At 40.4% G+C, this 57,608-nt stretch carries 50 protein-coding genes and 1 tRNA gene; 23 read left to right on the top strand and 28 right to left on the bottom strand.

Annotated elements, in window-relative coordinates:
• The first annotated feature begins 912 nt into the window (after positions 1-912).
• A complete protein-coding gene (locus tag PSF67_RS07710; protein WP_168222872.1) occupies positions 913-1,341 on the top strand; it encodes a hypothetical protein in 429 nt (142 codons plus the stop codon).
• Positions 1,342-1,608: 267 nt separating this feature from the next.
• Here PSF67_RS07710 and actP read toward each other — a convergent pair whose 3' ends face one another.
• From actP to acs, 3 genes are all read right to left on the bottom strand, one after another.
• The gene (gene actP / locus PSF67_RS07705; RefSeq protein ID WP_102140124.1) at positions 1,609-3,258 is read right to left on the bottom strand and encodes a cation/acetate symporter ActP; all 1,650 of its coding nucleotides are present in this window, start codon (positions 3,256-3,258) and stop codon (positions 1,609-1,611) included.
• Positions 3,255-3,566 (bottom strand): DUF485 domain-containing protein, encoded by a 312-nt coding sequence (locus PSF67_RS07700; RefSeq protein WP_004906633.1) that lies wholly within the window; start codon positions 3,564-3,566, stop codon positions 3,255-3,257. Before PSF67_RS07700 ends, actP begins: the two co-directional genes overlap by 4 nt.
• 129 nt (positions 3,567-3,695) lie before the next feature.
• On the bottom strand, positions 3,696-5,651 hold the full coding sequence (gene acs / locus PSF67_RS07695) for an acetate--CoA ligase (protein WP_166268358.1): 1,956 nt from the start codon (positions 5,649-5,651) through the stop codon (positions 3,696-3,698).
• A 417-nt stretch (positions 5,652-6,068) separates the two neighbouring features.
• Between acs and sodA the strand changes: the two genes are divergently transcribed.
• Positions 6,069-6,695, top strand: a complete 627-nt coding sequence (gene sodA, locus PSF67_RS07690) for a superoxide dismutase [Mn] (RefSeq protein WP_102140159.1) — start codon at positions 6,069-6,071, stop codon at positions 6,693-6,695.
• A 137-nt stretch (positions 6,696-6,832) separates the two neighbouring features.
• The gene (gene yiiM / locus PSF67_RS07685) at positions 6,833-7,510 is read left to right on the top strand and encodes a 6-hydroxyaminopurine reductase (RefSeq protein WP_272676721.1); all 678 of its coding nucleotides are present in this window, start codon (positions 6,833-6,835) and stop codon (positions 7,508-7,510) included.
• A gap of 91 nt (positions 7,511-7,601) precedes the next feature.
• On the opposite strand, the gene PSF67_RS07680 is transcribed toward yiiM, so the two are convergent.
• A complete protein-coding gene (locus tag PSF67_RS07680) occupies positions 7,602-9,236 on the bottom strand; it encodes an ATP-binding cassette domain-containing protein (RefSeq protein WP_272676720.1) in 1,635 nt (544 codons plus the stop codon).
• Positions 9,229-10,914, bottom strand: coding sequence for an ABC transporter ATP-binding protein (locus tag PSF67_RS07675; RefSeq protein WP_272676719.1), 1,686 nt, complete (start codon positions 10,912-10,914; stop codon positions 9,229-9,231). Before PSF67_RS07675 ends, PSF67_RS07680 begins: the two co-directional genes overlap by 8 nt.
• A gap of 187 nt (positions 10,915-11,101) precedes the next feature.
• On the opposite strand from PSF67_RS07675, the gene PSF67_RS07670 reads away from it, so the two are divergent.
• Positions 11,102-12,007 carry a LysR substrate-binding domain-containing protein gene (locus PSF67_RS07670; protein WP_210848598.1) on the top strand — a complete coding sequence of 302 codons (906 nt, stop codon included), beginning with the start codon at positions 11,102-11,104 and terminating at the stop codon, positions 12,005-12,007.
• Between the two features lie 44 nt (positions 12,008-12,051).
• On the opposite strand, the gene PSF67_RS07665 is transcribed toward PSF67_RS07670, so the two are convergent.
• Positions 12,052-12,927 carry a pirin family protein gene (locus tag PSF67_RS07665; RefSeq protein WP_210848599.1) on the bottom strand — a complete coding sequence of 292 codons (876 nt, stop codon included), beginning with the start codon at positions 12,925-12,927 and terminating at the stop codon, positions 12,052-12,054.
• A 265-nt stretch (positions 12,928-13,192) separates the two neighbouring features.
• On the opposite strand from PSF67_RS07665, the gene PSF67_RS07660 reads away from it, so the two are divergent.
• The 3 genes from PSF67_RS07660 to PSF67_RS07650 all read left to right on the top strand — a co-directional run bounded on the left by PSF67_RS07660 (position 13,193) and on the right by PSF67_RS07650 (position 15,780).
• Positions 13,193-13,870 (top strand): hydrolase, encoded by a 678-nt coding sequence (locus PSF67_RS07660; RefSeq protein WP_102140131.1) that lies wholly within the window; start codon positions 13,193-13,195, stop codon positions 13,868-13,870.
• A 100-nt stretch (positions 13,871-13,970) separates the two neighbouring features.
• A complete protein-coding gene (locus PSF67_RS07655) occupies positions 13,971-14,537 on the top strand; it encodes a YceI family protein (protein WP_102140132.1) in 567 nt (188 codons plus the stop codon).
• Positions 14,538-14,574: 37 nt separating this feature from the next.
• Complete coding sequence (locus PSF67_RS07650) at positions 14,575-15,780, top strand: lactate oxidase (protein WP_272676718.1); 1,206 nt, start codon at positions 14,575-14,577, stop codon at positions 15,778-15,780.
• A 73-nt stretch (positions 15,781-15,853) separates the two neighbouring features.
• Here PSF67_RS07650 and PSF67_RS07645 read toward each other — a convergent pair whose 3' ends face one another.
• The 12 genes from PSF67_RS07645 to PSF67_RS07590 form a co-directional block, all read right to left on the bottom strand.
• Positions 15,854-16,591 carry a 3-oxoacyl-ACP reductase family protein gene (locus tag PSF67_RS07645; protein ID WP_102140134.1) on the bottom strand — a complete coding sequence of 246 codons (738 nt, stop codon included), beginning with the start codon at positions 16,589-16,591 and terminating at the stop codon, positions 15,854-15,856.
• Positions 16,592-16,757: 166 nt separating this feature from the next.
• Positions 16,758-17,801, bottom strand: a complete 1,044-nt coding sequence (gene trpS / locus PSF67_RS07640; protein WP_102140135.1) for a tryptophan--tRNA ligase — start codon at positions 17,799-17,801, stop codon at positions 16,758-16,760.
• A gap of 16 nt (positions 17,802-17,817) precedes the next feature.
• Complete coding sequence (locus PSF67_RS07635) at positions 17,818-18,510, bottom strand: phosphoglycolate phosphatase (protein ID WP_195697986.1); 693 nt, start codon at positions 18,508-18,510, stop codon at positions 17,818-17,820.
• The gene (gene rpe, locus PSF67_RS07630; protein ID WP_102140137.1) at positions 18,507-19,181 is read right to left on the bottom strand and encodes a ribulose-phosphate 3-epimerase; all 675 of its coding nucleotides are present in this window, start codon (positions 19,179-19,181) and stop codon (positions 18,507-18,509) included. The genes PSF67_RS07635 and rpe overlap by 4 nt, the downstream gene beginning before the upstream one ends.
• A 15-nt stretch (positions 19,182-19,196) precedes the next feature.
• The gene (gene dam, locus PSF67_RS07625; RefSeq protein WP_102140138.1) at positions 19,197-20,099 is read right to left on the bottom strand and encodes an adenine-specific DNA-methyltransferase; all 903 of its coding nucleotides are present in this window, start codon (positions 20,097-20,099) and stop codon (positions 19,197-19,199) included.
• An 82-nt stretch (positions 20,100-20,181) separates the two neighbouring features.
• Positions 20,182-21,090, bottom strand: a complete 909-nt coding sequence (locus PSF67_RS07620) for an SPOR domain-containing protein (RefSeq protein WP_102140139.1) — start codon at positions 21,088-21,090, stop codon at positions 20,182-20,184.
• A gap of 263 nt (positions 21,091-21,353) precedes the next feature.
• A complete protein-coding gene (gene aroB / locus PSF67_RS07615; RefSeq protein ID WP_166268251.1) occupies positions 21,354-22,442 on the bottom strand; it encodes a 3-dehydroquinate synthase in 1,089 nt (362 codons plus the stop codon).
• Positions 22,443-22,490: 48 nt separating this feature from the next.
• Positions 22,491-23,012, bottom strand: coding sequence for a shikimate kinase AroK (gene aroK / locus PSF67_RS07610; protein ID WP_004906592.1), 522 nt, complete (start codon positions 23,010-23,012; stop codon positions 22,491-22,493).
• A 507-nt stretch (positions 23,013-23,519) separates the two neighbouring features.
• Positions 23,520-24,584 (bottom strand): secretin N-terminal domain-containing protein, encoded by a 1,065-nt coding sequence (locus tag PSF67_RS07605; RefSeq protein ID WP_272676717.1) that lies wholly within the window; start codon positions 24,582-24,584, stop codon positions 23,520-23,522.
• Entirely contained in the window at positions 24,577-25,125 is a 549-nt protein-coding gene (locus PSF67_RS07600; protein WP_272676716.1) for a hypothetical protein, read from the bottom strand. Before PSF67_RS07600 ends, PSF67_RS07605 begins: the two co-directional genes overlap by 8 nt.
• Positions 25,118-25,663 carry a PilN domain-containing protein gene (locus PSF67_RS07595; RefSeq protein WP_231068894.1) on the bottom strand — a complete coding sequence of 182 codons (546 nt, stop codon included), beginning with the start codon at positions 25,661-25,663 and terminating at the stop codon, positions 25,118-25,120. The genes PSF67_RS07600 and PSF67_RS07595 overlap by 8 nt, the downstream gene beginning before the upstream one ends.
• A 3-nt stretch (positions 25,664-25,666) precedes the next feature.
• Entirely contained in the window at positions 25,667-26,506 is an 840-nt protein-coding gene (locus tag PSF67_RS07590) for a pilus assembly protein HofM (RefSeq protein WP_272676715.1), read from the bottom strand.
• A 116-nt stretch (positions 26,507-26,622) separates the two neighbouring features.
• On the opposite strand from PSF67_RS07590, the gene mrcA reads away from it, so the two are divergent.
• Positions 26,623-29,136: a peptidoglycan glycosyltransferase/peptidoglycan DD-transpeptidase MrcA gene (gene mrcA / locus PSF67_RS07585; protein WP_166268257.1), complete on the top strand. Its 2,514-nt coding sequence runs from the start codon at positions 26,623-26,625 to the stop codon at positions 29,134-29,136.
• A 156-nt stretch (positions 29,137-29,292) separates the two neighbouring features.
• Here the strand turns inward: mrcA and nudE are convergent, their stop codons facing one another.
• Positions 29,293-29,844 (bottom strand): ADP compounds hydrolase NudE, encoded by a 552-nt coding sequence (gene nudE, locus PSF67_RS07580; RefSeq protein ID WP_102140146.1) that lies wholly within the window; start codon positions 29,842-29,844, stop codon positions 29,293-29,295.
• 325 nt (positions 29,845-30,169) lie between these two features.
• On the opposite strand from nudE, the gene PSF67_RS07575 reads away from it, so the two are divergent.
• The 4 genes from PSF67_RS07575 (at position 30,170) to pckA (ending at position 35,473) form a co-directional block, all read left to right on the top strand.
• A complete protein-coding gene (locus tag PSF67_RS07575; RefSeq protein WP_272676714.1) occupies positions 30,170-32,263 on the top strand; it encodes an IgaA/UmoB family intracellular growth attenuator in 2,094 nt (697 codons plus the stop codon).
• A 64-nt stretch (positions 32,264-32,327) separates the two neighbouring features.
• On the top strand, positions 32,328-32,738 hold the full coding sequence (gene hslR / locus PSF67_RS07570; protein ID WP_102140148.1) for a ribosome-associated heat shock protein Hsp15: 411 nt from the start codon (positions 32,328-32,330) through the stop codon (positions 32,736-32,738).
• Positions 32,739-32,777: 39 nt separating this feature from the next.
• Positions 32,778-33,650: an Hsp33 family molecular chaperone HslO gene (hslO, locus tag PSF67_RS07565; RefSeq protein WP_102140149.1), complete on the top strand. Its 873-nt coding sequence runs from the start codon at positions 32,778-32,780 to the stop codon at positions 33,648-33,650.
• Positions 33,651-33,853: 203 nt separating this feature from the next.
• On the top strand, positions 33,854-35,473 hold the full coding sequence (gene pckA, locus PSF67_RS07560; RefSeq protein ID WP_166268261.1) for a phosphoenolpyruvate carboxykinase (ATP): 1,620 nt from the start codon (positions 33,854-33,856) through the stop codon (positions 35,471-35,473).
• A gap of 233 nt (positions 35,474-35,706) precedes the next feature.
• Here the strand turns inward: pckA and PSF67_RS07555 are convergent, their stop codons facing one another.
• The 4 genes from PSF67_RS07555 to PSF67_RS07540 all read right to left on the bottom strand — a co-directional run bounded on the left by PSF67_RS07555 (position 35,707) and on the right by PSF67_RS07540 (position 40,780).
• The gene (locus tag PSF67_RS07555; RefSeq protein WP_166268263.1) at positions 35,707-36,405 is read right to left on the bottom strand and encodes a pirin family protein; all 699 of its coding nucleotides are present in this window, start codon (positions 36,403-36,405) and stop codon (positions 35,707-35,709) included.
• 775 nt (positions 36,406-37,180) lie between these two features.
• Positions 37,181-37,813 carry a retron system putative HNH endonuclease gene (locus PSF67_RS07550; protein WP_140171905.1) on the bottom strand — a complete coding sequence of 211 codons (633 nt, stop codon included), beginning with the start codon at positions 37,811-37,813 and terminating at the stop codon, positions 37,181-37,183.
• The gene (locus PSF67_RS07545; protein WP_195697991.1) at positions 37,813-39,174 is read right to left on the bottom strand and encodes an AAA family ATPase; all 1,362 of its coding nucleotides are present in this window, start codon (positions 39,172-39,174) and stop codon (positions 37,813-37,815) included. Before PSF67_RS07545 ends, PSF67_RS07550 begins: the two co-directional genes overlap by 1 nt.
• Before the next feature lie 403 nt (positions 39,175-39,577).
• The gene (locus tag PSF67_RS07540; RefSeq protein WP_272676713.1) at positions 39,578-40,780 is read right to left on the bottom strand and encodes an NAD(P)/FAD-dependent oxidoreductase; all 1,203 of its coding nucleotides are present in this window, start codon (positions 40,778-40,780) and stop codon (positions 39,578-39,580) included.
• A 375-nt stretch (positions 40,781-41,155) separates the two neighbouring features.
• Between PSF67_RS07540 and pitA the strand changes: the two genes are divergently transcribed.
• A complete protein-coding gene (gene pitA, locus PSF67_RS07535; protein ID WP_102140160.1) occupies positions 41,156-42,646 on the top strand; it encodes an inorganic phosphate transporter PitA in 1,491 nt (496 codons plus the stop codon).
• 132 nt (positions 42,647-42,778) lie between these two features.
• Here pitA and uspB read toward each other — a convergent pair whose 3' ends face one another.
• Entirely contained in the window at positions 42,779-43,114 is a 336-nt protein-coding gene (gene uspB / locus PSF67_RS07530) for a universal stress protein UspB (RefSeq protein ID WP_102140153.1), read from the bottom strand.
• Between the two features lie 451 nt (positions 43,115-43,565).
• Between uspB and uspA the strand changes: the two genes are divergently transcribed.
• Together uspA and gdhA are read left to right on the top strand one after the other, a co-directional pair.
• A complete protein-coding gene (gene uspA, locus PSF67_RS07525) occupies positions 43,566-44,000 on the top strand; it encodes a universal stress protein UspA (RefSeq protein ID WP_004263149.1) in 435 nt (144 codons plus the stop codon).
• A gap of 267 nt (positions 44,001-44,267) precedes the next feature.
• On the top strand, positions 44,268-45,602 hold the full coding sequence (gene gdhA, locus PSF67_RS07520) for an NADP-specific glutamate dehydrogenase (RefSeq protein ID WP_004263145.1): 1,335 nt from the start codon (positions 44,268-44,270) through the stop codon (positions 45,600-45,602).
• Positions 45,603-45,685: 83 nt separating this feature from the next.
• On the opposite strand, the gene rsmJ is transcribed toward gdhA, so the two are convergent.
• Together rsmJ and prlC are read right to left on the bottom strand one after the other, a co-directional pair.
• Positions 45,686-46,456, bottom strand: coding sequence for a 16S rRNA (guanine(1516)-N(2))-methyltransferase RsmJ (gene rsmJ / locus PSF67_RS07515; RefSeq protein ID WP_272676712.1), 771 nt, complete (start codon positions 46,454-46,456; stop codon positions 45,686-45,688).
• Positions 46,449-48,491 (bottom strand): oligopeptidase A, encoded by a 2,043-nt coding sequence (gene prlC / locus PSF67_RS07510; RefSeq protein WP_102140155.1) that lies wholly within the window; start codon positions 48,489-48,491, stop codon positions 46,449-46,451. Before prlC ends, rsmJ begins: the two co-directional genes overlap by 8 nt.
• A gap of 309 nt (positions 48,492-48,800) precedes the next feature.
• Here prlC and PSF67_RS07505 point away from each other — a divergent pair.
• From PSF67_RS07505 to PSF67_RS07485, 5 genes are all read left to right on the top strand, one after another.
• Positions 48,801-48,895 (top strand) — tRNA-Sec (locus PSF67_RS07505).
• A gap of 513 nt (positions 48,896-49,408) precedes the next feature.
• Positions 49,409-49,828, top strand: a complete 420-nt coding sequence (locus PSF67_RS07500; RefSeq protein ID WP_166266154.1) for a DUF6088 family protein — start codon at positions 49,409-49,411, stop codon at positions 49,826-49,828.
• Positions 49,797-50,600 (top strand): nucleotidyl transferase AbiEii/AbiGii toxin family protein, encoded by an 804-nt coding sequence (locus PSF67_RS07495; RefSeq protein ID WP_272676711.1) that lies wholly within the window; start codon positions 49,797-49,799, stop codon positions 50,598-50,600. Before PSF67_RS07500 ends, PSF67_RS07495 begins: the two co-directional genes overlap by 32 nt.
• Before the next feature lie 159 nt (positions 50,601-50,759).
• Positions 50,760-51,794 carry a virulence RhuM family protein gene (locus PSF67_RS07490; protein WP_195697994.1) on the top strand — a complete coding sequence of 345 codons (1,035 nt, stop codon included), beginning with the start codon at positions 50,760-50,762 and terminating at the stop codon, positions 51,792-51,794.
• 72 nt (positions 51,795-51,866) lie between these two features.
• Complete coding sequence (locus PSF67_RS07485) at positions 51,867-52,028, top strand: hypothetical protein (protein WP_168222873.1); 162 nt, start codon at positions 51,867-51,869, stop codon at positions 52,026-52,028.
• Between the two features lie 143 nt (positions 52,029-52,171).
• Here the strand turns inward: PSF67_RS07485 and PSF67_RS07480 are convergent, their stop codons facing one another.
• Entirely contained in the window at positions 52,172-53,086 is a 915-nt protein-coding gene (locus PSF67_RS07480) for a LysR family transcriptional regulator (protein WP_102140589.1), read from the bottom strand.
• A 111-nt stretch (positions 53,087-53,197) separates the two neighbouring features.
• Between PSF67_RS07480 and PSF67_RS07475 the strand changes: the two genes are divergently transcribed.
• Positions 53,198-54,400, top strand: coding sequence for an MFS transporter (locus PSF67_RS07475; protein ID WP_272676710.1), 1,203 nt, complete (start codon positions 53,198-53,200; stop codon positions 54,398-54,400).
• Between the two features lie 67 nt (positions 54,401-54,467).
• Positions 54,468-55,583 carry an alpha/beta hydrolase gene (locus PSF67_RS07470; protein ID WP_407072739.1) on the top strand — a complete coding sequence of 372 codons (1,116 nt, stop codon included), beginning with the start codon at positions 54,468-54,470 and terminating at the stop codon, positions 55,581-55,583.
• 231 nt (positions 55,584-55,814) lie between these two features.
• Here the strand turns inward: PSF67_RS07470 and PSF67_RS07465 are convergent, their stop codons facing one another.
• Positions 55,815-56,177, bottom strand: coding sequence for a YibL family ribosome-associated protein (locus tag PSF67_RS07465; protein ID WP_102140591.1), 363 nt, complete (start codon positions 56,175-56,177; stop codon positions 55,815-55,817).
• A gap of 329 nt (positions 56,178-56,506) precedes the next feature.
• Here PSF67_RS07465 and PSF67_RS07460 point away from each other — a divergent pair, with 329 nt between their 5' ends.
• A complete protein-coding gene (locus tag PSF67_RS07460) occupies positions 56,507-57,064 on the top strand; it encodes a tyrosine-type DNA invertase (RefSeq protein ID WP_102140592.1) in 558 nt (185 codons plus the stop codon).
• The last annotated feature ends 544 nt before the right edge of the window (positions 57,065-57,608 follow it).

The following is a 57,608-nucleotide window of genomic DNA, read 5'->3' as shown; positions in this document are numbered from 1 at the left end:
TATCTTTACCGTTGATCGTGGTGAATAGAATTGTTGGAACTAAAGTAGTGAGTAACAGCTCACGTATTTTTTAATTAAGTGCAGGTAAGTCAATAAAATTAAATGGATATAGTTTGTTGATAATTATCTATTACTCCAGAGAATGTAACTGCTTGAGCCAAAGTAGTAAGTAACAGCTTACGTATTTTTTAACTAGGTGCATGTAAGTCAATAAAATCAAATGGATATGGTGAGTTGATAATTATCTATTACTCCAGAGAATGTAACTGTTTGAGCCAAAGTAGTAAGTAACAGCTCACTTATTTCTTAATTAAGTGCAGGTAAGTCAATAAAATCAAACTCAGCTTTACAGTAAGGGAAATAGGGGGTGGGTTAGGTGAGTTTATCTCTCCGAGTACAATTGCTGTGTGATTTGACTCTCTGGATGATAGGTAATTTATGATCTATTAAAAAAAATAATGACTTAATGAAACTATCTGACAGAATTGGCCTTAACCTGAACTGTAATGTTTATAATCTTAATGGTTTTTATGGTGTTAATTAAGTGACCCAAAGAAGTCATTTCTTGAACAATAAACTCATTAATATCAATAGATAAAAGTAAATTAATCAATTTTACTCATATGTAAGTTTACTATTTTGTTAGTTTATTTTTAATAAATAAGTGCTCGATTGTTTATTTTTTTATATAAAAATTGTTAAATTGATGTTTCAATTTCTTACATTTATACTGTGTTAAGTAGTTAATGGTATATCCAGCTATCATGTTACCGATGAAGTTTGCTTATAAGTGAAATTTTCAAAGGAAAGAAACTTACATCCCGATATGAAAGATAGGCCGGCTAAGCAAGTTATACCTTTTAATGGATGGTATTTCGTGTAAACAATATTTGTATAGCAAAGGTGGGTCATATGAATAAATCAAAAAGCGCTAATCATCGAATTTTCGACCAAATTATTTCTGTAAACAAACAGAAAGAAAATGAGTTTAATAATGGCCAAGATGGCGCAACGATTCTTTCTTTATTAGTGATGTTTTTTGTTCCTTTTTTACTGTTAAATGCGCTGAGAAATACCCTTGGCATTGACTATAGCTTTGCCACTGTCATTGGAATGCTCGCTATCAGTGGGTTTATTACCGCAGTGCTGTATAAAAAATTAAAACTGGGTTCCCAATTCGCAGATAAAAATATTGTATTAGACCAGCTACTTTCTCGTTACACGCCGAAAAACAAGCAAGAATTTAAAAAATTACAAGAAGAAAGAAAAACAAGTTCAGCAGAGTTTTATTCACTAGTAGAAAATTGGGCTGATGTAGAAAGACAACACTATGCAAGATAGTATCGAATAACGAAAACAAAAATAAGTTTTTTAATATTATTAATATCCTTCTTTTCTCTACATAGAAAGAAGGATTTTTTTTACACAAAACTTATGAGTAATAGGGGCAAATTATACTATCATTTCATTTATGTGAGTTCATTTAGCCTGTTGATTTATTAGATAAAATTAAGAAAGTTAATGGTGAAACTAGTGTAGGCTTAAATAAACTATTAATAAAAAACGGCTCGATACACTGAGCCGTTTGGTGTGGCAATAAAGTTAGGTTTAGTGTGATTTACCCTGTTCAATACCTAGTCCAATTTGTGAACGAACAAATTGCTCTTTAAAGCGCTCTCTTTCCATTTTTCCTTGTTCTGAATTATCCGTCACCGAGAATAACCATGAAGCAATAAATGCAACAGCCATGGAGAAAAGTGCTGGATATTCATATGGATATATAGGTTTTTCATGATGAAGAATGCTAACCCAGATTGTTGGTCCTAAAATCATCAGGACAACTGCGGTAATTAAACCGAACCATCCACCAGCCAATGCACCGCGAGTTGTCAGCTTACGCCAGTACATCGACAGTAAAATGATCGGGAAATTACAGCTGGCTGCAATTGAGAAGGCTAAACCAACCATGAAGGCAATATTTTGTTTTTCAAACAAAATACCTAAACCAATCGCAACAAAACCTAAGATAACAACGGTAATTTTAGAGACACGTAATTCATCTTTTTCATCTGCTTTACCATTTTTCATTGCCATCGCATACAAGTCATGGGAAACCGCAGAGGCACCCGCTAGTGTTAAACCGGCAACAACAGCAAGGATGGTGGCAAAGGCAACCGCAGAAATAAAGCCTAAGAAGAAGTTACCACCGACGGCATCTGCAAGGTGAACAGCTGCCATATTTGTTCCACCGATAAGTGCTCCAGTTGCATCTTTAAATGCAGGATTGGAACTGACTAGAACGATGGCACCAAAACCAATAATAAAGGTTAATATGTAAAAATAACCAATAAAGCCAGTGGCATAGAACACACTTTTACGTGCTTCTTTTGCATCACTGACTGTGAAGAATCGCATAATTATGTGAGGGAGACCTGCAGTACCAAACATCAAAGCAAGACCAAGGGATAAGGCGGATATTGGGTCGGAAACCAGTCCTCCCGGGCTCATAATGGCAATACCATTTTTATGAACTTCAACCGCTTCTTTAAACAGAGTGTTAAAATTAAAGCCAACATGCTTCATAACCATAACGGCCATGAATGTTGCACCTGCTAATAACAAGATGGCTTTAATAATTTGCACCCAAGTTGTGGCTAACATTCCACCAAATAGGACATATAGCACCATCAAGATACCCACGATAACAACCGCGACGTGGTAATTGAGACCAAATAACAATTCAATCAATTTACCCGCGCCAACCATTTGAGCGATAAGGTACAGTGCAACAACAACTAGAGAGCCAACCGCAGATAGAATACGAATGGGTCTTTGTTTTAATCGATAAGAAGCGACATCAGCGAAGGTATAACGACCTAAATTACGTAAGCGCTCGGCAATTAAGAATAGAATGATCGGCCAGCCAATTAAGAAGCCAATTGAATAAATCAGGCCATCATAGCCAGAAGTATAAACCAGAGCAGAGATCCCTAAGAAGGAGGCAGCAGACATAAAGTCGCCAGCGATAGCCATCCCGTTTTGGAAACCGGTAATTTTCCCACCCGCAGTGTAGTAATCAGAGCGAGAACGCGTTCTTTTTGACGCCCAGTAGGTAATATACAAAGTGAAGCCGACAAACAGTAAGAACATCACAATTGCCTGAATATTCACAGGCTGGCGTTCAACATCCCCTGTCAATGCATCAGAAAACGCCATTGATGAGGTAAAAAAGAGAATGAGTGAGAGCAATATTTTCATTTTTCTACCTCTTTTAAAATTTCTGCGGTTAAACGGTCGTATTCACCGTTGGCTCGGATAACGTAAAGCCCAGTGAGTACAAATGAAATGACAATTAGGCCGACACCAACAGGGATCCCTCTTGTGATGTATGAACCTTCGGATATCGGTGTTCCTAGCCAGCTTGGGTCAAAAGCGATAAGAAAAATAAATCCAACATACAGCACGAGCGTTATTATTGATAACAACCATGAAAAGCGACTACGTTTCCTAACCAGTTCTTTAAAGCGAGGGTTATCCTCTACCTTTTCGTAAGCAGTAGCATTCATCAGAGTTCTCCTCTGTTATACTCGTCATACTTCAAGCTGCAGCATTGTTGACTGCACCTCGAATTATTTAGAGTAAACCATCTTGTTGGGATGTATGTAAGGCCGCCTCAATGAGTTGGCCTTTTAGCGTTATGACATACTCATAGACTGTTTTTCTTCGAGTAGTTTTTCGACAACACCTGGATCGGCCAGAGTGGAGGTATCTCCAAAATTACTGGTGTCCCCTGATGCAATTTTACGTAGGATACGACGCATGATTTTACCGGAACGGGTTTTGGGTAGTGAATCCGTCCAGTGAAGAACATCTGGTGTAGCAATTGGGCCAATTTCTTTACGAACCCAATTACGAACTTCGGTGTATAGCTCTGGTGATGGCTCAACCCCAGATATTAATGTGACATAAGCGTAGATTGCTTGGCCTTTAATATTATGAGGAATACCGACCACAGCCGCTTCAGCCACTTTCGGATGTGCTACGAGGGCGGATTCTATTTCTGCCGTACCTAGACGGTGGCCCGAAATATTCAGTACATCGTCAACACGACCGGTAATCCAATAGTAACCATCTTCATCACGACGAGCACCATCACCGCTAAAGTACATGCCTTTAAAGGTTGAGAAATAGGTTTGCTCGAAGCGTTCGTGATCGCCAAATAAGGTTCGGGCTTGACCCGGCCATGAATCAACAATCACTAAGTTACCTTCTGTGGCGCCTTCTATAGGTTCACCAAGGTTATCAACTAACGCAGGGCGAACACCGAAGAATGGCAATGTTGCAGACCCCGGTTTTAACATAGTTGCTCCCGGGAGCGGTGTGATCATGAAACCACCCGTTTCCGTTTGCCACCAGGTATCAACCACTGGACAACGGCTATTACCAATTTTTTTATAGAACCATTCCCAAGCTTCAGGGTTAATGGGTTCCCCCACGGAGCCGAGAATTCGTAATGAGCTGCGGTCAGTACCTTCAATGGCTTTATCGCCTTCAGCCATTAATGCACGGATAGCAGTTGGGGCGGTATAAAGGATATTGACTTGGTGTTTATCAACCACTTGGCTCATTCGGTTAACTGATGGGTAATTAGGTACCCCTTCGAACATTAATGTTTTAGCGCCATTGGATAATGGCCCATATAACAAATAACTATGGCCTGTTACCCAGCCGACATCAGCAGTACACCAATAGACTTCACCCGGATGGTAGTCGAAGGTGTACTTGAATGTCAGTGTGGCATAGACTAAATAACCGCCAGTGGTATGCAGAACGCCTTTTGGCTTACCTGTAGAACCCGAGGTGTACAGGATAAAGAGCGGGTCTTCTGCGTTGATTTCTTCAGGAGGGCAGTCTGCACTGACCCCTTTGATGACGTCGTGCCACCAGAGATCACGGCCTTCTACCCAGCTCGGTGCGTTACCTGTGCGTTGGTAAACAATCACATGAGAAACCGTAGTGACTTGCGGATTAGCGAGTGCGTCATCCACATTTTTCTTTAATGGAATTGCACGGCCAGCACGTAAGCCTTCATCTGCGGTGATGATGAGCTTCGCTTTACAGTCAATAACGCGACCAGAGACAGCTTCAGGGGAGAAACCAGCAAAAATGACCGTATGTATCGCGCCAATACGGGCACAGGCTAGCATCGCGACAGCAGCTTCAACAACCATAGGCATGTAAATGGCGACAACATCGCCTTTACGAATACCTTGTTGTTTCAGGACATTAGCAAACTGACATACATCATGGTGCAGTTCGCGGTAAGTAACATTTTTTGACGATAAAGGGTCATCGCCTTCCCAAATAATCGCTGTTTGGTCACCTTTTTCAGCCAGATGGCGATCTAAACAGTTAGCACTTAAATTTAATGTACCGTCTTCAAACCAGCGGATATCAATATGGCCGGGGTCGAAAGAGGTGTTCTTGACACGAGTGTAAGGTTTAATCCAATCAACGATTTTTCCTTTTTCGCCCCAAAATCCTTCAGGGTCTTGAATCGAGCGTTGGTACTCATCGTTATACTGTTGTTCGTTTATCAGGGCATTTTTTGCAATTTCAGCAGGAACGGGATGTTTAGTTATTTGAGTCATATTATTATCTCCTTGCAGATGTTAATACTATGTCAAAAAATGGTTAACTAAAGCACGAATTTTAAATTTGTTTTTCTTTTGCGCGGAAGATCACGTATTAATTGTAATGAGATTTGCAGGATTATCATTTGATGCTAAATATCAAATTGAAATATAAGACTAAAAATATAACAAAAGGTAGATTTAAAGAAAAATAAAAGGTGGGGTTATTGGTATTAGTTACTGAATAAACGAGCTCTCATAGCGAATATAAATATCCATATGTTTACTGTGGGTTTGATAATGATTTTCATTAACAGTAAAATAACTATAATAGATAGTAATTCACAAGGTGCGAAGTTACGCAAGTGTTTACCCTATGAGCCTTGTGGTAAAAATGAGAAACATAGCGGTATTTACGTCACTGGAGACAATAATATGAGTTATACATTACCTGCTTTACCTTATGCTTATGATGCATTGGAACCACACTTTGACAAGCAAACCATGGAAATCCACCATACTAAGCATCATCAAACCTATGTGACTAACACCAATACAGCGTTAGAAAAACTGCCTGAATTAGCGGGTTTAGATATCGATGTTCTGATCCAAAAATTAGACCAAATCCCTGCTGATCAACGTACGTTTGTCCGTAATAACGCGGGTGGACATTCAAATCACAGCATGTTCTGGAAAGGTTTGAAATTAAATACTGAATTAAAAGGCGAACTGAAAGCTGCGATTGAACGTGATTTCGGTAGCGTTGATGCATTTAAAGAACTGTTTGAAAAAGCCGCTGCAACCCGTTTCGGTTCCGGCTGGGCGTGGCTGGTTCTGAAAGATGACGGTAAATTAGCTGTTGTTTCAACAGCGAACCAAGACAATCCATTAATGGGTGAGGCTATTTCAGGTGCATCTGGTTACCCAATCATCGGTTTAGATGTATGGGAACACGCTTATTATCTGAAATTCCAAAACCGCCGCCCTGATTATATTAAAGCATTCTGGTCAGTTGTGAACTGGGATGAAGCTGCGGCACGTTTTGCAGCAAAAGCTAAATAATTTTATAAGATAATTTATTTACCATAAGCGTAGCGTTAATGCTGCGCTTTTTTATTTATACCCCACCCGATTGTTATCTCTATTGGCATTCTTTATGATGAAGGTTCCGTTACCAATTTATGTGGAGAGCGCCGCCCATGTTATTCCTACCCCAAGTCTTTATCGGTAAAGTCCAAGCAACACAGTCCTGTGGGCACAGTGCTATTCATAAGCAGGCTGCCGATGGGTTCTTGATGTTAGGGCAATTAGGGCTTGAGGGGGATGAACAAGCTGAAAAACGCTTTCATGGCGGGCCTGATAGAGCTCTTTGCCATTATCCACGTGACCATTATGACTTTTGGGCTAGTGCTTATCCAGATTTAGCGGATTTATTTATTGCCTCCGCATTTGGAGAAAATATATCAACGCTGGGTATGACAGAAGAAAACGTATTTATTGGGGATATTTTTGCTTGGGGTGATGCGCGCATTCAGGTCACGCAACCTCGTTCCCCTTGTTATAAGCTCAATGGGTTAACAGGAATTGAAAATTTTGCACAGATGATGCAAGACAATGGGCGCTGTGGTTGGCTGTACCGTGTCATTAAAACGGGCAATGTTAGTGAAAATGCGCCATTAACATTATTGAGCCGCAATAGTGATATCTCGGTACAAGAAGCCATTATGATTGCATTTCACGCCCCTTATGATGAAGAGTTATATCAGCGCCTTTTAAGCGCAGCAGGGTTATCTGCAAGTTGGAGCTTAACCATGCAAAACCGTTTAGATAACCACCGAATTGAAGAGTTTAAGCACCGTCTGTTTGGTAAGCGTTAATTACCAGTGAAAAGCCATTGTGCGCTTATAGCAAAGGGAGTATTTAGCCATAAGCGCTTGCTAGCAATATAACGTGCGATACTAAGAATGCCTATGTCTTAGGCGTTTGTTGTATAAACTGTTGGTACCACGGGATATTCGCTATTAATTCGGGATGTGTCCCCTGAGCGATCACGTTCCCGTTCTCCATATACACAATAGAGTCTGCTTGGCGTGCAAGATTGGGCTGGTGGGTGACGATGACCCGTGTTTGTTGTTTGGCTTGAGTTATAAGGTCAATCACTGAGGCGGTATTGACGTTATCAAGGCTTGCCGTTGGTTCATCCATTAAAATGATGTCAGGGTGCTGTAGCATTAGCCTCGCAATACACAGTCGTTGCCTTTGGCCGCCAGAAAGTTGCATACCACCGGCACCAACCTCTTTCTCTAAGAACTCATGATTGGCTGTAAAATTAAGTTGTGTCAGTAATGTGCTGATAGCCCGGTCATCAATATTATCATCATCAAGTATCAAGTTTTGGCGTACGCTACCGTAAAATAAACGGCTGTCTTGTAATAAGATCCCCCGGCTAGCGCACAACACTGCTTGTGATAGGGTTTTAATATTTTGACTACCATAATTCACACAGCCCTGTGTTGGGTCTTGTAAGCGAGCAAGCAAGCCTAATAATGTACTTTTCCCTGCTCCTGATGGGCCTACAATGACGGTAAGCGTATGTTCCTTAAAAGTAAGGTTTATATTTTGCAGAATGCATTTTTTATTATCACTGTAAAATGATAATTGTTCACAGCTAACGCTATTGATGGTGGGCGCTGATGTACGATAAGGAAACACCAACACTGGAGTCTGCAAGGCTTTCTCGATTTGTTGAACTGCTTTTTTCATCTGCCTAATTGATTGGTCTAAATGAGAAAGCAGCCACATAGGTTCAATTAAGCGAGCTAATAAAACTAACCCTGCTAGCCACATGTTTAGTGGCATCTTTGCATGATCAACTAAATAAATACCGAATCCAAAGAGCGTAATAAACGCAGTTTGCACCATCAATGAAAATAATAAGTGAAATGGCAAACTTCTTCGTTGTAGTTGTCTTTGAGTTTGATATTGGGACGCTAAGGCAAGTTTAGGGTGCAGTTGCTCATGGTGAGCGCTTGAGCGACGAATTAATGGCTGGTGGAGGGCATATTGATTGAGTGCACTCACTGCTTGTTGTTCTGACTCATGAACGGCTTGCTCAAAAAAAGCAACTTTAGTGGCGGAAAAACGTAAGGATATTAATAAGATACTGATTATAAATAGTAAAATGGCACCAAAACTACTTTGATAAATTAAAGCACCAATCACGATAGTGCAGGGTGTTACTAACCCACTGATAATTGGGTGTAATAAATGTGCGGGCACAGACATAACTTGTGAAACAGGCCCTGAAATTAGCTGATTACTGTTTGATATGGGTTGTAATGAAAGCGGCAGATGGCGAATAAGTGCCGTGGCAAGATAACGCATCACTAATCCCCCAGCAAAATAGCCTTTTTGAGTGGCGATAAATGTTACGGCTAATGCAGATAAACTAGAAAGAGCGAAAAGCGTTAATGGTACTGTGGTATGAAGGTGCCAATCTAAAATAACAACAAATAAAAATAACCCGCTAACGCCTTCTAAAACAGCGCTTAGCGCCATCCAAAATATGGCATTACGTACTGTGTACAGTAAACGCTTAAGCACAGTCATCCTCCAGAGCGCGTAAAAGTTGCTGATAGGGTTCTGACTGCATTGAAAGTTGTTGATGCGAGCCTTGTGCGATTAATTTCCCACTGTCTAACAGCAATACGCGATCTACTAGGCCCAAGCCGCTTAAGTCATGGGTAATTAATACACAGGTTCGTGGCTCGGTATGCAATAAATTCAGAACCCGTTGTGCATTTTGTGGGTCAAGCGCGGATGTTGGCTCATCAAGCAGTAATAAAGGCGCTGGTGATAGCAGCGCACGTGCAATGGCAAGGCGTTGAGCTTCCCCACCGGATAGCTGCATATCTTGCCCTATTATGGCATCCAGTCCTTTAGGTTGTTGTTTCACAAGTGGTAATAAGTTGAGAGCATCAAGATAACGGTACATTTCATCTTCAGTGGCATTTGGGGCAAACAACTGTAGATTTTCACGAACAGAACAAGGTAAGGGCGGGGTGTTTTGCATGACGATGGAAACCGTACGGTTCAAACTGGTTAATGATAGCTGTGGTAATGGAACCGAGTTAAAGAGCACATTTCCTACTGTTGGGTCTAAAAAGCGAGCCATAAGCTGTAATAAAGTACTTTTTCCCGCACCTGATGCCCCGACTATAGCCATAAATTCGTTGGGAGCAACGGTGATGTTAATATTCGATAATATTGGGTTATTACCTATTTTAACGTCAACTTGAACAAGTTTGAGCTCACCTTGGGACGTGCTAACGTCTTTTTCTCCGTAATGCATATCTGGTTCAGCGAGAAGTTGGTGAATACGCTCTGATGCATTGACAGCAAGGTTTAAGGCGTCTGCGCCATGCCCCATTGCTGCAACAGGTGCAGCGATACTGCTAATTAATAAAATGAATAAAATCACTTGAGCAAGAGGTACGGGATCAGGTAGTAATGAAACCCCTACAATTACCCATAATGAAAGCAATGTGCTGCTGATACCGACTTGGGTCAGTGAGCTCAAGGCGCCTATTTTGCTTATCCATCGATGAAAGGCGATTTCAAATTGAGATAAAGCTTGTGATGCTTTTTTTTGAATTGATTGGTTGGGGTATTGCCTAGCTTGTAGCGGGTTATCTGCGAGTTCCGCGTATTGTTCATATAGGAAGCCCATTGCCTGGTTACGTGAGGTGTAGAGTGCCTGATAGCGTACAGAACGCATTTGTCTAAATAAAAAAATAGAGGCAATTAATGGCATTAAGCAAAAAAGGGTGAGCAGTACATTTTGCCATAATAGAATAAGAGTGGCTGCTGTGGGGACGATAATTAGTTTTGTGATATCTGCGGGGGCGTGAGCGGTTAATTGATGCAACCCACGCACATCACGCTCCGCAATTTGCAAAAAACCGTCTCTACCGTGTTGGGCAAAGTGATTTAGTGGGAGTTTTTCTATTTTATCAATAAGTTGTAGTCTAACGTGGTAGCAGAGGTGGTTATCCGTTTGATGTGTTAAATACAAAGCAAGAGTTTGGCAAATTAGCCAACTTACACCACCAATAGACGCAATAACGACCCACTCATAATATTGATGAACGGGTGCGGCAGCAACTTGGCTAATTGCTATTAATGGAATGAGTGAACAGAGGCCTGCAATAGCTTGTAAAATAAGTGCAAATAATAATGTGAAGCGATAGGGACAAAGTTGTTCCCAAAGTGCGCGGTACATGCGAAACCTCCATTGCGAATCCATCACTTTAATTTATTTCGCTTTGTTATCGTGAATTAGTTGTTTTGCTTGCCAGACTATTTGTTTTGTTTGCAGGCTTTAATTGGCCGTATTCATTTTTAAAGCGCTTTTTTGGGGTTTTTAGTAAGATGGTGATATTGCGATTGGGAATGTTAAGGGGCGTGAGATGCAATATGATTTAAACGATCTCTACTATTTTGTGAAAGTTGTCGAATATGGTGGTTTTTCACAAGCGGGTCTGGCGCTAGGGATCCCTAAGTCTAAATTAAGTCGTCGCATCGCAGAATTAGAACAAAAGTTAAATGTTTCATTGATTTATCGTTCTACTCGCCAGTTTCATGTCACAGAAGTAGGGCAAGTATTTTATCAGCAGTGTAAAAATGTGGTTGATGAAGCTGAAATTGCTCATGAATTGATATGTTCTGTTCAGTCTCACCCTAAAGGGATAATTAAATTATCGTGCCCCGTCGCGCTATTGCAAGTTTATCTCAATGAATTACTTGTTAATTTTATGGTGCAATATCCTGATATCGACATTCAAATTTTAGCAGTTAACCGACCTGTTGATGTGATCAGTGAAGGGTTGGATTTAGCTATTCGCGTGCGCTCATTGCCACTGGATGATTCAGGCTTAATGATGAAGGTACTTGGGTATTCACGACGTATATTAGTGGCTAGCCCACAATTATTCACAGAGCGGGGTGAACTTACTGAACCAGAAAAGCTGGTGGATTACCCAATGTTAGCGAATACGGAGCACTCACAAAATTACACGTTAACCCTTAAAAATAGTGATGATATTAGTTTTACGCAGCATTTTACCCCCAAGTTAGCGACAACCGATATCTTAACGTTATACCATGCGGCACTGAAAGGTGTCGGGATAGCAAGGCTGCCTTATGGTGTGGTAGAAAAAGACATTGGGTCAGGGAGTCTGGTAGAGGTATTACCGAAATGGCAGTTTCCTGAAGATATCATTCATGCTGTATATCCATCACGCAAAGGGTTGTTGCCATCAATTCAATTACTCTTGAATTATTTGGCCGATAATATTTCACCGTCGGTGAAATAAATTTCCCCGATAGCGCATTAGGCTATCAGGGAAATATTCGTCATTTATTGTGTTTCAGGAATGCGCCCAAATTTCCCACTGTTGAAATCATTTATGGCTTCATTGATTTCTTGAACAGTATTCATCACAAAAGGGCCGTAGCCAACAACTGGCTCGTCAATAGGATCGCCACTGAGCAGCAGTACTAATGCGTCTTCCGTAGCTTCCAACAGAATATTACTGTCTGTATCGTCGAGGATCATCAACTCGCCTTCGTTTAAAGCGGAACGACCATCAACAAACATTGAGCCGCGTAACATGACTAAACCAACATGGCGCCCCGCTTTGGTTGGGATACCCACAGTTTTACCTTTGTTCAGCTGTAAATCCCATACATCTAATGGGCTAAAGGTTTTTGCTGCACCTATATTGCCCAAATAGTCACCAGCGATCACTCGCAATGTACCTGCATCATTGGGTAATGCAACTTTTGGTATGCTTTGGCTTTCTAACAACTGGTAGCCGGGGGCCGCTGATTTGTCTTTTGCTGGCAAATTGACCCACAGTTGCACCATATCAAGTGTGCCACCTTTTTTCATGAAGGTATCAGACTGATACTCTTGATGCAAAATACCGGATGCCGCAGTCATCCACTGAACATCACCAGGGCCTATCACACCGCCTTCACCCGTAGAGTCATGGTGAGCCACTTCGCCATCATACACAATCGTGACTGTTTCAAACCCACGGTGTGGGTGCTCACCAACGCCTCTGTTTGCTGAATTTGAGCTTGGGAAATCAAAAGGCCCCGCTCTGTCGAGTAAAATAAACGGATTAAGGTATTTCCCATGATCGTTATAGCTAAACATTGAACGGACAGGGAAGCCGTCTCCTACCCAATGGCTGCGAGGAGATTGATAGATACCAATAATTTTTTTCATGGTTTTGCTCCTAAATTGTTTTGATGACTGAATAATAAAGGAGCTAATAATGAGGGGGTAGTGGCAAAAATAGGTTTCATTGTTGCAGTAATAGAACAATAGAATAAGCACTGATAATTCTATTTATAGAACAGTGTTTATCAAAAACTGGACTACTCAGCCTTAAATCGATGAATTAATCTAAATAACACAAAAACGGAGCGGCTATCGTTCTATTTTTAAATCAAATATAGGTTTCATATTTTATCGATTGAGAGGTTTCATCATGAGTAGTCCAGCTAATTTTAATGGTCAACGTCCTGCTATTAACCCAGAAGATGCGGTGATGTTATTAATCGATCATCAGAGTGGTTTATTTCAAACTGTAGGTGATATGCCAATGACGGAATTGCGTGCTCGCGCCGCTGTTCTGGCTAAAATGGCATCTCTTGCAAAAATTCCCGTAATAACAACGGCTTCTGTACCTCAAGGCCCAAACGGTCCGTTGATCCCAGAAATTCATCAAAATGCACCACATGCACAATATATTGCACGCCGCGGTGAAATTAATGCATGGGATAACCCAGAGTTTGTGGCGGCCGTGAAAGCAACAGGTAAAAAACAACTGATTATTGCTGGAACGATTACCAGTGTTTGTATGGCGTTCCCTGCGATTAGTGCGGTGATGGATGGCTACCAAGTATTTGTGGTGATTGATGCATCAGGGACTTACAGCAAAATGGCGCAAGAAATTACCTTGGCTCGAGTTGTTCAAGCGGGGGTGGTGCCGATGGATACTGCTGCGGTTGCTTCAGAATTACAAGGGACTTGGAACCGTGAAGATGCAGCTGAATGGGCAATGGCTTACACGCAAATCTTCCCTGCCTATCAATTATTAATTGAAAGCTACAGCAAAGCACAAGAAGTTCTGAAAAATAATGAACAATTAGATTCAGAGCGTTAATTAAAGAAATACTCACGATATTTAACTCACGAAATGAAATAAGGCTGCCTTTATCACGAATAAGGGCAGTTTATTTGCACTTAAAGTTTAAGGAACGTACATGAAAAAGCTAGCTTTACCTTTATTGGCATCTTTATTTGTTTTTGGAACCGCTCAGGCGGCTGACTATAAATTAGACCCAACGCATACGAAAGCGGTGTTCTATATTGACCATTTTAATACTTCAACCAATAGCGGTGGATTTCATAATATTACGGGCGATATGACTTATTCTCTGGAAAAACAAACAGGTAGCGTGAATGTTATCATCCCTGCGGAAACATTAAATACAGGTTTACCTGCATTCGACAATCATATCAAAAGTGCAGATATGTTAGATGTTGCCAAGTACCCAACGATTGAATTTAAGTCGTCTAAATGGAATTTCGTTGATAACAAGCCTGTTTCTATTGACGGTGTACTGACAATGAAAGGCGAATCACACCCTATTCAATTAAAAACAACAAAGTTTGGTTGTTACTTCAGCCCAATTTTTAAAGCGGATGTTTGTGGTGGTGATTTTGAAGCAACTATTGATCGTACACAGTGGGGTATCGATTTCTTAGTGAAAGATGGTATGACTCAGAATGTCACTATCAAGATCCAGGCAGAAGCCATTAAACAATAATTTGTGGTAATAAGTACAAGAAAGTAAAGGATTAATCATGTTGAATTTCAAAAAAAATACCGTTGTGACATCAACACTATTAGCTGTTGCTTTAACATTAGGGACGGCTCAAGCTGCTGAATATAAAGCGAGCGATAAAGAAGGCCCAATTAAAATTGTCAATTTGGATGAGCTAGAAAGCCAAGTGGCAAAAAATATGGAAAAAGGCGCTTTTGGCTACATCCGTGGTGGTGCTGAAGATGAGCTGAATTTAAATAAAAATACGCAGCATTTTGATAAAAAATACATTATGCCACGTGTGATGCAAGGTATTGAAATTTCAGATATTGATTTATCAACTGATTTTTTAGGTATTAAACTTAAAACACCGATTATTCAGGCGCCGATGGCGGCTCAAGGTCTCGCTCATAAAGAGGGTGAAATAGCGACTGCAAAAGGTATGGCTAAAGCAGGTTCTATTTTTACTCTCAGTACTTATGGCAATAAAACTATTGAAGAAGTTGCGGAAGTTTCGGGAAATAACCCATTCTTTTTTCAGCTGTATATGAGTAAAAACGAGGCTTTCAATGAATTTACGTTGAAACGGGCTAAAGAAAGTGGTGCTAAAGCGATCATTTTGACGGTGGACTCACCTGTTGGTGGATATCGTGAAGATGATATTCGTAATAATTTTCAGTTTCCGTTAGGTTTTGCCAATTTAGAACTATTTGCTCAGCAAAATAGCGATGGCTCGAAAACAGGTAAAGGTGCTGGGATCAGTGAAATTTATGCGCAAGCGAAGCAAGCATTTACGCCAGCAGATATTCAATATGTGAAAAAATTGTCAGGTTTACCGGTTATTGTCAAAGGTATTCAATCACCTGAAGATGCTGATGTTGTGATAAAAGCTGGCGCGGATGCTATTTGGGTGTCTAATCATGGTGGTCGTCAATTAGACAGTGGTCCTGCATCTTTTGATGTGTTGCCGTCAATTGCAAAAGTAGTGAATAAACGTGTTCCTATTGTTTTTGACAGTGGTGTACGCCGTGGTTCACATGTATTTAAAGCTTTAGCGAGTGGTGCTGATGTTGTGGCTGTAGGCCGTCCTATTCTTTATGGATTAAATTTAGGTGGTGCAGAAGGGGTTAATTCTGTCATTCAGCAATTAAATAAAGAATTATCTATCAATATGATGTTAGGTGGTGCGAAAAATATTGAAGGTGTAAAAGCAACTCAGTTATATACCGACAAAGATTTTCAATAATTAAAGTTAAACTCATTGGTTAATGAAAAACGGGAAAAATATCCCGTTTTTTTGTTATAAGCAAAAGCGAAGACTAAGCTGTGAATCCACCATCAATATTTAAATTTGCTCCCGTGATATAAGCAGCAGCAGGGCTAGCTAAGTACAATACAAAATCAGCAATTTCATCAGCACTAGCGTAGCGTTTTAAGGCCATTATTTGTTTCAGACTCTCTGCAAACTCGCCTTGTTCTGGGTTCATATCTGTATTTACGGGGCCTGGCTGAACGTTATTGACCGTTATCCCTCTTGAAGCCACATCTCTAGCCATGCCTTTTGTTAAGCCAATGATGGCTGATTTACTCATCGCGTAGGCAGACCCGCCTTCAAATGGCACTCGCTCTGAGTTGACACTGCCAATGTGAATTATTCGTCCATTATCATTCATAACCGCTAATGCGGATTGGCTGGCAATAAATAAGCTGCGTACATTTAGGGAATAGGAACGATCAAATGACTCTAGAGAGAGGGTTTCTACTGAACCAAATTCAAGAATACCAATACTGTTAATTAAAATATCAATAGATCCAAACTTATCAAATGACTGTTTGATTGCTGCTGTAATTTCATACTCATTAGCACTATTGGCTTTGATAGCCATGACTTTACCGGGAAATTGCGCTGTTTCAGTGATCAATAATTTTGCATTTTCATCTGATGAGGCATAGGTGAAAGTAACATTGGCCCCGTCTCTGGCGAGTTTTTTCACAATAGCCGCACCAATACCACGTGAGCCGCCTTGAACAATAGCATGTTTGTTTTTGAATAACATAGGGTGCCCTTATTATTAATTAAATAATTTAAAATCAATAGATAAGGTATTTAATAGATAAAGATGGGGGGACTCCAGATAGAAAAATAGAAGGAGTTTGTGAAAAAAATTGATTATGTATTAATGGAAGCGCTCACCCATTGATGAGTAAGCGCTTTTTATTTGGCTAGCGTTGTGGGCGTTTAACAAAACCAATTGCTTCGTAAACTTTATCTAGGGTTTCTTGTGCACGTGCAGCTGCTTTCGTTGCGCCTTCATCCATAATTTGGTTGAGCAACGCTTCATCATTACGGAATTCATGATAACGAGTTTGCAGTGTGGTCAACATACCGGAAACGGCTTCAGCCACAGCGCCTTTAAGATGACCGTACATTTGCCCTTCAAATTCGGTTTCAAGTTCTGCAATTTTTTTGCCAGTCACGCCTGACATAATGTCTAATAAATTAGAAACACCTGGCTTATTTTCTAAATCATAACGAATACGCGGTGGCTCTTCGGAGTCAGTCATTGCGCGTTTGATTTTTTTCACGACAGATTTCGGGTCTTCTAATAAGGCGATAACGTTGTTACGGTTATCATCGGACTTAGACATTTTCTTGGTTGGATCTTGTAATGCCATAACACGAGCACCACCACCAGTTGGAATGAATGGATCGGGTACTGTGAAAATATCACCATAAATGGCATTGAAGCGTTGAGCAATATCTCGGCTCAATTCAAGATGCTGTTTCTGGTCAATACCAACAGGCACTTGATTTGTTTGATAAATTAAAATATCCGCAGCCATTAATACTGGGTAGTCAAATAGGCCGGCATTGATATTTTCTGCATGGCGCGCTGATTTATCTTTAAATTGAGTCATACGGCTCAATTCACCGAAATAGGTGTAGCAGTTAAGCGCCCAGCTCAATTGGGCATGTTGCGGCACATGTGACTGTACAAAAATGGTACTTTTTTTCGGGTCAATGCCACAGGCTAAATAAAGCGCGAGTGTATCGAGAGTTCTTTTACGCAGTTCGATAGGGTCTTGGCGAACGGTAATTGCGTGCTGGTCAACGATACAGTAAATGCAATCGTAGTCATCTTGCATTTGTACCCACTGACGTAATGCACCCATATAGTTACCGATGGTTAATTCACCGGAAGGCTGTGCGCCGCTGAATACGATTGGTTTTTGGGGGTGCTTTAAATTTTCAGTGGGAGTGCTCATTTAGTTATGTCCTTGCTTATTTTATTTCAGATAACCCAATTGCAGGTAATAAATCAGAAAAATGTGTTAATACACAGTTCGGTTCACTCAGTGCAATAGATTCACCATAGTTATAACCGTAGGTCAGACCGACACACGGGCATTCAGCGTTTTTCGCTGCAATAATATCATTACGAGAATCGCCGACAAAAAGCAATTCTTCTTTACGTAAACCGAATGTTCCCATCGTTAAGTAGAGGGGAGCGGGATGTGGTTTCAAAGCTTTGACGTCATCGCTACCCAAGACAAGAGAAAAGTAGTGTTCAATACCTAATTTCTTCAAGAGCGGTGCAATAAATGGTGTGGCCTTATTGGTCACAATGCCCATTGGGAGGCCATATTTTGCTAGTTGCTCTAAGGTTTCTTTCACTTCAGGGAATAGTTCGCTGCCAGTTGTGACAGAAATGGCATAGAATTTATCGAAGCTAGCTCGCGCAGCTTTTTGTAACTCGGGTGTTATTTGGGCACCAGCCCAAGAAAGCGCGCGTTCAACTAAAACATCCACGCCATTACCAACCCAAATAGAGACACGCTCTTTACCTGCGGGTGAAAAGCCAAGTTCTTTTAGCATGTTGTCGATGGCTTCAGCTAAGCCATCTGCGCTGTCTACAAGAGTGCCGTCTAAATCGAAAGCTATTGCTTTGATATTCTCTAATACCATGTCAGTCATTGAGATACCTTTTGTAATTCGCTACGCATTGCATCAATGACGGTTTTATAGTCTGGTTGATCGAAGATTGCGGAACCTGCAACAAAAGTATCGGCACCTGCTGCTGCAATTTCGGCAATATTATTAACTTTAACCCCGCCATCGACTTCCAAACGGATATCATAGCCACTTTCATCAATGAGTTTACGGACTTGGCGCAATTTATTGAGAGTTTGTGGGATAAAGGATTGGCCACCAAAGCCTGGATTGACGGACATTAGCAGGATCATGTCAACTTTATCCATGACATAATCAAGGTAGCTTAGTGGAGTTGCTGGATTAAATACTAGCCCTGCAGTACAGCCATTTTCGCGAATTAATTGTAATGAGCGATCAACATGTTCACTGGCCTCTGGGTGGAAACTGATATGAGTTGCCCCTGCTTTAGCGAAGTCTGGGATGATTCTATCGACCGGTTTGACCATTAAATGAACATCGATGGGGGCGGTAATTCCATAGTCTCGCAGCGCTTTACAGATAGGCGCCCCAAACGTCAAGTTGGGCACGTAATGGTTATCCATAACGTCAAAATGCACGATATCGGCACCAGCGGCCAGAACTTTGGCAGTATCTTCGCCTAAACGGGCAAAGTCAGCAGATAAAATAGATGGGGCAATGAGAAAGTTTTTCATAATTGTCTCCGATTATTAATCGTTATCTGAGAGCCATTCAGCACTAGGTACAGGGCGCTGCATTTTTTTCTTATCCGTTTGTCTAGGAGAAAGGCTATTAGGTATACCCGGATATAATGCCAGTAACTCATTAACTTTTGTCCGGTTTAATATATTTCTACTAATGGTGCGACGTACTTTTACAATATGTAACTGAGCTTGATAATACCACTCTCTTGTCATCGGGGTATCATGATTTGAGATCAAGACAGGGATTTTGCTTTCTGTTGATAATTTTTGTGCCAAAATAGCTAAGTTTTGTTGTTCAAGCGAATTAAAGGAATTCGTGTGGTACGCCGTAAAATTAGCTGTATCTGATAAAGGTGCGTAAGGAGGGTCACAGTAGACAACAGCCCCCTCTTTTGCATTGAGCAACGTTTCACCATAATGCTGAGTTATAAATGTCGCATTTTGTGATTTTTCAGCAAACCACAGTAATTCTTCTTTCGGGAAATAGGGTTTTTTATAGCGGCCGAAGGGAACGTTAAATTCACCACGAGAATTATAGCGGCATAACCCATTATAGCAGTGGCGGTTTAAGTATAAAAAAAGGACACTGCGTTTCTCAGTATCGGTCGATTGGTTAAAGGCTTCACGCATTAAATAATATTGTTCGGAAGTATTATATTCAGGTGTGAAGATTTGCTGGGCTTCTTCAATGAAAGCATCAGTATTATCTTTAACTGTATTATAGAGGTTGATGAGGTCACTGTTAATATCTGCCAGTATGTAGGAATCGTAACTGGTGTTTAAAAACACTGACCCCGCACCAACAAAAGGTTCAATTAAGCAATCACCTTGTGGAAGGTGTTTTTTGATTTCTTCCACAAGGGGGTATTTACCCCCAGCCCATTTTAAAAAAGCGCGTTTTTTTTTCATGCCGTCTTATTATTACAATCGTTTAGAGTAACTGCATTTATACTCTGTCAGGACAACATAATGCGCCCGGGGAAAAACGTTGTTATTTTTGATCCTGTTTGACTTGTTTCATATTTCTAACCCACGGTTTTTTCGCTTGCACTGCAGCAGGTAAGGTTCCTATTGCATTTTTGGCATCGGTCACTGAACTATAATTCCCGTGAATAAGAACATACCAGGTTTGCCCATTACGTATCGTTTTATAGACTTTGTAATTGGCCAGCTTGTTTTCTTTTGCAAAAGCTTCCAGTGTATCAGAACGGCTTGCGCTGCTAAGCTGTAATGTGTAGCTACCTGCTGGCGCAGACATGATATTGCTACCCTGGCTACTCGCCGTTGATGTAGATTTCGCTGGCTGTTTAGTCTGCACAGGATGTTTTTGCTCAACGGGTTTTACAGGTGTTTTTTCTGGCGCCACTGGTTTGACGGCAGGTTGTTGTTCGACAGGTTTAACCGGTGGTGGCGTTAACGGTGCCGTATTTTGTGGCTGGTTAGTACCTGGTACCGAAACTTGGCCTTGATTTAAGGCATCAACCACATCGCCAGGTATTTCGATTCGCTCTCCCAGACCATTTGGTTGAGTTTGAGGCTCTCCTTGGGTTGGCGTTGGCGTAATTTGTGAACCTGTAATTTCTTGTGGTTGCCCTGATAGCGTTTGACCTTGTGAGTTTGTCAACGATGAGGAGCCCGATAAGTCGATATTTTGTGAATTATTTGCACCCGTTGTTTGTTGCTTTTCATGCTCTGTAGGGGCTTTTAACGCTGAGCTGATAGCAATAATGAGCAGCAATAAAACTAAGACACCCACGCCGATCATGATATGTTGGCGTGAGAGTGCAATTTTAGGTTTTGCAGCAGATGATTGGCGTGAACGCCCTGTCGGTCTATCTGATGTATCTGGCCTAAGGTCATTTTGACCTTGAGGCTGGTTATCTGGTTTAAATTCGTCCATTTTCCTCTCCCGAATAAAATTTGCCTATAGTAGAGATAAAATGTCTCTTATCAGTACAACCTCTTAACGACCAAGCAGGACATTGCTGCTTATTTTTAAAGCATATATCCTTTCGTAATACCACGCTAGCCAAAGTGGTATTGATAATATGCTTTTCAGAGTTTCGTCTATAGGTGTAGGCATACCGTATAATTTAACGACTTTAGCGAACATCTACCAGTAACATTTTAAAACGTCAGTAAATATTCGGTTTTTTCTTCGTTTTATGGCATACAGGATGATATTGCCGCAATGACAGTTTGCGTATCAACATCTGAACGCATTTCCGAATGGCCGATTGTGGTAGGTAAAATTAAATGCAGTTTTCCACCCATCACTTTTTTATCCCGCATCATATGTGGAAGATAATCATCGGGCTTCATTTGTGAAGGGCCTTTGACGGGAAGTGATGCACGCTTTAAAAGTGTGACTACCCGCTGAGTTTGTTCAGGAGTAAATTGACCAAGCAATTCAGCTGTTTTTGCTGCCATGACCATACCAGCGGCTACAGCTTCACCATGTAACCAGACGCCATAACCCATATGCGCCTCGATAGCGTGCCCAAAAGTATGACCTAAGTTTAATAGTGCACGTAACCCACTAGTTTCTTTTTCATCCGCAGCAACGACTTGTGCTTTTAGTTCACAACAACGGCGAATACAGTAGGCCATCGCTTGGTCATCAAGAGAGAGGAGAGCATCAATATTCTCTTCTAGCCAGCTAAAAAACTCACTATCGAGGATAATGCCGTATTTAATGACTTCGGCTAAGCCGGAGGCGAGTTCTCTTGGTGGAAGTGTTTTCAAGCAGTTGAGATCAACCACAACAGAAGCCGGTTGATAAAATGCACCGATCATATTTTTCCCTAATGGATGATTGACGGCGGTTTTACCACCGACAGAAGAATCCACTTGAGATAATAAGGTTGTAGGGACTTGAATAAAACGCACGCCACGCTGATAGCTTGCTGCAGCAAAGCCTGTAAGGTCGCCAATGACGCCCCCACCAAGAGCGATGAGGGTGGTGTCACGGTTATGGTGTTTTTCAAGTAATGCGGTAAATACATCATTCATAATGAATAATGATTTGTATTGTTCACCATCGGGTAAAATGATGGTATCAACTTTTACGCCTGAAGATTCAAGGGCATTCTTTATCTTATCGAGATAAATAGGTGCAAGAGTTTCATTTGTCACAACCATTGCTCGTTGACCCGCAGTTAATGGCCAAAACGCCCCCGTTTGTTGATATAAGCCGGGTGCAATATTGATTGGATAACTACGTTCGCCTAGAGTGACGGTGACTTTTTCCATCTTGCTTTACCACCTTGAGTTCATTTTTGAAAATAACGCCATGAATAATTAGTTTTTTTCTAATAGTTCAATGATTTGGCTGGCAACAACTTTTGCGCTTTGCTCATCAGTATGAATAGTAATATCAGCAATTTCTTCATACATAGGATTACGTTCGTCAGCCAGTTTCTCAAGTACCTCACGTGCGGGTTCGTCAACTTGTAGCAGTGGACGTTTTTTGTCACGTTGTGTACGAGATAGTTGCTTCTCAATAGTGGTCTCAAGATAAACAACGACACCGCGAGCGGATAAGCGGTTACGGGTCTCTTTGGACTTAACAGAGCCACCGCCCGTTGCTAATACAATGCCTTGTTTCTCTGTAAGCTCATTGATGATTTTTTCTTCGCGATCGCGAAAGCCTTCTTCGCCTTCAAGGTCGAATACCCAGCCTACATCCGCGCCAGTGCGTTTTTCTATCTCGTGATCAGAGTCGAAAAACTCCATATTAAGCTGTTGAGCCAACTGACGGCCAATAGTACTTTTGCCAGCACCCATTGGTCCAACCAGAAAGATATTGCGTTTCTCTGCCATGTTTTTTGGTATTACTACGATTATTCGTTAATGATTACCCGCCCCGCCAATCAGATTAGCGGCGGGACCTAAACTGAAACCTCATAAGTGATGATGTGAGATCAGATAAGAAAATTATCTCAATACATCAACCTGAATTGCAACTATATAAATATGGCACTAAGCATGCAAAGTGCCATATTTCAAATTACAGGTTTCGATATTTGAGCCGTCTATGTTGTCTAGTGCCTTGTTTATCATGGTTTTTAACAGTTTTTAGCTATTAGTATTAGCTAGCTATTTCTGTTAAGTGTAGAGCAACATTAATTGTGGCTGTTTTATAAGCGACTGACAGCTTGTTCTTTAATCTACGGATAGTTAGAACACTCAATGGATAACCTTGTATGCTAAAACGACGCCAGCGTCAAATTTATCCGGTAGGTTTATGGCATAAAAAATATTTTTTTTTGTCATCTTTGACTTATTGCGTATTCAACTAGTTGAAGTATATGTGTTATTTTCCCCATATTAAATATTGATAAGTTTTGGTGTTATAAAAACAATAAGGACACGCTTATCTGTATGCTCTGCCGTATTTGTAAATAATGCCCCTAAGAAAGGGATATGGGATAAAAAAGGTAACCCCATCTCTGTTTTTTCTTGTTTTTGCTGAAAAATCCCCCCAAGAATAAGGGTTTCGTTATTTTTGATGGTGACGGTTGTGGCGATTTCTTGCTTATTGATGGCCAAGTGATGATGTTGACTGCTTGTGAGTGCCGTATCAGGCGAGTTATGGCTAATTTTAAGGATTAACTCAATTTTTTCATCACGTGCAATGGAAGGTGTGACATCCATCCCCAGTACAGCGTCTTTAAATTGTACGTGAGTTTTCTTTTCACTACTGGTGACGTAGGGGATCTCTGTACCTTGCTGAATACTTGCGGCTTGTTGATGTGAAGCAACTAAGCGAGGACTTGCAATAATAGAAAGCAGATTTTCTTTTTCTAATGCTTTTAGTTTCATTTCAAGTAAACCATCACTAAGGCTAAGAACGTTGAAGGAAAATTGCCCTGATGTTGAAGAGTAACGGTTGTAGCGATTTAAATGATTAGTGGTCAGATTTCCCCCTGTCATCATTCCCCACTCTAAACCCAATTCTTGTAATGCAGTTCGGCTGCTACTAATGATATGTGCGGTGATTTGCACTTGTTTATTCGGCTTATCTTTATGTTTTATCCACTCATCAATCAGTGCTAACCGCTCTGGACTATCTTTAATAATGAGACTGTTTGTCGTGATATCGTGATGGATAGATGCATTTTTTGATAATAACGAAGTACCTGAATGCTCTAATAGATGATGAACTTCTTCGACATTGATTGAGACTAATTTAAATATTTTTTCGGTTAGTGATGTTTTATTTGGCGTTATCGGTGCGACTACTGTCTCTGAGTTGAGGTGATTTTCTGTTGTAAAAGGTGGCGTTAGTGGTGCAAAGGGATCTCGAATCTCTTCGGCAGAGACTAAAAATGAAAATAGAAAGAAGAGCCCCACAACAATCACTTTGGGAATGTTAATTAGTGAACTATTCATTATGGTTATCATCCTTGATAGCGAGAGAGTTGTTGAATAATGAAAATGAGATGGTGGTAACGATAATCCCTTGTTTTAAATATATTTTTATATCATGGAAATGCCATTTTTGTGTTTGAGGAAGGGTAAGAAGCTGTTCTATAACGTGATAAATAGGAATGAAAGTGCCCTGAAGTTCCATGAAATAGGTATTGATATCAGTTGGTTGTAACTGGTTAAGTGTGACAGATGAATGTGAGAGTAAGGTATTTAACTGCGTAAGGGATTCAAGAGGCGCTTCTTGAATATTAACGTATTGTTTTAACAATTGAGCTTGTTTTTCAAGCTGTTGTAATGAAGGTGAGCGGTGGATGATTTTTGTTTCTTTTGCGATGGCTTCAATTAAATTCAGGTTTTCAGTATCTAATTCCATGATTTTATTTTGATTTTCCTTCCAGTGTAAAAAATACCCCATTGAGATACAAAGCGCAATTAAGAACCAAACAGGTAGAGTTTGTTGCCAAAATGGGCGATACCAAAAAGAATGTGTTGATTCACTCATCGAGGCCCCCTTGATATTTGGCTGTTAGATGTAAACGGTTTAACTGATTCACTCGGCTGATTTTTTTCAATTGAATGTCACTCAAACCAGGATGATTTTTAAGTTGTAGGCCGAGCGAGTTGATATCTTGAAAGTCATAGCTGTTAGCTTTGATTTCTATTTTGTTATTCATTAACTGTAGATTTGTTAGCCAGCTTCTGGGGGGAGTTATAGTTGAAAGATTTTGTAAGAGACCAAGTAAAAATTGGTTATTTACCATAATGTTATCTATCTTTCTTTTTTGGTTCATTAAACGATTAATTTGTGTTTGTTGATCTGTGATTTGCAATGTTAATTGTTGTATCTGTTCGTATTGCAGTTGGTTATTATGCTTTCTGTTTTTTAGGTCTTCTATCTCAATGTGTTGAAAAATAAATAAAAATATACATGCTGTAATCACCGAGCAGCAAATCACAGAACAAAAAAGTAAAAACGCTCGGATCTTCTTTTTTATTTGCCGTTGGCGCCAAGGGAGAAAATTAACTTGGTATAGTTCCATCAGTTAAATATCTCCATGACGTAAAGCAAGACCAGCCGCAATCACAAAATCTCCCAGCAATTGGGGTAATTTAATATTACTCTGTTGAAAAGCTTGGCGTAATTCCCAGAGATGAGCTGCCTCAGTAGTACGATGAGTATGCTGATGGTCTGTAATGAGGTAGATAGGTGAGGTGGGAGAGGTGTTTTCTTGATCAAGAAAGGGCAGTAAATGAGAAATTGTTGGGATATCGGTATCTTGCAAATGGTTATAATTCGCTGGCTGGCTAATTGGCCCTGACCAAAGCCATTCACCTTGACGATAATGAACAACCCAACATTCATCGGGTAAACCCGCATTTCTTGCCACATAGCGTAAAGCTATGGGGGCGACATCAATAGCCAGCAGGTTGAACCCGCTTTCTGTAAGTAGGTTTTGCCAAAAAGTAATATCTGACTGGCGAGCCCCATTAAAATAAACTTGTTGCTTGATGACACGATAGTCGATAACTAGCTCTTGGGCGTGCATAGCAAAACGTTTTTCAGCTTGAGATTGTAAATACCAACCGAGTTCTGGCTGTGGTAAATTGATTTCACTTGGTAATGAAATTTGTTGTTTTATTGTGCGAACAGCGGGTAATGCGAAGGAGACAGAACACTTTTTAGGTAATTTCTGACGCCATTGTAATAAAATATTCAGTAAAATTTTATATTGTTCATGGCTAGAACTATCCGTCAGCTCGAATGGTAATTGTTGTTGCCAACATTCACATAAGTGCCAATATTGTCTGCGCCGCTTTGCAGCGACTAGCTGCATTCTATCTTGATATAGGTCGATCCCAATGTTCCATTTTGATGTATACATAATTAATTTCCTTATCATTAACAAATAAATTACGTTTTCTATTGTGCTGTATAAGCTTTATACTGTGTGTTAGTGATATCTAAACCCTCTTGTTAGTCGAGCATGGGAATTTTCCGGTGAAGTTCGTAAAATATTTTTTTATTCTTGTTTTCTGTTGCATTTTTTTGGGAACCGCCTCGATTTATGGCATGTATAAATATGTTGAAGGTGAGTTACCTGATGTAGCAACAATGAAGGACATTCGTCTGCAAATTCCAATGCAGGTATACAGTGCGGATAACGAATTGATTGCCCAATATGGGGAAAAACGTCGTATTCCTTTGCCGCTGGCCGAAATCCCTCCTTTAATGATAAAAGCGTTTATCGCCACTGAAGATAGCCGTTTTTATGACCACCATGGGATTGATCCTATTGGTATTTTCCGTGCAGTTACCGTAATGGCATCATCTGGTCACGCCTCCCAGGGGGCGAGTACGATCACGCAGCAGCTCGCGAGAAACTTTTATTTAAGTCCTGAAAAAACCTTGATGCGTAAAGCTAAAGAGGCATTTTTGGCTATTCGCATTGAGCAGCTTTTTACTAAAGATGAAATCATGGAGCTGTACCTGAATAAAATTTATTTAGGTAACCGTGCTTATGGCGTCGGGGCGGCTGCATACGTTTATTTTGGTAAGACAGTGGATGAGTTGACCCTCAGTGAAATTGCGATGATTGCGGGTTTACCAAAAGCACCTTCTACATTTAACCCGCTGTACTCTTATGATCGTGCGGTAAGCCGTCGTAATGTGGTCCTTTCTCGTATGTTCGAGGAAAAGTACATTACTCAAGACCAGTATGAACAAGCAAAAAATGAAAAAATAGTGGCTTCGTATCATGCGCCGAAAATCGATTTTTCTGCGCCGTATTTAGCCGAAATGGCGCGTCAAACCCTGTTTGATAAATATGGCGAAGATGCCTATACCGATGGATATAAAGTCTACACTACGGTGATCCGTAAAGATCAGGAAGCTGCCACAACGGCAGTTCGTAATAATTTGATCGACTACGATACGCGTCATGGTTATCGCGGCCCTGCTGAAGTTTTATGGAAACAGAATGAAACGGCTTGGACAGCAGAGCAGATTGTCGAAAAATTGAAAAAAATGCCTACCTATGGTCCTTTAATGCCAGCTGTCGTCACATCTGCCACCGCTTCAGAAGCACAAGTGATGTTAGCTGATGGTTCGCAAATCCCTATTACGATGACCGGAGTGCGTTGGGCGCGTAAATTTATTTCAGATACTCAACAAGGTGCCGCGCCAAGAGCTGTAAACGCAGTCATGCAGGTGGGTGAGCAAATTTGGGTTAGAAAAGTTAAAGATAACTGGTGGTTAGGGCAAGTACCTGATGTGAATGCGGCATTTGTTGCCTTAAACCCAAATGACGGTGCAATTATTGCACTTGTTGGTGGGTTTGACTTCAATATGAGTGAATTCAACCGGGTCACCCAATCATTGCGACAAGTGGGTTCGAATATTAAACCTTTCTTGTATACAGCCGCGATGGATAAAGGCCTGACTTTGTCATCATTACTTAATGATGTGCCGATTAGCCGTTGGGATGCGGGCGCTGGTTCTGATTGGCGCCCTAAAAATTCACCACCTCGATATGATGGACCTATTCGGTTACGCCAAGGTTTAGGTCAATCAAAAAACGTCGTGATGGTTCGTGCGATGAGAGCCATGGGTGTGGATTATGCCGCTGATTATCTGACACGTTTTGGCTTCCCTGCGGAAAATATTAACCGTACAGAGGCATTAGCGTTAGGTGCGCCATCATTTACACCAATGCAAATGGTTCGTGGGTATGCCGTCATGGCCAATGGCGGGTATTTGATTGACCCATACTATATTTCGAAGATCGAAAATCATAATGATGAGGTTATTTTCGAAGCCAATCCTAAAATAGCATGCCCTGATTGCACGGATATTCCTGTGATTTATGGGGATACCGAGCGCACTATTGCGAGCAAAGGTATTGATGATGACTCTACCGAAGAAGTGACACAGTCCGACAATACGGTGATACAAGAGCCAACAATGGAGCTAACAACGGCAGCTGACCTAAATGGGAGCTCCGCTGACCAATATGCACCTCATGTGATTAATACCCCACTCGCATTCTTAATTAGGGATGCGATGATGACCAATATCTATGGTGAGCCCGGTTGGTCTGGTACCGGTTGGCGTGCAGCGAGAGACTTAGGTGGTCGGCGTGATATTGGTGGGAAAACAGGAACCACGAATAGCTCGAAAGATGCTTGGTTCTCTGGTTATGGCCCAGATGTTGTTGCTTCTGCATGGATAGGTTTTGATGATAATAGGCGTACATTAGGCCGCGGTGAAGCTGGCGCGAAAAGCGCACAACCAATGTGGGACGACTTTATGAAGTCAATTTTGGCCGGGGTGCCAGTCAAAACAATGAAGCCGCCTAAGGGGGTTATTTCTGTATCCATTGATAGCCGAACAGGTCAATTAGGTTCTTCCCGCCGTGAGTATTTTATTGAAGGAACTGAACCGAAAGAACATGCAGTTCAAGAGGTGGGTACGACAATTTCTACGGAAGGTGGGGTTAGCCAAGAGTTATTTTAACGTTATTGTTGGCTAAGTTTTCACCATTAGCACCCCATTGTTGATTTTAAACATGGGGTGTTTTCTATAGAGAAAACTAATATATCAGTGGGTTACATAGCCACACATATGATGGGTTATGGAAATAACATTCCGCTGATACAATAAAACGTATTTTTACTTAATACTTTTTAAGTAACGTTCTAGATAGAAAAGTGCGCTAATATTCCGAGCTTCGTTGAAATCTGGGTGTTCTAGTAATTCCATCATTCGAGATATTGGCCATAGTTCTTGCTGTAGAGGCTCAGGCTCATCTCCTTCGAGTTTTTCGCTGTATAAGTCTTGAGCGATAAGAATATTCATTTTACTCGAAAAGTATGAGGGTGACATTGTCAGTTTGGCGAGCTGAACAATGTGATTAGCGCCATAACCAATTTCTTCTTTGAGTTCACGCTGGGCTGCTTCAATGGCGATTTCACCGGGGTCGATAGCACCTTTGGGAAAGCCTAATTCATAGCTTTCAATCCCGACAGCGTATTCGCGAATGAGAATGAGGTTATCACCCATGATAGGAACGATAAGAACCGCTTCGCGTTTTGCGGGCCGCATTCTTTCATAGACTCGTTTTTCACCATTGCTAAATTCGAGGTCAACTGATTGAATGCTGAATAATTTTGATTGAGCAACATCTTGAATATTCAAGATTTTAGGTTTTTTTAACTCTGTCATAACGATTTCCGAACAGGATGAGTAAAATCTATTGCTAAAAGCCTATTTCATTGATTTACAGGACACAGTTTATCTAGCTCGGTCTGTATTTTGAAATCATCATACAACTATGACCTATATCAAAATAAAATGATAGATATTATCGAGTAGATAAAATGCTGTTAGTATAATCGGCTCAAACAAATAATATGGGTAAATAAATAAAACATTTTTTACAAGGTGTTGTAATTTAAAATAAAAACCACAAATAGAATAGGAATCGGCTTATTTTTAGGAAGTGTGAGGGCTGATATGCTTTTCTTATTCATTTTTCATTGGGGAAACAATGCTGAACCATGTCATTATAACGGCTATAATTGTTATTAGCCTAACTATAATGGCTTCCTTCCTATTTTTTAGGCGGGGGCGGCGTTCTGGCGTCTATCAAATACCTTCTGTTGCGTCACCATCATTTAGGAAAATGATTGATTCAGATTACCAAACCATCTCCCAGTATTTGAATTATTGCGCTGCTATATCAATAAATACTTCTCAATATCCATGGCAAATCAAAAAAAATTCAATAATTGCCACGGTTTGTCATTCATTAACGCGTTTTAACTTACGTCAAGAACAGGGGAATAGCTGGCGCTATTTCATTGATACCATTGAGGTTCAGCTCCCTTCGCAGCTTGAACCTTTTTTGCAACGCCAAAATGTCATGGAGATTGTAGAAACTGACCACTTACCCTTGATCATTTCAATGAACAGCCATTCGTTGAAGGATTTCAGTGGTGAATGGCAAACAGGTGTACCAAGCGACTCAACATGGTCTGATGCGGCGATTCAAGAACGTGGTGAACATAGTATTGAGCGATTGAAAGTTCGTAAAGAGACGCTTGAAGAGCATAGGTTACACCATTCTACAGGTTGGCTTGGCGCCGCAATTATTTGCCTGAGTTTTTTATTTGGTTATTTAACCCTCGTTTCAATTCCGTTATTACAGGAATCGGGGTTAGTGATTACCATGATTACGTTTGTTATTGGGTTACTTGTTCTCTTTCGCTCTAGGATGTTTCCTCGAAAATATCAAGATATTCAATGTATTCACGGTCAGCCAAAGCGCTGGGAACTCTATGGTGAGCTTGATAAAAAATATTCCACAAATACGTCTATTGCAGGTATTGACTTGCACTACCCCAGCCATTGGGCAAATTATTTAAAATACGAAGAGAATCAAGCTGTTAATATTGATTTTTATACGACTGGTGAGGTAGTTAAGCACGGCAAGTACCTTTCTTTGCATGAAGAAGAACGTTATTACCCATACAAGCGGTTCAAAAAGAATGTATTGATGTTAGTTGGGGCATTGTTAACGATGACTCTGATATTTGCCTATCAACCGATGGGGTTACCGATAAAACTCGGTTTTGCTTGGTTAGGTGGCACAGAGAAAATTAAGGTTGATAGCCCTAATGATCTTGTTTCTCGGCCAATAAAAATTGGGGATACATTAGTTGCCCAAGGGAAAGGGATGTGTTACCGCCCTCCAAATTTGAATAAAGAAAACCAAGCACAATTTGTGCCGTTTGATTGCTCAGGTATTTATTGGAATGATGTTAGTTTATTGACCGAGCCCCAATCGGAAGTTGTTGAGCGCTCAATAACATTGCTTGATACCGTCAAAAGCCAGTTGCATCCAGATAAAAACTCGGTAGGCGTTAACCCAAGATTACAGCGCGATATTATGAAATCAGGGATGAATATTATCTTTGATTTTTCAGCTATTATTATGGGCGCAGAACAACTGTGCCATAATTCTGATAACTGCCTAAAACTAAAAAATGCGCTGACTAACCTAGGAAGTACAGAGGATTGGCCTACTTTAGTAAAAAAAGCGTCCGCAGGGAAATTAAAAGGGGCTCATGTTTTATTACGTGCAGGCAGTGCTGAGGCCTTGGAAAACATCGTGGAAGACACCATATATGATTTTATCAGTACAGAAATAGACAGAGAAGTGCGCAAGATTAATAGTCCGCCCCCTGGCGGTGTTTTATTAATTAGTGATGAAAATAAGCCTTTAGTCGATTCGATACCGGGAATTTCTTTTAATGAGCAATCGCCATTACAGCGCTGGCAAGAGCTGCAAAGGTTATCAAATCTTCTGATCAATACACCGTTCAATATTGAAGGGGTTATTACTCGTTTATCCGTAGATGCCAATGGCACATTGCAGATTGTGTTGCATGAAGAACCCAATGCAAAAGTGGTATCTCAGTATATATGTAGTGCGCTTTTTATACTGTTTTTGTTGGTGTGTGCGCTGTTAAATGGTTCGTTGATTGTGCTACGTGTTTTGAATAATAAGAAGCGTTTGCGTAATATCACAGAATATTATGATAAATGCTTTGAGGCTAATCCCCCTCCCTATCGTCGATAGTATCATCCCGAAAATAGAGGGAGCCTCTTCTTAGTTTGATTCAGACTTATGTCGAGGAGGCCCCATGAATCAATCCACTATAGAACCTGTTCGCCTTGATAAATGGCTGTGGGCTGCGCGATTCTATAAAACGCGTGCCGTCGCCCGTGAAATGATTGAAGGCGGTAAAGTCCATTACAATGGGCAAAGAACTAAGCCTGGGAAAATTGTTGAGCTGCATGGGGTCGTTAAACTTCGGCAAGGTAATGATGAACGTACGGTTGAAATCTTGCAGATCAGCAGCCAGCGCAAAGGCGCACCGGAAGCACAGTCCCTGTACAGTGAAACCGTAGAAAGTATTGAGCAACGAGAGAAAATGGCACAAGCACGTAAGATGAACGCACTTACGATGCCACATCCAGAGCGACGTCCAGATAAGAAAGAACGGCGTACTCTGTTAAAGTTTAAACAAACAAATTCTCATGAGTCGTCTTAATGACGGCCTGAGCAACAGTCAGAGCAATAGAGAGATATTATGGCAAACCAAGACTCACTCCACCGTTTTTTATTTGAACAACATTCCGTTCGTGGAGAAATGATTAGTGTTGATGAAACTTTTGAACATATTTTAGAAAACCATGACTACCCAACAGCGGTAAAAGGTTTGCTAGGAGAGTTGCTTGTTGCAACCAGTTTATTAACGGCAACGTTGAAGTTCGATGGCGATATTACTGTCCAAATTCAAGGTGATGGCCCTGTTAATTTGGCGGTTATCAACGGTAATAATTTACAACAGATGCGTGGTGTTGCACGTGTAGATGGCCCGGTTGTTGCAGGTAGCACCCTGAAACAGATGGTTGGTAACGGCTTTATAGTGATTACTATTACACCGAGTCAAGGTGAACGTTATCAAGGGATTGTAGCGATCGAAGGGGATTCTATCGAAGAAAGCATTGATGCCTATTTCCGCCAATCAGAGCAATTACCAACCCGTTTATTCATCCGTGTGGGTGAAGTGGATGGGAAACCAAGTGCAGGTGGCATGTTGTTGCAAGTTTTGCCTGCAGCAAATGACACAAGCCATGACTTTTTTGACCACTTAGTGCAACTGACGGCCACGATTAAGGGCCAAGAACTGAGTACATTGGATGTGAAAGAGGTTTTACATCGTCTTTATCATGAAGAAGATGTCACGCTATATGACCCACAATCTGTCGAGTTTCGTTGTACTTGTTCAAGGGAGCGTTGTGAAAGTACATTAGCCACCTTACCTAAGGAAGATGTTATCGATATTTTGCACAAAGATGGGAAAATTGATATGGAATGTGAATTTTGTGGCTCACACTACGTATTTATTGAATCTGATCTTCAAGGGTTAAATAATGAGCTAAATCAGCAACTTCACTGATACGATTTAGCAACCTAATTATGTGACAAGGGTGCAATTCTGCACCTTTTTTTTATAATTTTAAAGCATTATTACGTGCTCTAAGTCTCATTATGAATTAAAAAAAATTATACATTTTCAATTCTTTGATAGCAATCGCTGTTAATTAGTCGTAAAGAATTATGATCATCCGCAGATTAGTTATGTTTACCAGGAGCAATATAATGAGCGCTAAAAGCATTACCCTGAAGGAACTTGAAAAGTACGGTATTCATGATGTAGCTGAAGTGGTTTATAACCCAAGTTACGAGCTATTATTCACGGAAGAAACTAAGCCAGGACTTGAAGGTTATGAACGTGGAACAGTGACCACTTTAGGTGCTGTTGCGGTTGATACTGGTATCTTTACTGGCCGTTCACCAAAAGATAAATATATTGTACGTGATGACGTGACTCGCGATACAGTTTGGTGGGCAGACCAAGGTAAAGGTAAAAATGACAACAAACCTATGTCACAAGAAGTTTGGGCGGATCTCAAACATTTAGTGACGGAACAACTGTCAGGTAAACGTTTGTTTATCATTGATGCATTCTGTGGTGCGAACGCTGACACGCGTCTAAAAGTACGTTTTATCACTGAAGTTGCATGGCAGGCGCATTTCGTTAAAAACATGTTCATTCGCCCATCTGATGAAGAGTTAGTGGGTTTTGAACCTGATTTCATCGTTATGAATGGTGCGAAATGCACTAACCCGAATTGGAAAGCACAAGGTTTGAATTCAGAAAACTTTGTTGCGTTCAACTTAACAGAACGCATGCAACTGATCGGTGGCTCTTGGTACGGCGGCGAAATGAAGAAAGGTATGTTCTCTATGATGAACTACCTGTTGCCATTAAAAGGCATTGCATCTATGCACTGTTCCGCTAACGTCGGTGAGAAAGGCGATGTAGCTATTTTCTTTGGTTTATCTGGAACAGGTAAAACCACGCTTTCTACCGATCCAAAACGTAAGTTAATTGGTGACGATGAACACGGTTGGGATGATGACGGCGTATTCAACTTTGAAGGCGGTTGCTACGCAAAAACGATCAACCTATCTAAAGAAGCTGAGCCAGACATCTATGGCGCTATCAAACGTGATGCGTTATTGGAAAACGTGGTGGTATTGGCTGATGGTTCAGTCGATTTCAATGATGGTTCAAAAACAGAAAACACCCGTGTTTCTTACCCAATCTACCACATTGAAAACATTGTAAAACCTGTTTCTAAAGCAGGCCATGCAACAAAAGTTATCTTCTTAACCGCAGATGCATTTGGTGTGTTACCGCCTGTTTCTCGTTTGACGCCTGAGCAAACTCAGTACCACTTCCTGTCGGGCTTTACTGCGAAATTAGCCGGTACAGAGCGTGGTGTGACGGAGCCGACTCCAACATTCTCTGCATGTTTTGGTGCTGCATTCTTATCACTGCACCCAACACAATACGCTGAAGTATTAGTTAAGCGTATGGAAGCAGTGGGCGCGAAAGCTTACTTAGTGAATACAGGTTGGAATGGTACAGGTAAACGTATTTCTATCAAAGATACACGTGCCATCATCGATGCTATCTTAAGTGGCGATATCGAAAAAGCAGACATGATTAAACTGCCGGTATTCGATTTAGAAGTCCCAACAGCATTACCGGGTGTGGATACCAATATCCTTGACCCACGTAATACTTATGCAGACAAAGCACAGTGGGATGAAAAAGCGCAAGATTTAGCGGAACGTTTCGTGAACAACTTTGATAAGTACACGGACACTCCAGCAGGCGCGGCACTGGTGAAAGCAGGGCCAAAACTGTAATTGGTTTTGTGAGTAGGTAGTAGCAGAAAGGCTCTACGTTGGTAGAGCCTTGAGGTTGTTGACAAAGCGGGATAAAAGCGTGGTTTTTCCCGCTTTGTGTTATCAGCCGAAAATCAATAGATTGATTTTCCTAATTTATCTTCAAAACCTATTAGACTTGCTGCCAAACATAATATGTTTGTCAGCAGTCTGAAGGCTCTACGTTGGTAGAGCCTTTTTTGCTGTGAAAATGATTATTCTGCGGCTGGTAAGTCAAACAATAGAATTTCGCTATCTTCACTCGCTTTGATGGAGAGTTCAGTTTCCTGCCAAATGGCTAAACCATCGCTGGTGGTTGCTTTTTGGCCATTCACTTCAACATCCCCTTTAACGACTTGGATCCACACGACACGTTTATCCGCAATCCTATGAGTGTGTGTTTTATTAGCAGGCAATGCCCAGCGCCACAGTTCCATATCTTGATAAACTTTCAATGCGCCATCACGCGCATCCGGTGATAGCACCAATTGCTTGCCATCTTTGGAATCGAACCGTTTTTGCTCATAACGTGGCTCAATACCTGTTCTTTCAGGAATGATCCAAATTTGGTACAGATGTAGCTCTTCTTCATTGCTTGGGTTGTATTCAGAATGACGAATACCCGTACCTGCACTCATGATTTGGAATTCACCCGCAGGGATTTGCTCCATATTGCCCATGCTGTCTTTATGTTCAACAGCTCCATTGAGCACATAGGTCAATATCTCCATATCTTTATGGGGATGTGTTCCAAACCCTTGGCCTGCAGCAATAAAGTCTTCGTTAATCACTCTCAGCGCAGAAAAGCCCATAAATTGCTCGTCATAGTAGCTAGAGAATGAAAAGGTATGCCAACTGTCGAGCCATCCATGGTTTGCATGACCACGTTCGTTTGCTTTGCGTAAATAGATCATCGTGTTCTCTCCTGTACGGATTCCAACCTTGGTTGAACTCGCTCTAAATGTATTGATGACAGTTTAACCATTTTGCTAAAAGAGAAAAGTAGCTGCCATTAACCATAGGATCCAAAAAATTTGAATAAGTAGGTTTGAGATAAGTTAAGAAAATGGATAGGAAATGATGATGTGGGAATTTTAACCAATTAAGCCGTTGATGCAGATAAAAAAATAGCCAGCGCGAGGCTGGCTAAAGTAAACACTGGAAGCAATGTGAGCAATGTCGTACTTCTTACAATAGGTGACTAAGTAACCGTATTGAGGAAGTGATGATAATGATAATAGTTATCACTATCGTTTGTAAAGCATTATTTTTAACCAAAATAATATATCTTATAATTAAAACTGCAATTATATGATTTCTATGGAATTAAATATTAACCATTATTTTTCAATGGATTAAGAGATATTCGGTTAAAAGGACATTAATACTAAAACATTATGAATATCGTTATGACTTAAGTTAATTATGGTTAATACATTTATTTGCTTTGTGCTGAGGTTGCGAGTTTTTGAATGATTTTAACGATAGATATTCAGAAAACGAATGGTCTTTGCTCGTGATATGATAGAATACGCTGTAGTAAATTGGATCAGCGTGCCAGTGTGGGGTACATTCTGCTATGCGGTGTTATTTGGTAAACAAAGAGCTGAAGTTGAGAGTAGAGGGATTAATTCGAATTAACCCCTCTTCGTAATTGAGTAACTCTTAGCTATAATGTTGACTTTATATTTATAATTTTTTTGATAAATAATCAGCTAAAAAGCTGTAATAAGGCATTTTTTGACCATTGTTGTTAATAGCAAGTACTTTGTCATGCAATTTTTGAATGTCTTGCTTACTACGGGTGCCTTTTTTCCGTGAAAGTTGTTCTTGGACAGCTTTTAATGCATGTTGACGATTTTTCACCAATCGAGTTTCATTGAGATTTAAAACCTCATTTAACTCTTTGTCAAAGTTACAGTCATTCGAAGTTACTTTCCCTGAACCATGTATATAGGTAATTCGGCAGTCTATGGCATGTTCTGTATTTGCAGGGGAATAAGTGAGTGCTTTATTTTCTTTCTTTTTATCACAAGTATATGTGTCCTTTCGTTGTCCTTCGTTGCCACAACAGCATGCTAATAAGTTATTATAATCAAGCTCTAAATGTTGGTTGTTATCTTGGCAAGCCCAATGTTCAATTCTCATTTTTTGACTATCGATCCTACTCATGCAGTATGCACAAACATACCCTTGCTCCCTAAGTAGCGAATCTTTCAAATCTTCTCGAACTCTTGTGGGTAAATTATCGTAACGGGCTTGAGGGTCATTTTTATAAGAAGTTAAACTATTAGGTTGAATATGTTTAGTGATTCTATACATTAGTCATCCCACCCAGCCAATTCAATAGATAATTTAGCTTTAACTAATTCTGGAATTTCACCTTCTATTTCCTCTTCTAGCCTCTGGATTTGTTCTTCTGCTTCCGAATACTTTTTATCAGCGATCAATGTATTTATAGACTCTAATTTTGCAAAAACATCTTGGTTTCTCGAAAGTTGTTCATTAACCACATCTGTGTTCATCACTTCATCTAAAATATCATTACTGCTTAATCCATACGATTGCGCTGGGTTTTCTAAAGTATAGTAACCTTCGCTTGTCTGTTTGATTAATTTAATATTTATTGCGGCTACATTTCCTAAGACTTGCGGGCTATGTGTAGTCAGGATAAATTGTATTTTAGGAAATGCTGCTTGAATGCTTTTGACTATATGCTGTTGCCACTGAGGGTGTAGGTGCATATCTACTTCATCAATTAATACTATACCTTCTACCGATTTAAGTATACCGTTGCCAATATGTGGGTTTAGCTTTATTGCACGATAGGCGATATCTGCAATTAAGCCAAGAATATTGCGCACGCCATCACTCAATAAGTTAATTGGGACATCACCTTGCTTTTTATGAGTGGCAACAATTTGCCCCGCTTTTGAAGAATAACGGACATTCGACCAACCCGATGGAAGTAATACTTGGTTTAACGCTTGTTGGAGCTCATCGAGTCGAGCTTGAAAGTGATTACTTTTCACTAAACTACTTGAATGACGTTGCTCCTGAATTTCTAATTCTCGTTCAAAACTTGCCATCGTTTCATGGTAAAGCCAGTTTACAAAATGGCCATAACTTGTTCGTGGTTTGAGCCAGTCGGTATAACCCTCTAATCGACTTGCATTAGAAAGTTTTGGCATTTTTTTTGTTGGGCCAATATTCTGATTAAACAGTCTATCTGTTCCATAATAAGCAACTACAGGTAGGGTAGGGTTAGCTCCCTCTTGAACCATTTTTTGTAGAAATTGTGCGCTATTTTTTTGTTCTCGTACAATCGTTGTCTTTGTATTCTTTTTGACGCTATTACGAAAGCGCTCCCAATTCATTGGGTACTCTGTATTATGAGGCTCCGCGGTACTTGCAGAAATACGGCATGGAATTTGGTACTCCATGCTAAACTCGTCATTACCAACATCTATTCTGGCAAGGTGTGTTTCACTAATGTGTATGCCTCGATCTGTACTAGTACCAAAACCACTCATAAACTGTCCATAAGCAATAGATATAGCTTCGAGTAAGCTCGTTTTACCAGTGCCATTTAGCCCTACTAGAATATTTACATCAGGCTCAAATTCTCCAGTAAAATGTTTAAAGCCCCTATAATTGTCTAATGTTAAAGTTTTTAACTTCATATTTATGCCTTAATATATTTATTAGGTTCATTTTGTACTCTATGGGAGTAAATTTCAAATGTCTAAATCACAACTGAGACTCACCGCTTATTAGATACTTGGAATATTTAACATTAGATAATTTTAGTGTTTTTAATAGAAGAGTGATGATAGGAAACAGCGGAAATTGTTTTCGAATATTAATTAATGAATCGAAATATTCAGATCAATAAAAAAACAAATTTCTTATTCAGGTATCGTATGATTGCTTTGACCTGATTTGATTCCGTCAATTTTGCCACTATGTTATTAGAGTGAACATCTTGTTCTCTCTAATTATCGGCCCCTTCAACTAAACTATATTTTGCTATGATATATGCGTATCCAAATTTGATTGGCTATATTATAGCCTAGAGTCTAAATTTTATTCTCCTGAAACTATCGGCAGGCTTTCTGCGCATGCAGCTGCGGAGCTCCATGCCCATTGGAAATTGTAACCTCCTAGCCAGCCGGTCACATCCATCACTTCACCAATAAAATACAGGTCTGGTACTTTAAGTGATTGCATGGTTTTAGATGATATTTCGTGAGTATCAACGCCACCCAATGTCACTTCGGCGGTACGGTAACCTTCCGTTCCATTAGGTTGCACCCGCCATTGGTGTAAGGTGGTGTGTAATGCTTCAATTTGAGGATGATTAAGCTGTTTTAGAGCACACTCAGGGATTTGTCCTTGGGCTTGTAATACCTCAATTAGCCGTTTTGGTAATAATTTAGCTAAGGTATTTTTCAATGATTGATTTGGGTGCTGTTGTTTCTCTGAAACGATAAAATCATTGACGGAGATATCTGGAAGTAAGTTAATACTCACGTACTCGCCAGGGTTCCAGTAACTGGATATTTGTAAAATAGCTGGACCAGAAAGCCCCCGATGGGTGAATAAAATATTTTCTTTAAATACGGTGCCGCTTGCCGCTGTTACCGTTGCAGGGACAGAGATACCTGAAAGTACCTGTAAGGTTTCTAAAAGGGGTTTATGTAAGGTGAAGGGCACCAGTGCTGCTCGTGTTGGAATAATAGTATGCCCAAACTGTTCCGCAAGACGATAGCCAAAAGGGGTCGCACCTAAACCTGGCATAGATAACCCACCCGTTGCGACAACCAGTGAGCGAGCACTTACTTGGCTCCCATTCACCGTGACTAGAAAGCCCTCTGGTGTTTTTTCGACACCAGTGACTTCACTGCGAAGTTTTATTGTTATATTTGGTAAATTACACTCATTTTGCAGCATATCGACGATATCTTGTGCACTATTATCACAAAAAAGCTGCCCTAGGGTTTTTTCATGGTATGGAATATTATATTTAGCGACTAAGGCGATAAAATCCCACTGTGTATAGCGAGCAAGTGCTGACTTACAAAAGTGTGGATTTGTTGAAATGTAATTGCTGTGTTCTGCGTACATATTAGTGAAATTACAGCGCCCACCACCGGACATCAATATTTTTCTGCCTAATTTTTTCCCGTTATCAACTACTAGCGTCTTTAAACCGCGTTTGCCAGAGTGTGAGGCACAAAATAAACCCGCAGCGCCAGCACCTAAAATAATAACGTCGAAATTTTTCACAGTAAGTATCTCTATATATGTTTGATTTTTAGCATAATTACATTGATGACCGGGATATTTTACGTCATCTCATCGGGATTGTAATGTAAAGCTTTGAGGAAGAACTGATGAAAACTATACAGGACGTATTATAATTAGAGAAATTCGTCTAAAAAAAGCAAACAACGATTATTTTCTGGAAATATCGTTAAAAAGTTTCAAAAATTCAGAATAAGTTTGATTGCTTTAATTTATTGAAAAATATGGGGTAATTGCCATGAGGTACTTTTTTGATGAGTAGTTAAATCAAAAAAAGGTTAGATTTTGCTTCCACCGCCAGCGTTTGTCACTGATAATGCGCCGCGTTCATGTCCAACATATAATGGCTTAACGTCTATGCTACATCTTTTTACAGGTTTAGAATTTCATACAGGTCTATTATTAGTTCTGGCACTGTTATTTGTGCTGGTCTATGAGGCTATAAATGGCTTCCATGACACCGCTAACGCGGTAGCTACGGTTATTTATACCAGAGCAATGCGGGCTCAGTTCGCAGTTGTCATGGCAGGGGTTTTTAACTTTTTTGGTGTCTTGCTGGGAGGGTTGAGCGTCGCATATGCAATTGTCCATCTCTTACCAACAGACCTCTTGCTTAATGTGAGCTCAGCTCACGGCCTTGCAATGGTTTTTTCATTGCTCTTGGCTGCAATTATTTGGAACCTTGGAACTTGGTACTTCGGTATTCCTGCTTCCAGTTCGCACACGCTGATCGGGGCGATAATCGGGGTGGGTTTAACCAACGCGATTGTGACTGATTCGTCTGTCGTTGATGCCTTGAATATACCGAAAATGATCAGTATTTTCATGTCATTAATTTTGTCTCCCGCTATCGGTTTTGTGATTGCCGGTTTGATGATTTTCTTTTTGCGCCGTTATTGGAGTGGCACAAAGAAACGTCGACGCATTCACTTAACACCAGCGGAACGTGAGAAAAAAGATGGTAAGCGTAAGCCACCATTCTGGACCCGTACTGCATTGATTTTGTCAGCAGTTGGGGTAAGTTTCTCCCATGGTGCGAACGATGGCCAGAAAGGCATCGGTCTTATCATGTTAGTGCTAATTGGTGTTGCTCCAGCAGGTTTCGTTATGAATATGAATTCTAACGGTTATGACATCGCAAAAACGCATGATGCGGTTGTCCACCTGCAACAATACTATGAAACACATAAACCAGCGTTAAACCATGCAATAGAAAATGCGCCTGTCGTTGCAGAAAGTAGTGATGAACCAGGTGGCGAATTCCATTGTGATAGCACGCGTACTGGCGCTATTTTAAATCAAGCTCAAACGATGCTAAATGGCATTCAAAGCTATGAAGAGCTGACGCCAGACCAACGTAACCACGCACGCCGTTTGCTGATGTGTATCTCTGATACTGCTAATGCGGTTGCGAAATTACCAGAAACAAGCTCGAAAGATGCCAGCTTACTGAAAAAACTCAGTAATGATTTGCTGTATACCGTTGAATATGCACCTCTGTGGATCATTATTGCGGTTGCTTTAGCATTATCATTAGGCACCATGTTTGGTTGGCAGCGTGTTGCTGTGACCATTGGTGAGAAAATTGGTAAGAAAGGCATGACTTATGCGCAAGGCGTATCTGCTCAGGTGACTGCAGCGGTGTCTATCGGCGTGGCAAGTTATACTGGTATGCCCGTTTCAACAACGCAGGTTTTATCTTCTGCCGTTGCGGGGACGATGGTTGTCGATGGTGGCGGTGTACAAACAAAAACCATTAAAAGCATTGCGTTAGCATGGTTATTAACTTTACCAGTGTCCATTGTGTTATCGGGTGGTTTGTACTGGCTATCGCTGCTGTTTATCTAGTCGCACTAATTTGGGCTTCATACATGAGTATGGAGCCTTTAACAGTTACATGAACACAGTAATCTACATATACAAAATAGTGATGATCGTAAGGTCATCACTATTTTTTCATTAGTCAGTCACTAATTACAATTAACCCGTTATCAATAAATAGACTAAACTCACGACAACAAGAATGCTGAGCCTGCTTATCATCATGAATTGCTTGCGGATCCGCTCACAACGCAAAATAACTTCAGGGTCATAATGTTCAAGGTACTGTTTGTTATTTATGTATCGAACTAACCGTAGTTGTTTGTTCAGTTGACCGTGTGTAGTAAAAAAGCCATTACCATCAACGGATTGATAAAGCAGAGGGTCTGAATCCCTTAAAATAGACAATAAAACACGAACGGAAGAAAAATACCGCATCATATTTAAGATGCACAAAATGCATAATGCCCAAAACAATGCAATCATACTGAACATAATCCTCTCCTTAGAACCTAGCTCAAGCTCACAGCAATTGTCGCAAAGGAAATACAGCAGAAAAATTGTACTTATACTCAGTTATTTTATTGTAGGATAAATTACTGTTTAAAAAAAGTGCAGTTAGCGCAAATTTGTGATGACTTTTTGTTTTCATTGAAGAAAATAAAACTGAATGGTTGAACTTTAGTATCACAGTTTGCGGTGCAACTTTGTTGTTTTTCTAAGCTAAAATATTTCCCATAACTCGAATTTTTTAGGGCAATATATTAATATTGTATGAATGATGTTATTGTTTTATAAAATGTTATATGTAGTGATGATTTTAAGGTTAATCTGCTTAGATGTGATCAAAGCAACACTTAATAATCACAATTAGCAGGTATAGTATTCATAAAGATGTGGTGAAGGCATAACCACCAGATAATCAGCATTCGGAAGGAGTTTACTTATGGCTTACAAACATATTCTTGTTGCGGTAGATTTATCACCTGAAAGTAAAGTATTACTGGATAAGGCTGTCTCTATGGCAAAACCTTATGGGGCCAAAGTATCTATGATCCATGTTGATGTTAACTATTCAGACCTCTATACCGGTCTTATTGATGTCAATCTTGGAGACATGCAGCAACGTATTACTGATGAAACACGTAATGCTCTGAAGGATTTGTCTGCGGGTGCAGGTTATGAAATTCAAGAAACACTCAGTGGCAGTGGTGACTTAGGCCAAGTACTGGTCGATGCCATTAAAAAATACAATATGGATTTAGTCGTCTGTGGACACCACCAAGATTTCTGGAGCAAGCTCATGTCTTCTGCTCGCCAGTTAATCAATACCGTTCATGTGGATATGTTGATTGTGCCACTAAATGATGATGAAGAATAATCCATATCACTATATTTGAAATATTATTCACTAAAAACGCTTGCTTATGCAGGCGTTTTTTTTGTTTCAAAATATGTATCTTGAGGGAGTTATTGGCAGGTCAAGCAATTTATTTTGCTATTGAGTGAAAAAAAACCTTGAATTTAGAATACAAACTAATGATATATTCAATAGGCAAACGCAAATCAACCTCACATTTCCTAAAAATAATGAAAAGAAAGAGTGAGGCACATCACAACAACTACAATGTTAAAAAGGAAGACATAGATGACACAATCACTATCTTCGTTCTTGGAGTCTGTCCAAAAAAGAGACCCTTCTCAACCTGAATTTCTACAAGCGGTGCGTGAAGTATTCACTTCCCTTTGGCCGTTCTTAGAGCAAAATGCTAAGTATCGTGACCAAGCATTACTTGAACGTTTTGTTGAACCTGAGCGTGTAATTCAATTCCGTGTGTGTTGGGTAGACGACCAAGGTAAAGTTCAAGTCAACCGTGCATGGCGTGTACAATTTAGCTCTGCAATCGGTCCATTCAAAGGTGGTATGCGTTTTCATCCGTCTGTGAATTTATCCATTCTGAAATTCTTAGGCTTCGAACAAACACTGAAAAATGCCCTGACCACATTACCAATGGGTGGTGGTAAAGGTGGCTCTGACTTTGATCCTAAAGGTAAAAGTCATGGTGAAGTGATGCGTTTCTGCCAAGCATTGATGACTGAGCTTTATCGCCATATTGGTTCTAATACTGACGTCCCAGCAGGGGATATTGGTGTGGGTGGCCGTGAAGTGGGCTTTATGACGGGTATGATGAAAAAACTGTCTAATGACACTTCTTGTGTATTTACTGGTAAAGGATTGTCCTTTGGTGGCAGTTTAATTCGCCCTGAAGCAACTGGTTACGGTTTGGTTTATTTCACCAATGCGATGTTAAAACGCCATGGCCTAGGTTTTGAAGGAATGCGTGTCGCAGTTTCTGGTTCAGGTAACGTTGCACAGTACACCATTGAAAAATGTATGGAACTAGGTGCGAAAGTGGTTACTGCATCTGATTCAAGCGGTACTGTCGTTGATGAAGATGGTTTTACAACAGAAAAACTCGCACGTTTGGAAGAGATCAAAAACAACTATGGTCGCATTGAAGAGTATGCAAAAGAGTTTGGCTTGACTTACTTAGCAGGCCAGCAACCATGGAATGTACCTGTCGATATCGCTCTGCCATGTGCAACACAAAATGAGCTGGATGTGGATGCAGCAAAAGTGTTAATCAAAAATGGTGTTAAAGCGGTGGCTGAAGGGGCTAATATGCCAACAACTATTCCTGCAACGGAGCTGTTCCTTGAAGCGGGAGTGCTGTTTGCACCAGGTAAAGCGGCTAACGCAGGTGGTGTTGCGACCTCTGGTCTAGAAATGGCACAGAATGCGGCTCGCCTAGGTTGGAAAGCAGAGAAAGTTGACGCTCGTCTGCACCACATCATGTTGGATATCCACCAGCACTGTGTGGAATTCGGTGGCGAAGAGAAACAAACAAACTATGTTCAAGGTGCTAACATCGCAGGCTTTGTAAAAGTCGCTGATGCAATGCTTGGGCAGGGTGTGTTGTAATTCTCTGACCTCAAAACGTACGCGAAAGGGCGGCTGTATCATACTGATAATTTCACCTGTACATACGCCCTTCGCCGTTACGTTTATTCGCTACTTTTAATACATGGATAGATATCAAACCGATGGTTTTTAGTGGTAACCGCTGATGGGGCTTTTTGTCCCGCAAGGGGCTCTGCGTAATCAGGGCGCTTAACAACCACTCTACGTTTAGCCAAAGCAATCGCAGGGGCTAACAATGAATCTGCATCATCATCTGCTCCCACTAATGACTGAAATACTCGCATTTCTTTCTTCACTAAAGCATTTTTTTGCCGATGAGGGTACATCGGGTCAAGATAGATAACATCAGGCGCGTGGGTTATCTCGTTCAGTGCTGTAATACTGGATGCATGAATCAATGACATTCGCTCTTGTAACCATGGGCCAATTTCTGCATCTTGGTAGCCTCGTTGTAAACCATCATCCAATAGGGCAGCAACCACAGGGTGGCGCTCCAACATACGGACATGGCAACCGAGAGCGGCTAGAACAAAGGCATCACGCCCTAGGCCAGCAGTGGCATCAATCACATCGGGAAGGTAATCTTTTTTGATCCCGACAGCTTTGGCAACAGCTTCACCGCGGCCTCCACCAAATTTACGACGATGGGCCATCGCCCCAGAGACGAAGTCGACAAAGATCCCCCCTAACTTAGGCTCATCTAGCTTACGTAGTTGTAAGTTTTCAGGCGTAAGTACAACAGCCATAACGGCATCAGGGGTGTGAGAAAGCTGCCATTTTTCAGAAAGTTGAGAAAGAGTGCCGGGATCGGCACCCTCTTCACAGATCAATTGGATCTCAATACGATTAGCCATGAATACCATAGCTCTTCAACATGGCATCTAATTCTGGTTTGCGACCACGGAAACGCTCAAACAGTGCCATTGGCTCTTCTGAGCCACCACGACTTAAGATATTGTCGAGGAAAGACTGGCCTGTTTGGCGGTTAAAGATGCCTTCTTCACTGAAACGTGAGTATGCATCTGCCGCAAGCACATCTGCCCATAAGTAGCTGTAATAGCCAGCGGCATAGCCACCTGCGAAAATATGGCTAAAAGCATGTGGGAAGCGAGACCATGTTGGTGAAGGGACCACAGCGACTTTATCTTTAATTGCATATAACGTTGGCATGACTTGCGCGCCTTTCGCTGGGTCATATTCAGCATGCAAGGTGAAATCAAACAGGCCAAACTCCAACTGGCGCAGAACAAACATGGCTGATTGGTAGTTTTTTGCTGCTAACATGCTATTGAGCATTTCTGTTGGTAATGGTTCGCCTGTCTCATAATGGCCAGAAATAAATTCGAGGGCTTCAGGCTCCCAGCACCAGTTTTCCATAAACTGACTTGGCAATTCGACGGCATCCCATGGTACACCGTTAATCCCAGCAACATCAGCAACATCGATTTGCGTTAACATATGGTGTAAGCCGTGACCAAATTCGTGGAATAAGGTCGTGACTTCATTATGGGTAAACAGTGCGGGTTTATCACCGAGTGGCTTGTTGAAGTTACAAGTTAAGTAAGCAACAGGATTTTGTAATGAACCGTCTTTATGTACCATGCGGCCAACACAATCATCCATCCAAGCACCGCCGCGTTTGTGTTCGCGGGCGTAGAGGTCTAGGTAGAAGCTACCACGCAGAGTGTTGGTTTCGTCATAGAGTTCGAAGAAACGCACATCTTTATGCCATGTTTCCACATCATGACGCTCTTTGGCGGTTAAACCATAGATACGATGAACAACTTCGAATAACCCATTTAGGACACGTTGTTCAGGGAAATATGGACGCAATTGTTCATCATTTAATGAGAATTTATGCTGTTTTTGTTTTTCGCTGTAATAGGCTAAATCCCATGATTCAAGCGTATCGACACCATAATGCTCTTTAGCAAAAGCCGTCAGTTCAGCCAGCTCATTTTCCCCTTGCTGATGAGCTCGGTCAGCTAAATCATTGAGGAAATTCAGCACTTGTTCTGGTGATTCGGCCATTTTGGTGGCAAGGGATTTCTCTGCGTAGTTTTTAAAACCTAATAATTGTGCCAGTTCGTGGCGTAAAGCCATCAGTTCATCAATTAATTCGCTGTTATCCCATTTACCTGCATTTGGGCCTTGGTCAGACGCACGGGTGCTATATGCATGGCTCATCTCACGACGCAATTCTGCGTTATCAGCATAGGTCATAACAGGTAAGTAGCTTGGCATATCGAGGGTGAGTAAGTAGCCTTCTTCGCCTTTTGATTCAGCCATGGCTTTTGCTGCGGCAATTGCACTTTCTGGCATGCCTGCTAATTCTTTTTCGTCTTTAATGAGCTTACTCCAACCCATAGTCGCATCAAGGACGTTATTGCTAAACTTAGACGCTATTTCCGACAAACGTGCAACAATTTCACCATAACGTTGCTGTTTTTCAGCAGGTAAGCCAATTCCAGATAATTCAAAATCACGTAAAGTATTTTCGATGGATTTACGTTGGGCCTGGTTAAGGGAATTAAATTCAGCCCCTTCTTTTAATGATTTATATGCTTGATATAAAGGCTCATGTTGCCCCATCCAAGTACTGAACTCGGACAGTAATGGCAAACATTTTTCATACTCTTCGCGCAGTTCTGGACTGTTTTTCACGGAGTGTAAATGGCTGACTGGCGACCAAACACGAGAAAGCTTATCACTGGCTTCTTCTAAAGGTTGGCACAGGTTGTCCCAAGTATATTGATCCGCTGCGCTCAGCAGGTTTTCTACTGTTTGGCGATATTCATTGAGTACGTGTTGGACTGCGGGGAAAATATCCGCGGGCTCTATAGTAGAAAAACGGGGTAGTGCGGAATCGGCTAATAATGAATTTGTCATAAAACATCCTGTGATTGCAGGCTTGTGCTCGTAGGCCAAGGCTTACTGTGTTGACAATAAAAGTTAAATGGCGAACTTAAACCCAAATATGGTCAATGTTATGGGTGATAGAACTAGCACGCCATTGCGAATATAAGAAAGTATATGGGGGCAAATGTACAAACCTCAATATCAATCTAACGTTTTTTCTTATTAACGCTTATCAATAAATGGGGTTTTTATTGGCTTTTATCAATAAAGGCAATAGTTGTAGTTTCAATGCTTTGGAAAATAATGAATTCAGTCTATAATCACTTTCCAATCTATAGAGGAAGATCGTCGTCTCCGGTGAGGCGGCTGGATTTCAAATCCAGTTGGGGCTGCCAGCAGTCCCGGGCAGGTTCGACTCCTGTGATCTTCCGCCAAACGCAGTTTCTGAACTTCTCTCAAAGTCTATATTTTCCTTTTAAATCAATAAGATTAATTATCTCGGAGTCTGTCTGATTCTCCCCATGTTTACTGGTTTATACCCCTGTTTGGGGGCAAAATTGGGGGCATAATTTTTCCCTATTTTTTGGATGCCCCCACGATGAAGCCTTACGCCCGCCAGGTAGCGGCCTCAAGGCCAATGGTAACCCCCTATAAAATGACCGATGGAGGGGGGTTATATCTCGAGGTTAACACCAATGGATCAGAACGATTATATTGGGAAAACTCTAAAACGGTGACCAATTTTTGTTGACCACTACAACCGAAAGGTGCCTTAAGCAGTTGTATTTTTGCTGAATAAAATCAGATAAGACGCTGACTAGCTAACTGATAAATACATGGATATTAAGGCTCATTTATTATCTTATTATATAAAAATAATGTGTTGTTTTTAATGGAAAATTTGCTAATATAAGAATATATTTACCTGTTTTTAAAAGGAGTCGACTATGTTTTTAAAACAGAAGCTGTTGCGCTCCATTGCCAACAGAAAAGGTACTGTGATTTTACGTTCAGAATTAGAGCATCTAGGCAGTAAATCACAAATTGGCAAAGTGCTAGCGGCACTTGTTGAAGAGGGTATTATCATTCGAGTGAGTTTAGGTGTTTATGCGAAAACTCGTTTTAATCGATTTGCAGGTAAAAGGACGGTAGCAGCACCATTTGAGTCAGTTGTGGAGGAAACCTTTCAAAAGCTTAATGTTCAAGTAACTCAAGGACAGGCTTTAAAGGATTATAACGCAGGTAAAACGACTCAAATCCCAATGCAGCTACAAATTCGAACTCCAGGAAGGAAAATATCTCGAAACATCACTGTTTCAGGTAGAAATGTTCAATATGAAAAAAATTACGGAAGACCAAATTGCTGATATTCAAGATGCAGAGGCTGCAGGGTTATTGAATGGGCTACCTGCATTTGTTGCAGAAAAAGATGTCCATGTAACAGATGCTCTGCGTGTTTTGGCAAGCTTGCATATTGTACATGAAGCTCAGTTGAAAGGATTTGATCCTAGAAGTAAGAAAGTACCAAATGAACCCATCAATATTGATTTACCAGTTAGGTTTGTTTTCGCTGGTGGTACTTGCTTATCGAAGGCTTATAATTTAATTAACCGAACGTCAGAAGATATTGATATAAAAGTTATTCTTCAAGAAGTCCCTTCTAATTATAAATTAAAAAGAGAATTCCCTTCAGATAAAGCACGGCTAAAAGATATTCATCATCAACTTACTAAAAACCTTGAGGTTCTTGGCTTCTACCTCACAGATAAAGCTGGTGGAAATCCAGAAATTAATGATAAACATCGCCATTATAATGTTGATTTAAGCTATAAAGGGCACTTCAGTAGCGGGGGAGCTAACCCTTTGCGTAGTTGCATTAAGGTTGAACTGATAAATCGCCCCATTAATTTAGAGACTAAAAAATTAAAGATTAATTATCTCTATCAGCAATTAATAAAAGGCAATAATTACCCTGATTTTGATATCGAGTGTATTAATATTGCAGAAACGCTTGCTGAAAAAGTGTTATCACTTTTAAGACGATTTGCAATGTATTGTGATGATATTAAACTGAATAAAGCGCCGTGGGTAATGACTGAAAAAATGCATGAATATTTTTCTTGCAAAGAAAGAATATAGATAATAGTAGTATATTGTTTTTTCATAAAATAATGTGCTTGCTACCTATTTGCTGGTGGCCTTATTTTATTTGTTAAATATGCTATATTGTTGTTCATATTTTATGCATAACGTATAGACATAGTTTATGCATAACGTATAGAGAGCGGAGGCAATTTGATGAGCGACAATCTTCCTGAAGCACCACAGGGCGAATTTGTTTTGTTCCGCAGTGAAGATGGCCAAACTCACGTTGAATGCCGCTTTGAGTCTGATACGCTGTGGTTATCTCAGGCATCCATTGCTGAACTGTATGGAAAAGATGTTCGTACAATTAACGAACATCTTGTTAATATTTTTTCTGAAGGGGAACTTGCTCAAAACGCAACCATCCGGAAATTCCGGATAGTTCGATTAGAGGGAAATCGTCAGGTCTCCAGAGAGATCGACCATTATAGCTTACCTGCCATTCTTGCTGTCGGTTACCGTGTCCGTTCGGTTCGCGGCACACAGTTTCGTCAATGGGCAACGCAAACACTGGAGCAGTATCTGGTCAAAGGGTTTGTGATGGATGATGAACGACTGAAGAACCCGCCTGTCGGTCAGTCAGTCGTGCCTGATTACTTTGATGAGATGCTCGAACGCATCCGTGATATTCGCGCCAGTGAGCGACGTGTGTATTTACGGGTGAAAGATATATTCACTATGGCAGCGGATTACGAGCCTTCCAATAAAGAAACCAATCGTTTCTTCCAAACCATTCAAAACAAACTGCATTTTGCTTGTACTGGCATGACTGCTGCTGAGCTTATAGCCAGTCGTGCAGATGCTAGCCAGCCGGATATGGGCTTAACCAGCTATAAGTCGGACGAAGTTCGTAAAACGGATGTGACGATTGCGAAGAATTATCTACGTGAAAATGAGCTCAAAGAATTAAACCGTATCGTCAATATGTGGCTCGACTTTGCCGAAGACCAAGCACTGCGCCGTAAGCAGGTTTTCTTACAGGATTGGGATACCAAGCTGGATCAGTTTTTAAGTTTCAATGAGCGTGAAGTTTTGCAGGGTGCTGGTGGGATTAGTAAGAAAATTGCTGACGAAAAAGCCAAAGAAATGTTTGATATTTATGCTCAAAAGCGTCGCCAATTAAAAGAAGCTGAAGGGGCAAGGGCGAATATTGCGGCGTTGAAAGACTTATTGAAAAAAAGTAAATAAAAGAAGCCGCTTGCTAGTTTTTGCGTAATGTTTTGCTCCCTAGTCTTTTATCAGGATAACTAAGGGGTTGAAGTGGGTAAGTCACACACACAAGCTTATGAATCATTCAAGCTGTTGGAAGAACAAAAATATGAAACAAGGGCAACTCATATTTTCGATTGTGAACCAAGTTTGGCAGTATTTTTGTTATTGATTGCCTCAACTCAGGACTCCCTAAAAGGATCGATTTTTTAACTAAAAAAGAATAGTGATGTACAGAAGAATAGAGGAAGGAAATGATTGTTTCTAAAAACCTATCACTCAAAAGCCAATCTGGGAGCATTAATGGGGGTACTGCTATTTAGCCAACTCCATAAACTCATTTAATATCAACGCCATTACCCACATAGTGCGACTCCTTTGTTCCGATACCTTATTGCTTCTACAAAAGCCATAAAAGCGGGTGAGGATTGGCGACGGTTTGGGTAATACAGATGGAAACCTTCAAAGTAAGGGCTATAATCGATTAATACAGCCTGTAACTTACCCTCGGCAATATAAGGCTCTGCTAAATGTTCAGGAATATAGGCTATTCCCATTCCATCAAGTGCTGCATTTAACTGGTGTAGTGTACTATTGAAAACGAGTTGCCCATCCACCTTTATACTCGTTGTACGGCCATCTTGTTTAAATTCCCATGCATAAATAGCCCCCGCAGCACGATGGCGAATATTGATACATTGATGTTCAGATAAGTCGTTAGGAAATAAAGGCTTAGGGTGCTGTTTAAAATAGTCAGGTGAAGCGACAGCAATTAAGCGCCAATCTGGCCCAATGCGAACTGCTATCATGTCTTTATTGATATCATCGCCAATTCGAATTCCTGCATCGAAACGCTCTTCAACAATGTTTGTAAAACCATAGTCCACATATATTTCTATTGTGATATCAGGATATTTTTGTAAAAAATTATTCAATATTGGTCGAATATAAATTTCTATTTGGTCATCGGTACAACTTAAGCGAATAGTTCCTCTAGGGCTGTCTCGTAACTCACTTAATGCATTAAGTTCAATATCAATCTGTTCAAATAATGGGTGGATGGCATTCATTAGCTGTGCGCCAGCCTCTGTCACTGAAACATTTCGGGTTGTTCTTGCGAGAAGCCGGATCCCTAAGCGTTCTTCCAAAAGTCGTATTGTATGGCTCAATGCCGAAGGCGTCACACCCAGTCTTGCGGCCGCTTTTGTAAAACTTTGCTCTTGAGCAATGATAAGAAAAGCGTGCAAGTCATTCATTTTACCTTTCATCATTAATGAATTTTTCTCACAAGTTCATGAAGATTATACCCACTAATTAAATTATTACCTGTATGACATGATGATGTCCATTAAATATCGTAGGTACATAGGCGAATATAACTGATGGATAATGTCATTTTTCAAAAGCGAAATTTTCCTGAAAGAGCGAATTGGAGTGCAGTTTTTGCCATGACGCTATGTGTTTTTGTATTGATTGCCTCAGAATTTATGCCTGTGAGCTTGTTAACGCCGTTAGCGCTTGATTTTCAGGTAACTGAAGGCATGGCAGGACAAGGTATTACGATCTCAGGAATATTTGCTGTCATAACGAGTTTATTTATTTCTGCGCTGACTCGTCATTTAAATCGTAAAACTTTATTGCTCGGGCTCGCGTTCTTAATGGGGCTGTCAGGTGCAATGATTGCTTTGGCTCCTAATTATTATGTTTATATGGTTGGCCGTGCGCTAATCGGTGTTGTTGTTGGCGGTTTTTGGTCTATGTCTGCCGCGATAGCAATGCGCCTTGTACCGATAGATCAAGTTCCTAAGGCACTGGCTATTTTCAATAGCGGCAATGCACTAGCAACGGTTATTGCTGCACCTTTAGGGGCTTATTTAGGCTCAACTATTGGGTGGAGAGGGGCATTTTTAGGCTTAGTACCTATCGCGATTGCAACTATTGTGTGGTTATGGGTGAGTTTACCCTCAATGCCAACTGCTCCGAATAGTCATCAAAATACGCCTCAGATTCTCAGTATTTTTAGCTTTTTTAAATACCGGGTTGTCACACTGGGTATGCTTGCTATCGGTCTATTTTTTATGGGGCAATTTACCTTATTTACCTATGTGCGCCCTTTTCTTGAGACCGTGGTAAAAGTCGATATCTCGATGGTGACATTTATCTTGTTACTTATTGGTATTACTGGATTTATCGGAACTTTACTGATTAATCGTGTATTAAAAATAGGGTTCTATCAAATATTAATCACGATTCCATTATTGATGGCCAGTATTGCTGTATCACTTATTTTCTTTGGCTATTCCACTCTTACTGCCACCGTATTATTGAGTCTTTGGGGGTTTATCGCGACTGCCGCGCCTGTTGGTTGGTGGAGCTGGATACCTCGAATATTTTCAAATAACACAGAAGCAGGAGGGGGGTTGATGGTCGCAGTGATCCAACTTTCCATTGCCTCAGGTGCTTCGGTGGGAGGCATAGTATTTGATTTGATGGGCTATGAAAGTACTTTTGCAATCAGTGCGTTATTTCTTGTAGTTGCAGCAATACTTGTTCAGTGCACAGCAAAGGCTGAAAAGGAAACATAACCCATGGGCTGGAATATCACCAAAACAAGCGGTGATAGAGCTTTTCCAAAGAAATGACTAAAAGAGGATGTACATTATGGATCATGAACGTAGAGATTTATTGAAATTAACGGGGGCAAGTATTGCTGTTGCAGGTATGGCATCGATAATTACAGCGCCAGTATTAGCGCAACCAAATACAAATTTCAGTGAGCTATGGGATAAAACCTTTGTAAAAAGTGATAAGGTTGAACATAAAAAAGTCACATTCAAAAATCGTTATGGTTTAGCCTTAGTCGGAGATTTATATCAACCTAAACATAGTGGTGGATTATTTTCTGCGATTGTATTGAGTGGTCCATTTGGCGCAGTAAAAGAGCAGTCTTCGGGGTTGTATGCGCAAACATTAGCAGAGCGTGGTTTTATTACTCTCGCATTTGATCCCTCTTTTACGGGGGAAAGTGGTGGTGAGCCTCGAAATGTTGCTTCTGCGGATATCAATACGGAAGATTTTAGTGCGGCTGTTGATTTTTTAGGTCTACAGCCAAATGTTGACCGTAATCGTATTGGGGTGCTAGCTATTTGTGGATTAAGTGGTATGGCTTTAACCGCAGCGAGTAGCGATTCACGTATTAAAGCCGTAGCGACGGCATCAATGTACGATATGTCTCGCAGTATTAGCCGCGGGTACCAAGATAGTTACACCATTGAAGAACGACATAAAGTGATTGATTATCTTAGCCAGCAGCGCTGGAAAGATGCAAAAAATGGACACTATGCTTTAGGTTACCATGAGGTGCCATTCGATGAGGATGGCAATATTATCGAGGGGCAACGTGTTTTACCGGAGACTTTGCCAGAGAATGCACCGCCTGTATTAGCCGCATTTTTTGATTATTACCGTACTCCTCGAGGTTTTCATCCTCGTTCAATTAATTCAACAACCGCGTGGACAGCAACAACGCCTATATCTTTTTTTAATTTTCCAATGCATACCAATATTGAAATGATATCACCAAGACCAATTTTGCTGATTGCGGGGGAAAATGCACATTCTCGTTATTATTCAGAAGATGTGTACAAAGTGGCTTCAGAACCTAAAGAACTCTTGATTATTCCAAATGCTGATCATGTTGATTTATATGATAATCCAAGCAAGATCCCTTTCGATAAACTCACTGTTTTCTTTCAACAGAATTTATAAATATAGTAGCGCATTATTTTTTAGTAAAATAGTGTGCTTGCTGTCAGTTACCGCGTTCGATCTGTTGGTGGCACTCAATTTCGCCAGTAGGTAATACAGAAACAGTATCTGATCAAAGGGGGGATGATTAACGGTTGAATTACTGGCTAGCGGTTCATAATCACGAAAAGTGTATTAAGAACCTTCCAGTATTCGTTAGGTATTGCAGACTTTAATTGGGATGATTTTTAACTAAAAATCAGTTTTAGCAAAACCCGTCATAACATCCAGTTCCATTTCACGGCCTAATGCCGTCATTGGATGGACGATTATTAAGCCTCGCACTGACTTTTTCAGTTTGCCAAGGTCGGCTTGTTCTTTCTTAGTGATGGGGCGCTTGAATGGCATATCTACAAGCTTTTGTGCTTCTTTGCTTAGTTTTTTGTTACGCAGCGCTTTCAGGCGAGCGATTTCAATTTCCAGTGTCGCTTTTTCTTTCTCTAGCTCTGAATGTTTTTCTACTTCACTCGTCAGCTGCATACTTGCCATCTGGTGACGAATAAGGTCTAAACGGTCGCTAAGAAGTTTAATTTGTGTTTTTTCAATTTCTTTCATTGTTCATTAACCGTGGATAAATTTCTTGCTGGCAAGTATACACTATTCTAGATAAGGGGGGAAAAGGGATACAGGCTAATGCCCATGTGAGGCTACCTTTATCGTTCATGCAATGAAAACAATATAACTACCTTATAAATCAATTTCCACTCAACTATTCATCATATTTCGTTTTTTATATCCTAGTGACATCATGATTAAGTTGTTGCATTTCGGTATCATCACTGACTTTTCTGACATATTATATTTAATTTTCTGGAAAATTATTATTTTTAGTTAATTTATCGTTGGTATATAGCGAAATATAATGAGGTATAGATGAGATCATAATGACTAAACGTAAATTTATTACACGTACAGAAGTTAATTCGTTATTGGATGCTACAAAGCAAGGTCGCTATCCTAATCGAGACTATTGCTTGTTATTAATGAGCTTTCTGCATGGATTAAGAGTTAGTGAGCTCACTCATATCACAATGGCTGATATTGATTTGGCGCAGAAAGTGATATTTATTAGGAGACTAAAAGGAGGGCTGTCTACCGTACAGCCTATAATCCCCGAAGAGTTTAATGCGATTGAAAAATGGCTAGTTGAAAGAGATTCTTGGAAAACAGCAGGGTCAGATTGTTTATTCATTTCACAAAAGGGAAGCCAAATTTCTCGTTATCAAATTTATCGCTTATTTGAGCAGTATGGGAAAATTGCAGGGCTTCCTGTAAAGCTTCATCCTCATATGCTAAGGCATGCATGCGGCTATGCTTTAGCTGATTTGGGTAGGGACACTCGATTAATCCAAGATTATTTAGGACATCGAAATATCGCCCATACTGTAATTTATACTGCTAGTAATGAAAAAAGATTTAGTGGTATTTGGTCGAATCAATAAGTAATTTAATGAGTTGTGTCAACATAAAGCTAACGCTAAACATAATAATATGAACTAAACATCAAGAATACCTCGGTTATTTAGGTGATTGATTTTATAAAACTGAGGTATTCTTATGCATATTAAGGGCAATGATTATTTTTAAACCCATAAATAGCATACTCAAATAATTTATTTTCCAGTCACTAAAAACAAAATTAGTTAATAATTTTATTTATTCTTTTTTTTTGAATTATCATGATTTAATTACTCAAATTAAGAGTGTCAGCAAATCACTTTCGTGGTTAACTAATTATTATCATATTTTAATCATTTTCTTCACAATAATAGTCTATTTTTGATTATCCAATAAAGCCGCTCTGTGAAACGGCACGATGTAAGTGAAATCATTTAGATGATAAATTCATATTTTTGGTTTTTGTAAGTTAAAAACCTTTAATTGATGTTTTAAAATACAGCAATATAAAATATAACAAAAAAATTAATCAATTATCAATAACAATCAATTGGATAAATAAAATACCTATGAAAATCAATGCATAAT

The organism is Providencia sp. PROV076 (assembly GCF_028483405.1).
Lineage (GTDB): Bacteria > Pseudomonadota > Gammaproteobacteria > Enterobacterales > Enterobacteriaceae > Providencia > Providencia huaxiensis.
Note: the sequence above shows the minus strand (reverse complement) of the source record. Positions and strands in the feature narration are given on the sequence as shown.

Bases quoted from the DNA above. Each gene is read 5' to 3' on its own strand.
- PSF67_RS07710 (WP_168222872.1), top strand. From the start codon at position 913: ATGAATAAATCAAAAAGCGCTAATCATCGAATTTTCGACCAAATTATT.
- actP (WP_102140124.1), bottom strand. From the start codon at position 3,258: ATGAAAATATTGCTCTCACTCATTCTCTTTTTTACCTCATCAATGGCG.
- PSF67_RS07700 (WP_004906633.1), bottom strand. From the start codon at position 3,566: ATGAATGCTACTGCTTACGAAAAGGTAGAGGATAACCCTCGCTTTAAA.
- acs (WP_166268358.1), bottom strand. From the start codon at position 5,651: ATGACTCAAATAACTAAACATCCCGTTCCTGCTGAAATTGCAAAAAAT.
- sodA (WP_102140159.1), top strand. From the start codon at position 6,069: ATGAGTTATACATTACCTGCTTTACCTTATGCTTATGATGCATTGGAA.
- yiiM (WP_272676721.1), top strand. From the start codon at position 6,833: ATGTTATTCCTACCCCAAGTCTTTATCGGTAAAGTCCAAGCAACACAG.
- PSF67_RS07675 (WP_272676719.1), bottom strand. From the start codon at position 10,914: ATGTACCGCGCACTTTGGGAACAACTTTGTCCCTATCGCTTCACATTA.
- PSF67_RS07670 (WP_210848598.1), top strand. From the start codon at position 11,102: ATGCAATATGATTTAAACGATCTCTACTATTTTGTGAAAGTTGTCGAA.
- PSF67_RS07665 (WP_210848599.1), bottom strand. From the start codon at position 12,927: ATGAAAAAAATTATTGGTATCTATCAATCTCCTCGCAGCCATTGGGTA.
- PSF67_RS07660 (WP_102140131.1), top strand. From the start codon at position 13,193: ATGAGTAGTCCAGCTAATTTTAATGGTCAACGTCCTGCTATTAACCCA.
- PSF67_RS07655 (WP_102140132.1), top strand. From the start codon at position 13,971: ATGAAAAAGCTAGCTTTACCTTTATTGGCATCTTTATTTGTTTTTGGA.
- PSF67_RS07650 (WP_272676718.1), top strand. From the start codon at position 14,575: ATGTTGAATTTCAAAAAAAATACCGTTGTGACATCAACACTATTAGCT.
- PSF67_RS07645 (WP_102140134.1), bottom strand. From the start codon at position 16,591: ATGTTATTCAAAAACAAACATGCTATTGTTCAAGGCGGCTCACGTGGT.
- trpS (WP_102140135.1), bottom strand. From the start codon at position 17,801: ATGAGCACTCCCACTGAAAATTTAAAGCACCCCCAAAAACCAATCGTA.
- PSF67_RS07635 (WP_195697986.1), bottom strand. From the start codon at position 18,510: ATGACTGACATGGTATTAGAGAATATCAAAGCAATAGCTTTCGATTTA.
- rpe (WP_102140137.1), bottom strand. From the start codon at position 19,181: ATGAAAAACTTTCTCATTGCCCCATCTATTTTATCTGCTGACTTTGCC.
- dam (WP_102140138.1), bottom strand. From the start codon at position 20,099: ATGAAAAAAAAACGCGCTTTTTTAAAATGGGCTGGGGGTAAATACCCC.
- PSF67_RS07620 (WP_102140139.1), bottom strand. From the start codon at position 21,090: ATGGACGAATTTAAACCAGATAACCAGCCTCAAGGTCAAAATGACCTT.
- aroB (WP_166268251.1), bottom strand. From the start codon at position 22,442: ATGGAAAAAGTCACCGTCACTCTAGGCGAACGTAGTTATCCAATCAAT.
- aroK (WP_004906592.1), bottom strand. From the start codon at position 23,012: ATGGCAGAGAAACGCAATATCTTTCTGGTTGGACCAATGGGTGCTGGC.
- PSF67_RS07605 (WP_272676717.1), bottom strand. From the start codon at position 24,584: ATGAATAGTTCACTAATTAACATTCCCAAAGTGATTGTTGTGGGGCTC.
- PSF67_RS07600 (WP_272676716.1), bottom strand. From the start codon at position 25,125: ATGAGTGAATCAACACATTCTTTTTGGTATCGCCCATTTTGGCAACAA.
- PSF67_RS07595 (WP_231068894.1), bottom strand. From the start codon at position 25,663: ATGGAACTATACCAAGTTAATTTTCTCCCTTGGCGCCAACGGCAAATA.
- PSF67_RS07590 (WP_272676715.1), bottom strand. From the start codon at position 26,506: ATGTATACATCAAAATGGAACATTGGGATCGACCTATATCAAGATAGA.
- nudE (WP_102140146.1), bottom strand. From the start codon at position 29,844: ATGACAGAGTTAAAAAAACCTAAAATCTTGAATATTCAAGATGTTGCT.
- PSF67_RS07575 (WP_272676714.1), top strand. From the start codon at position 30,170: ATGCTGAACCATGTCATTATAACGGCTATAATTGTTATTAGCCTAACT.
- hslR (WP_102140148.1), top strand. From the start codon at position 32,328: ATGAATCAATCCACTATAGAACCTGTTCGCCTTGATAAATGGCTGTGG.
- hslO (WP_102140149.1), top strand. From the start codon at position 32,778: ATGGCAAACCAAGACTCACTCCACCGTTTTTTATTTGAACAACATTCC.
- pckA (WP_166268261.1), top strand. From the start codon at position 33,854: ATGAGCGCTAAAAGCATTACCCTGAAGGAACTTGAAAAGTACGGTATT.
- PSF67_RS07555 (WP_166268263.1), bottom strand. From the start codon at position 36,405: ATGATCTATTTACGCAAAGCAAACGAACGTGGTCATGCAAACCATGGA.
- PSF67_RS07550 (WP_140171905.1), bottom strand. From the start codon at position 37,813: ATGTATAGAATCACTAAACATATTCAACCTAATAGTTTAACTTCTTAT.
- PSF67_RS07545 (WP_195697991.1), bottom strand. From the start codon at position 39,174: ATGAAGTTAAAAACTTTAACATTAGACAATTATAGGGGCTTTAAACAT.
- pitA (WP_102140160.1), top strand. From the start codon at position 41,156: ATGCTACATCTTTTTACAGGTTTAGAATTTCATACAGGTCTATTATTA.
- uspB (WP_102140153.1), bottom strand. From the start codon at position 43,114: ATGTTCAGTATGATTGCATTGTTTTGGGCATTATGCATTTTGTGCATC.
- uspA (WP_004263149.1), top strand. From the start codon at position 43,566: ATGGCTTACAAACATATTCTTGTTGCGGTAGATTTATCACCTGAAAGT.
- gdhA (WP_004263145.1), top strand. From the start codon at position 44,268: ATGACACAATCACTATCTTCGTTCTTGGAGTCTGTCCAAAAAAGAGAC.
- rsmJ (WP_272676712.1), bottom strand. From the start codon at position 46,456: ATGGCTAATCGTATTGAGATCCAATTGATCTGTGAAGAGGGTGCCGAT.
- prlC (WP_102140155.1), bottom strand. From the start codon at position 48,491: ATGACAAATTCATTATTAGCCGATTCCGCACTACCCCGTTTTTCTACT.
- PSF67_RS07500 (WP_166266154.1), top strand. From the start codon at position 49,409: ATGTTTTTAAAACAGAAGCTGTTGCGCTCCATTGCCAACAGAAAAGGT.
- PSF67_RS07495 (WP_272676711.1), top strand. From the start codon at position 49,797: ATGAAAAAAATTACGGAAGACCAAATTGCTGATATTCAAGATGCAGAG.
- PSF67_RS07490 (WP_195697994.1), top strand. From the start codon at position 50,760: ATGAGCGACAATCTTCCTGAAGCACCACAGGGCGAATTTGTTTTGTTC.
- PSF67_RS07480 (WP_102140589.1), bottom strand. From the start codon at position 53,086: ATGATGAAAGGTAAAATGAATGACTTGCACGCTTTTCTTATCATTGCT.
- PSF67_RS07475 (WP_272676710.1), top strand. From the start codon at position 53,198: ATGGATAATGTCATTTTTCAAAAGCGAAATTTTCCTGAAAGAGCGAAT.
- PSF67_RS07470 (WP_407072739.1), top strand. From the start codon at position 54,468: ATGTACATTATGGATCATGAACGTAGAGATTTATTGAAATTAACGGGG.
- PSF67_RS07465 (WP_102140591.1), bottom strand. From the start codon at position 56,177: ATGAAAGAAATTGAAAAAACACAAATTAAACTTCTTAGCGACCGTTTA.
- PSF67_RS07460 (WP_102140592.1), top strand. From the start codon at position 56,507: ATGACTAAACGTAAATTTATTACACGTACAGAAGTTAATTCGTTATTG.